Raw genomic sequence first — 46,550 nt, forward strand, 5'->3', positions numbered from 1 at the left:
CCCGGTATCCCGATCGACATGTCGGAAAAACTTCTGCGCATGCTCAACGAGCTGGAACATGCCCATATCTATATCGAGCAGCTGAACACCCGTGTGAGCGAGCTCGAGACCGAACTTGAAAAGGCGCGTAGTGTCGAATAATCAGACGCCACGCAGTCAAGTAATGTGCTGGCCCTCCGGGGCCAGCATTTTTTTGGGGGTCGGATGATCTCGGAACGCTACAGGTTCATCTACGTTCACGTGCCGAAAACCGGCGGCAATGCCGTGCAATCCGTGTTGCTGCCGCTAAGCGATGATCGCAAGCAGATCACCCGGCACCAGGATGGCACCGACCGGTTTGAAATCACCGGTCCGATCACGCCCAGAAAACACGCGACATTGGCCGAGTATCACGCCGCCCTTGGGGGTGATCTTAGGGGTTGGCGGGTTCTGGCCACGCTGCGCCACCCTTTTGAACGCGCCCTCTCGGGTTATTTCTCGTCGCATCGCTGGTTTTTCGAACAGCCTGATGGGACCTGGCTCCGGCGCGAGCCGGTTTGGAATGAAGCGGGGTTTGCCCGGATGCTGGAGCGGGGCGAATACCCGGCGATGGTTGACTATCTCAGGCTGGGCGACACCATTCACCGCCCCGATTTCTGCCTGTACCATGATTGCCTGATCGAAAATCTTCAGGCCGCCGCGACGGCGCTTGACCTGCCGCCGTTGCCGCCGTTGCCACAGCTCAACCGGTCTGTGGCAGTGCATGAGAGAGACGCGCTTCTGGCAAGCCGGGCGCTGCGCGATCTGGCCGAGGCCCATTATCGCAGCGACATGGAGTTCTTCTCGTTCCCGTCCTACAGCCCGAACCGCGACAGGTTGTGACACGGGCCGGTCACGGCGGTGCAAACGGGGTCATTCGAAGCCGAACAGTTCGAAATCCTTGCTGTAGATCTCGTCGATCATTTTTCTGGCCGCTGCGGACATGGACCGCCACTCGTCCGGACGGGTCGACACGTTTTTCCGCCCTTCCTGCAGAACGGCGTCAACCTGCGCGACCTGTTCGGGCGGCAGGGCAAGATGCGTTTCCGCGATCTCGTGCAATGCCTGACCCATATCCGAGGTTTTATAGACGGCCGTGTTTGCAGCGGTCGCATCGAACCAGTGAAACTGTGGCCGCGCGGCAAGCACCCGTCGCCAAAGGCCCGATGTCAGGAACGCATCGAATCCGATCGGCTGACCGTTCGGAAACAGGGCTTCGTAGAGTGGATCGCTGGTCTTGGACTTGGTCATCTTGAACCGGTAGGCGGAATAAGTCCGCTCATAGGGGTGGCGGACAAAGATGCATTTCACGGCCCGGTCATAGAATTCCGGCGTGAAAAAGGCTTTGACCGCCTCGACGTCGGAATGCTTGGTCAGATGGTCTACACCGGGTTCAGCACGGGTGATGTTCTGAAGGAATTGCGGTGTGCGGTGCCGTTTCAGCCAGGCTGCATCGCTGAGACCTTCGGGCCGGACATTCGGCCGCCGCCCCACCGCCCCGTCTTCCAGCCGCCTGATCTGCATCTGGCTGCGGAGCGGGATCGTGTCGGTTTCCGATAGAACGGGCGACAGGGCCGCCTCGGCCGTGGTTCCTCCGGTTTTGGGCACGTGTAAAAACAGGAAATTATGTTTTTCTGAAATAATCATGATTGCTCTCGGTTCTGAGGTCAGGCCACCCTTAACGCTTCCTGCGCGAACCCTGCAAGAGCCTTTCAAAGGGCCCGTTATGCGACCGGCATATCGTCGCCTGTCGGGGTTTCCCGGGCGGCCTTTTGCGTTGAACCCGAACCGGAAAACTTCTATCAGGTCGGGAAATCAGCCCGCAACGGTTCGAGCGGTCCTTCACCATGAAAGTCATTCTTTACATCGGTCATCACAAGGTTGGATCGACCGCATTGCAGGTGTTTCTGTCGCAAAACAGCCATCGGCTGTTACAGGCGGGAATCCTCTATCCGGCCGTGGAAATGCAGGGCTTTTCACATCTTCTGTCCAAGGCCATGGGGCGGGGCGACAAGCAGGAGTTCCTGCCCGCCAATATCCGCGAACCGCATAGTGCCCTGGCCTATCGCCTGATTTTCGAGAAAACCAAACGGCCCATTCCACCCCAGTTCAAGATGTTACCGGGGGCCGCCCAGATGCTTCACGCGATCCGCTGTCAGGTCGCACAGGTCAAGCCCAGAACTCTGGTGCTGTGTTCGGAAGCCTTCGCCAATTTCGGCGAGGTCGGACCCGAACTGATTGACCGACTGCGTACCGCCTTCCCCGAGGCCGAGCTGGAAATCTACTGTGCCTTCCGCCGCCCCGACCAGTACCTGGTGGCCTGGCATGGCCAGCGGATCAAGGTGGCCGAACGGGTGCCTCCCCTGCACGAGCTGGCCTGCAGGCATTACCCCGGGACGATCCATTTCGATTTCCGCAAGGTGATCGAGGCCTGGCACACACAGTTGCCCGAGGCGCGTCTCATCCTGCGCAATTACGCCGACATCCTGGCCGCCAAGGGATCGCCACAGGATTTCATGGCCCAGACTGGGGCAGACTGGCCCGAGGGGCTCTTGCCAGTGGGCAAACCCAATCGCAGCCTACCCTTTGCCGCCATGGAAATTGTGCGCCGGGCCAGCATGGAATTGCCCCGGCCGATGGCCCAGAAGTTCAGCCAATACCTGATCCAGAGCGGCCCCGACCTCACGGCCCATCCCGATGACGAGATCGAGATGCTCACGCCCCGGGACCGGAAAACCCTGTCCGACAGGTTCCACCCCATCCATGACTACCTGTCCAAGCTGAGCGGCGCTGCCGCCTTCTTCCCCGATATCGACGAGCTTGCCCGTTCCCGTCCCATCCCCGAGGCGCAGGCCGCCGCCGCCTATCTGGCCCAGCTTGATCCGGCGGCGATGCCCACCCCCGAGATCACCGCCTTCGTGAGTACGCTTCAGGCCGAATACGGAAAACGGGTCCGATGACCGGTACAGCGGCGGGTCCCGACGGGTTGCACCTTCTGCAGAGCCTGATCCTGCCAGAGCCTGCCCTCACCCCGGATCAAGATCCCTACCTGCGGCTCAAGGGGGCGGCCGAGCTCGACCTGGACCATGGGCAGATCACCTTCGCACCCGGGGGCGAAGCGCTGTTCGATGTCTATTTCAACATTTTCAGCCTCGGCAAATGGCGCAAACACTGTGCGCTTAGGGACCTTCACCTTCAGCTCGAAGGACAGGGCCGGTTCGAACTGGTGATCGGGCGCGCCCGCGAAGACCACGACGCCCCCGATCAGCCGCTCATCCGGACCATCACGCTGGACAAGGCCGCGCCTTGCCTGGTGGATCTCTCTACGGTGGTCGCAGAAACCGAAGGCCCGGCGGTGCTGTGGTTTGCCCTGCGCGCCCTTGGTGACGGGTATCTGGCCGGGGCCGCCTGGCAGACGGCCCAGGCGCCGCGCCGCGCACCAATCCTGGCGCTGGCCATCACCACCTTTCGCCGCGAGGCCTCGGTGGCGCGTTCGGTGGCGCGGTTCGAGAATTTCCTGCAATCGCGCCCCGACATGGCCCCGCATCTGCATCTTTTGGTGGTCGATAACGGGCAAAGCGCCGGGCTCACAGCCACCGATCATGTCACCCCGTTCGACAATGCCAATCTGGGCGGCGCGGGCGGTTTTGCCCGGGGATTGATCGAGGCGCGGCACCGCGGGGCAAGCCATTGCCTGTTCATGGATGACGACGCCTCGGTCCACATGGAAAGCGTCGAGCGCACCTGGCGTTTCCTGGCCCATGCCGTGGATGACAGCACCGCCGTGGCCGGGGCCATGTCGATTGCCGCGCATAAATGGGCGATCTGGGAAAATGGCGCGTTGTTCAACCGCCATTGCATCCAGCTCGAGATCGGCACCGACCTGCGTGACCCGGCTGAAGTTGCAGAGCTCGATTTCAACTCCACCGCCGATGTGGCGCATAATTTCTATGGCGGCTGGTGGTATTTCGCCTTCCCGCTGGCCCATGTCCGGCACATGCCGTTTCCGTTCTTCGTGCGCGGCGATGATATCAGCTTCGGCCTGGTGCATGATTTCAACACCGTCACCCTGCCCGGGGTGATGTCCTTCCAGGACGAGGATTTCGCCAACAAGGAATCGCTGCAGACGCTTTATCTCGATCTGCGCAGCCACCTGGCCCATCATCTGGCGATCCCGGCGATGGAGATCGGGCGGCTGGGCTCCATCCGCATCGCTTGGTGGTTCTTTCTGCGCAGTCTGGTGCAATGCCATTACGAGTCGCTTGATGCGCTGAATCTGTCCTTCGCCGATGCGCTTGAGGGTCCGGATTTCTTTGCCGCCAATGCCGACATGTCCGCCCGCCGGGCCAAGCTGACGAGCATGCGCCGGGATGAGGCCTGGAAGGATGACGACAGCCCCCTGCCCGAAACCCGCATCCGGTTTGATCCCGAACGCCGCCTGCCCCGGCTGTTGATGAAATTCACCGTGAACGGCCATCTGCTGCCGTTCTTCCATCTCTATGGCAACCGGATCACACTGGACGCAGGCCTGCGCGGCCAGATCCGCCGCACCTGGGGCGCGACCCGCATCACCTATGTCAACGAGACCGGGCAGCGCTTTACCGTTACCCATTCCAAGCGCCACGCGCTCAGCGCCGCCTGGACCGCGATCCGGCTCAGTTGGCGGCTCTGGCGGCACTATCCGGACATCCGGGACAACTGGCGGCAGGGGTATGACCGGCTCACCACCCAAGCTTGGTGGGAAAAGACGCTCGGCCTCTGACCCTGCCAACCCCACCCATTTTGAATTTCTCGCATTGAAAGGATAAACCCATGGCCCCCAAATTCGGCACCAGCGGCCTGCGCGGCCTCGTCACCGAACTCACCCCTGATTTCGTGGCCGATTACACCCGCGCGTATCTCGCCGCCTGCGATCATGGCGGGGCGGTGCATGTGGGCTGGGACCTGCGCCCCTCTTCGCCTGAGATCGCCGAAGCGGTGATCGCCACGATCCGCGCCGCAGGTGTCCGGGCCATTCGCCAAGGGGCCCTGCCCACCCCGGCGCTGGCCTTGGCCTCGATGGGTCAGGGCCACGGCGCGGTGATGATCACCGGCAGCCATATTCCGGCGGATCGCAACGGGCTGAAATTCTATACCCCCTCGGGCGAGATTACCAAAACGGACGAGGCCGCGATCACCGCCGCCCTTGGTCAGCCCGCCCCAACCGGGGAGACCGGCGCGCAGGAGGAGGGTTCCGAGGCCAAGGCCGATTACGTCACCCGCTACACCAATGCGTTCGGTTCTGATCTTCTGGCCGGGCTCAGCATCGGCATCTACCAGCACAGCTCGGTCGCCCGCGACCTGATGGTGGCCGTGATCGAGGGGCTGGGCGCCCGTGCCGTGCCGCTGGCCCGGTCCGAGGCCTTCATTCCCGTCGATACCGAAGCCGTCGATCCCGACACCCGCGCCATGCTGGCGGGCTGGTGCGCGGAACATGGGCTTGATGCGCTGATCTCGACCGATGGCGATGGTGACCGACCGATGGTTTGCGATGCCAGCGGCCAAATCGTGCCGGGCGATGTCTTGGGTGTGCTTAGCGCCTTGCAACTTGGGGCCAAGGTGATCTGCACCCCGGTCTCGTCGAACTCGATGGTGTCCGAGATGGCCGAGTTTGCCGCCGTACAGCTGACCCGGATCGGATCACCCTACGTGATCGATGCGATGGAACAGGCCCTGGCCGAAGACCCGGCTGCGCAGGTGGCCGGGTTCGAGGCCAATGGCGGCTTCCTTCTGGGCTTCACCGCCACGGGCCCGGCCGGCGGAATGCTTGTGCCGCTGATGACGCGCGATTGCATGTTGCCCATCGTGGCACCGCTGGCGCTGGCGCGCGTCTGCGGGCAAAGCCTGGCCGAGCTGGTCGCCACCCTGCCGCCGCGCTTTACCGCCGCCGACCGGCTGCAGGAGATCCCGACCGAGAAATCGCTGGCCCTGATCGCCGAGCTTGAACGCGACCCCGCTGCCCGTGCGGCGTTTTTCAACGATATGGGGCCGGAACGGGCGCTCGATCTCACCGACGGGTTACGGGTCAGCTTTGCCGATGGCGCGGTGGTGCATCTGCGCCCCTCGGGCAACGCCCCGGAATGCCGCTGCTATGCCGAGGCCGACAGCCCGGAAAAGGCCCGCGCCCTGATGCGCAAGGGGCTTGAAAACCTGCAAGTGCGGCTTGGCGGCTGATCTCGCAGGCCGGGCTTGCCCAATTTCCAGTTGAGTTCTGGCGGATTATCCCGCACCACGAACAGGACAGACGAGGACGTGGCGGAAGATGGACAATATCGCCCTTGGCCCCGACGCACAGGCCAACCATACCCTGGCCGTCCTGCGGGGCGACACAATGGACGGCACGCTTGGCAAGAACGTCGAGTTCCTGCCCGGGCTGACCTTACGTGCCGATCCGGCGCTCGATTTGCAGGGCACCTGGCGCTCGCCGCCCGGGCGGCTTCTGGAGCTTGAGGCCGCGCCGGGGGCACCCGGAGACTGGATCGGGCTGCATCTGACCCTGCCGCTTGCCGATCTGGCCGGAATCGGGTCAGTCGGGTTCGCCGCCCGCGCCAGCGCCTCCAAGACAACGGTCTTGCGCGCCTGTTTCCGATCGGGGGTTGGCCGGGGCTTTGTCGACACCTTCTTTGACAAACAGCTGCTGCTGCGCCCGGAAGAGGCCAGCCATGTCGATGTGCTGGCGCCCAGGATGCGCGCCGACATGCCCGAACGCGCGCCCTGGCGCGAGCTGATCTTCTTCCTGCCGACCGAGGCCTTCCGGATTGCGCTGATCGACCTGCGGGTGTTCGCGGTATGAGCCTGGCGCTGGTCATCCCGGTCCGCGATGACCAGGAGCGGCTGAACCGGCTTCTGCACCAGGCCGCGCAAAGCGGCGTTTTCGACCAGGTGGTGATCTGCGATGACGGCTCGCAGGACCCCGTGACCATCGACCGGGAGATCGGGCTTGGCAACCGGGTCACGCTGCTGCGCCACAAGCAGTCGCAAGGACCGGGGATTGCCCGCAACCGCGCTTTGGCGAAGGTGCGGACCACGCACATGCTCTATTTCGACAGCGATGATTGTCTGACCGGCGAATTGCCGTTGCTGTGGCAGGACCTGCAGGGCGAGGATTTCGATTTCTGCCTTTTCCGCCACCATGACAGCCGCAATGACCGCTGGGGCCAGATGCCCATCGACAATGCCCTCTGGCGCCGGGCCGGGGCCGGGCCTGCGTCGCTGTTCGAACCGGACCGTGCGGCCCTGCTGGCGCTGGCCCAGACCGCCAACTACCCTTGGAACAAGATCTACCGCACCGGGTTCCTGCGCGATCACAAACTGCAGTGCGCCGAGGTGCCGCTGCACGAGGACATCCCCTTGCATTGGCAAAGCTTCCTGCAGGCCGAGCGTGTTCTCGCCTCGGACCGGGTGGCGGCGGTGCATTTCGTGCAAGACAGCGGTCAGCGGATGACCAACCAGAGCGGCGCCGAGCGGCTTTGCGTCTTCGAGCCGCTCGGCACGGTGGCCGAAAGCCTGGCGGACAGCGGCAACACGGGTCTGACCATGGCGTTTTTCGACTTCACCTCCGGGCTTCTCGATTGGGTTCGGGCCGCGCTCGATCCGCTGTTGCGCGATGTCATGGACCACCGCACCGGCACCTTTCTCAAGACCCATCTTGCGCCCGGAATCTTTGACCGGATCGCGCGAACCGACCCGGTGCTGGCCCTGCGGCTTGTCCTGCAGATGGCCGGGAGGCGGGCCCCATGCTGAGCTTTGCCCTGATCACCCATGACGAAGGCCCGCGCCTGCGCCGCAGCCTCGCGGCCCTCGAGCGGGGCTTGCTGCCGGATGAGGACCTGACCGTTTTCGATCTTGGTTCGACCGATGATACCCTGCCCGAACTGGCCAGTTTCATGGGGCCCCGTGCGGGCGAGCTGATCCGGCTGACCCGTCCCGACCTGTCCCGCTCCGAGGCCATCACCCTGGCCCGCGACGTGGCCCGCCACCCCTATCTGCTGGTGCTCGACGGGTGTGACTTGCTCATATCCGAGGCGCTTGACGGATTGCGCCGGGTGCTGGCGCAAGAACCGCAAGCGGTGGTGCTGAACCGGGGCTGGGGGCTTGGCGGGGTCGATGCGATCCTGCCCGCACCCGATGCCGCACGCATGGCGACCCTTGGTTCTGATCCCGACTGCGGCGCCTTGATGACACTGACCCCCGATCCCGACCGCCTGCTGATCCATGCGGGCCTGGCTGGGAAACTGGCCAAGGAACTGGCATGCGAAGCCTGTGCCAGCGGCACCCCGGCGCAGGATTGGGCGCTGTGGCAACAGATCCTGACCCGGGCCGAAAGCGTCGCGCTTCACCCCGAAACGCTCTGGATCTCGCCCCTGCCCGCCCGACCGGTTGCACCCGTCTTCACGGCCATCGCGGCCAGCCCTGCGCCTGTGGAAGAGATCGGGCGGATGCTGAGCTGGGCCGAGGACGCGCTGATCTTTGCCGCCCCGGACGAGGCCCCGGCCCTTCTGCAGGCGGCGCAGGAGATGCTGGCCGCCCTGTCTCCGGAGCATGTCGCGGCCCTGCCCGACACCGCCCCGCTTGTCCCCCTGCTCGCCGCCCTGACGCGTGACGATACGGCCCTGGCCCTGACCCATATTGCCCTGCTGCTGGCCGCGCAGGAACGTCGCCGCAACGACGCGCTCTGTGCTGCGCTGGCCGGGCTGCGCCATGACCTGGACCTTGCCTTGCCCGGTCCGGCCTATCTGCGCGATCTCTACGACCGTATCCGCGCCCGATGATCCGCATCTTCAAGACCGGCCCGCACGCCCATCGGACACCACTGTCCTACCCGGCGCTTGCCCCCCTGTGGGAAGAACAGATCACCCTGGTCGACAGCCCCGGCGCGGCCGATCTCTATGTCTTTGCCCATGTGCTCGACATTGCCGAGGCCCCGCCCGCAATGCTGCAGGACTGGCGTGCGCGCAAACGCCCGGTGGTGCTGCTCTCGGAAGAGCCGTTCTGGGATACGATCTGGGGCAAACGCCCGATGGAACGGCTGATCGAGGTCGACACCCCGGCGGGCCCCCTGCCGGTGATCCAGCTCAGCCACCAGACCTGCGCGATCTACCGGTTCGATCGCATCCCCTATTATCTGCTGACCAATCCGCGGTTCCACGCCATGTACCAGGCCCGGTTCGCGCGCAACGCCGCGCTGTTGCCGCAGGACTGGCGGCGCCTTCTGGCCAGCCGGACCATGGACGTGACGTTCATGTTCGAGCGCCGCCCGGAGAAATACCACGCGGTACACTGGCCCGAGGGCGACCTCGAGGGGCTGTGTTCCTGGCGCACCGAACTGGCCGAGGCCTGCCGCTGGAGCGGGGTCGAGCGCCTGGGGCACAGCTGGCAGGGCGGACAGAGCCGGCTCGACTTGGCGGATTGGTATGGCGACAAGATGGAGCGGCTTGATCGGCGCGCCCGGCTGATGGGGGCGATCGAGAACACCCATCAGCCCGATTACCTGACCGAGAAATTCTTCGATGCCTTTGCCTGTGGTTCGGTGCCATTTTATGTCGCTGCGCCAGGGCACCGGGTGCATACACTCGGCCTGCCACCGGACAGCTGGCTGAACCTGCACGGGCTGAGCCCGGAGGCGGCGGCCGAGCGGTTGCGCAATTTCCGGCCCGACAGCACCGTGGCCGAGGCCCTGGCTGTGGCGCAGACCCGCCTGCTGACCCTGTTAGACAACGATACCGCCTGGGCCGCGGAACGCGCCCGGCTGAAAACCGCCGTTCTGGAGGCGCTCGAGACGGTGCTGGCCGGAGGGAGCTGATGCGGCTGGTCATTCGGGCAGCCCTTAGCATAGCCTCCGCCTAAAGCGTTTTGAAATCGAGGAGTGACCGTGACCCCAGAAGATCGCAAAGCCGCCATCGCGGCCCACAAGGTGAAGGCGAGTTTTTTCGAAGATGTCATCGAGGCGATCTATTCGGCCTGGCTGTCGCCGGGGGATGTTGCGTTGGATTGCGGCGCCAATGTCGGGCGCCATACCCGTAGCCTGGCCGATGTTGTCGGGACCGAAGGCGCGGTCTGGGCGATCGAAGCCGTTCCAATGCTGGCCGCGCGGATTTTCAACCGCCTTGCCCCCGAACATCAGGACAATGTCCACATCATCTGCGCCGCGCTGTCGAACGAACAATCCTTTGCCGAGTTCTTCTACCTGCCCGAGGTGATCGGCTGGTCCTCGCTTTACGAGAGTCACCGGCCGCCAAACCGCGAGGTGAGCGCCAAGCGGCTGATCGTTCCGGCGATCCGGCTCGACGACCTGATGCCCCTGATCGAGCGCTGCGACTTTCTCAAAGCCGACCTGGAACATCACGAATATCCCGCGTTTTCCGCCGGGCGGCGTTTCCTGGAAACGCGCCGTCCCCTGATCGCCTTCGAATTCGGCCCCAGGGCCCCGGCAACGGCCGGCTTTGCGATGGAGGATTTCTTTGGCCTGTTCGACAGCCTGAATTACCGGCTGATGGATATTTTTGGCCTGGATTTCGAGCCGTCCCGCTGGGGGGTGGACCCGCTGCTACCACTTTATTTCATCGCCTGCCCATCAGAGAAGATCGCGCAGTTTAACATGATCGATCTGTCCGGGATCAATCTCAGACAGCTTGCCTTGGCCCGCGAGCGCGGCCAGGCCTAGGGCGCGGCTGTTCAGCTTCAGTTGGTGACCGACAGTTCGAACGTCTCGAAACTCATGTCCATCCGGTCATGATAGAAGGCCAGGACCAGCTCAAGCTCATCGGCCTTCCCGATCAGGTCGTGGTCCAGCGGGATGCGCAGATCACACTCAACCCGTCCGCCCGGCGACAGAACTCCGTTTTCGCTGCTGATATCGACGGTCCCGCCGGGTTTCCTCACATGGCGCAGGAACACGCCAAAGAGGGTCAGACCCTCGCCCTCGCCACGGATACGGACATTGAGGTATTTCCCCTGCGCCAGGGCCGTGTACTCTTCCCGCGGCAGGCGGCATCCGAAATCGGCCCACCGCGCACTGTCGCGATTGCGAAGCGTGATCCGGAACCCGTCACCTTTTGGCCCAAGCGACAGACGCGCCTCACCCCCGGGATCAACCGATAGCCACAGCCCTTCCGCCAGGTTCGAATGACCCTGATAGGCGGTGACCTCCGCGGTGCGCCGCCACAGCGCCGAAAGGCGGCGCTCTCCAATTCTGCTCGTCAAGTCGCTCTCTTACCCCTTTCGAGGCCCCCATTGAAACGTCACGCCAACCCTTGAAACACGCCTATTCGGCGTGGCGCATGAAACAGTCAATCGTTACGCCACATCCCGCCCTGTTCCTGTGCCAGGTCGATGGCGGGATATTTCAGTTCTCCATCGACAGCATGGTGTCATAGCCATGCGATTTCAACAGGACCGCACGTCGCGCCGTCTTCAGGTCCTCGGTGACCATTTCGGCACACATTTCCTGCACCGTGATTTCCGGCTCCCAGCCCAGCGTTGCCTTGGCCTTGGCCGGGTCCCCCAGAAGGGTTTCCACCTCCGCAGGGCGGAAATAGCGTGGATCGATCCGCATGATCACGTCACCGGGCTTGAGGGCCGGGGCCTTGTCGCCCTCAATGGCCTCAACGATGGCAGTTTCGTCCACCCCCTCGCCTTCGAAGCGCAGAGAGATCCCCAGCTCCTGGGCGGTCCAGGTGATGAACTGGCGCACCGAATACTGCACACCGGTGGCGATGACGAAATCTTCTGCCTCGTCCTGCTGCAGCATCATCCACTGCATGCGGACATAATCCTTGGCATGGCCCCAGTCGCGCAGCGCGTCGATATTGCCCATGTAAAGACACTCTTCGAGGCCCTGGGCGATGTTGGACAAGCCACGGGTGATCTTGCGGGTCACGAAGGTTTCGCCGCGGCGCGGGCTCTCGTGATTGAACAGGATGCCGTTGCAGGCATACATGCCATAGGCCTCACGGTAGTTGACCGTGATCCAGTAGCTGTAGAGCTTGGCCACCGCGTAAGGCGAGCGCGGATAGAACGGCGTGGTCTCTTTCTGCGGGGTTTCCTGCACCAACCCGTAAAGCTCCGAGGTTGAAGCCTGGTAGAACCGGGTCTTTTTCTCCAGGCCCAGGAAGCGGATCGCCTCGAGCAGGCGCAACGTCCCGATCGCGTCGACATCGGCGGTGTATTCGGGGCTTTCGAAACTCACGGCAACATGGGACTGGGCGCCGAGGTTATAGACCTCGTCGGGCTGCACTTCCTGGATGATCCGGGTCAGGTTCGAGGTGTCGGTCAGATCGCCGTAATGCAGTTTGAAATGCGCGTCCGAGACATGCGGGTCCTCATAGATGTGATCCACGCGGGCCGTGTTGAACGACGAGGCGCGGCGCTTGATGCCGTGCACTTCATAGCCTTTTTCCAACAGAAATTCCGCGAGATACGAGCCGTCCTGCCCTGTCACGCCGGTAATGAGAGCCTTTTTAACCAAGGGGATTCTCCGGATATCTAAAATGTGTCACCAGTATCGACTGGACTGCTGCGCCCCCAATACAACGACTACCCCAGGTAGGGAAACCGTTTCATTGTCCTGTGCAGATTCCACCACCGCATGTGCGGGTTCCTGCCATTGACAACGCCGGGCCCGACAGTGAAAAGACCCGCAGTTTCATTTGTTTCAGATGTAGGGCCATCCGATGAAAACCGCCGCATTTATCGGCCATTCGTTTCATGCACAGACCCGTTCCAGCGATTTCTTCCAGGAGATTCTGGCCAGTGAATTCGAGCTTGATACGTTTTCCTTCGATCCCGGCCACCTGGGCGAGTTCGATTACCGTGGGTTGCTGACCGGAGAGTATGATTTCTACTTTTTCTGGCAGTCCGAAGTGATCGCATCGCATATCTACAACAACCTGAAGGGTCAGGTCGTGATGATCCCGATGTATGATGCGGCGATCCATCACCAGCCGGAATTCTGGCGTGCTTTCCCACGGGTAAAGTTCATCTCGTTCAGCTCGCAATTGCACACAATCCTGCAGAATGCGCGCTGCAACAGCACGCTGGTGCGCTACTATCCGGAGCAGGGCCAGCGAAGCTGGAGCCGCAAGGACCCGGTCTCGGCCTTCTTCTGGGAACGCCGCCCGGGCGAGGATTACGATGCCCGCGCCGTGATCGACATCTGCCGATCCCAGAATATCGGGCAGCTCCATATCCACCTGGCCGCCGATTTCGGCACCCCGGCCAGCGAGCGGCAGGGCGAGCTGGAACAGCTTGCCCGGGACGGCTTCCCGCAGGTCGCACTGAGCTTCAGCGAATGGTACCCGTCCCGTGCGGACCTTTTGGCCGAGTGTCACCGCCACCCGATCTATTTCGCCCCGCGCGCCACCGAAGGCATCGGGATGAGCTTTCTCGAGGCGATGGCCCATGAACAGATCGTCATCGGCCCGGACCAGCCGACGATGAATGAATATGTGGCCGATGGCGTGACCGGGTTCCTGCTGAATTCCGACTTTTCCCTGCCGGAGTATATCGACCTGACCCCGAACCGCCTGCACCGGATGGCCAGCACCGTCCGCGATCACATGGCGCAGGGGCGGCAGGACTGGCTCGAGGATGTGGAACGGCTGAAACAGAGCCTGGCCCCGGGCAACGTGCCCAACGTGTCGGATCGCGGCTCGGCGTTCGAGCGGCAGGTTCGGGTCAATGCGGGGGCCCGGGCATGAAGATTTCGGTCATAACGGTTGTTCTGAACCCCGAGCCGGATTTCGCCATGACGGCGGAAAGCATTCTGGCCCAGGATCACGATGACGTGGAATGGGTCGTGCTGGATGGCGCCAGCTGGTCCGGGGTGGGGCGCGCCTATCTCGAGCGTTACCGCGACAGTTTCGATCAATACGCCTCGGCCCCCGATAACGGGGTCTATGCGGCGATGAATGAAAGCTGGAAAATGGCGACGGGCGATTACATCGTCTTCCTCAATTCCGGCGATATCTTCTTTCGCCAGGACAGCCTGTCACAGGTGGCCAAGGCGCTGCGCAAGCGGCCCGACATCCTTTATGGCGACCATGATTTCGTCTCGGGCGGGGCGCATCATTTCCGCAAGGCGGCATCGATGGATGTCATCGTGGGCAAGCTGCGCCGGGGCGACATTGCCGGAACCTGGCATTCGCGCTTTCCCTGCCACCAGGCGACCTTCTATCGCCGTACCCTGTTCGAGACCATGCAATATGACGAACAGCTGCTGATCGTGGCCGACCACGACCTGATGCTGCGCGCCCATGCCGACGGTTGCCAGATCGCTTATCTCAACCAGACCGTCTGCCGCTATTACGGCGGCGGCTACTCTGCCAAGATGCTGGAACGCTGCGTGTCGGAATGGACCGATACCTACAGCCGGTTTTCCGACCACCCGCAGAAGATCATGCAGCATTTCATGGGCAACCGCCGGTCCGCACCACCCCTGGCCGAGCAGAACACCCATATCATCGACGGCCATTACCCATATGAAAGCCCCCACCCCAACATGGGCAATCAGCATTTCGCCTGGGTCCGGCTGGAAGGGCTTCAGGTGCTGTCGATCACCGAAAGCGCTGCCGAAGAGGATCAGCAGTTCCGGGTCAAGGGCGTGTCACGCTTCAACCAGGACATGACCATCTTCCGCAATGGCGAAGAGCTTCTGTGCCAGCAGGTGCAGGCCGGGCCTTTCACCCTTGCGGCCGATATAGGGGCCACCGGTCTCGGGGATACGTTCCGGGTGGTTTCGGAGCATTCCACCCGGCTGGGCGAACAGGACAGCCGCGTCGCCGGCTGGGCCGTGATCGATGCCTCGATCATCGCTCGCCCTAAACCGGACGCTGCCCCGGAAACCGGGGGACCGGATCAGCCCGCCGGGGTCCGGGTGCTGAACAGCAATGTCAGCGAAACCTATAGCGAGGTGCTGCTGGCCGTCACCCCCGAGACGGGGTCGAACGCCGTGACGGGGGTTCCGGTCCGGGTGCAGCTGTTCAACCAGCATATCGTCCTGGAATTCCGGCCCGAGGATGCCCCGAAAGTGGCCGTCCCGGCCCATATCCCGGTGGAAGGCGACCAATGGGGCACATTCGCCCGGCTGGACGTTTCCACTGGCCCCGAACCCGCCATCGCAATGCTGGAACAGGCAAAAGACACCCCCTCCGGCGACGTGGACCTTGGCGATATTTTCCTGATGGTGCTGAAGGACTGGACCGGCGTGCTGGACAAGGTCGCAGCCACCACACCGGACTTCGCGGACCGGCTCTCCTGACGGGGCGCCGGAGCGGGTCGGATCAGCCCTGGGATGCCCCTTCGACGGGCGCGGTCAGTTTTGGCCAGAACCGCAGCTCTTCGGCGCATTCCTGCATCACCGCCTCACGGGTGTCATCCGAAAGCTGCCGCGCGTCATATTGCGAGGCGACCTTGCCATGGGGCCGGTTGATCCGCTTGTTGCTTTGCAGGAAATCGCGGAGCAACTGCCGGGCCTCCTCGTCGAGATCCAGGTGGTTGCTCACCTGGTTGCCGACCTGGCCGGGTTTGTTCAGCATGTCCTGCTGGAAGATGTCCATGTGGCTGCCCTCGGGCAGTTTCTGCCGCGCGTTGCGCCAGGCGGCGCTGCAATTGGCCCAGCGACGGGCCACTTCCATGTCCTTGCCCTGCAGTTGGTCCGGCCAGGTGGCCAGGTTCGAGCGCACCGCGTCGTCGGGGCGGCGGTAGAGATAGATGAACTTGGCCGTCGGGTAGAGACGCGCCAGTTCCGGGGCGGCGCGGACCTGGTCGATATCCGGGGTCTTGTCGATCCAGTTGAGTGCGTCGGGGTTACCGTCCACGCTGAAGGCGGCGTTCATCGCTCGGGCGAAATTGGCAAAAAAATGCTGTTTCTTTTCCTCGTCGCGAAACACGCAATTGCCATTGGTCTGGTTGGTGCGCACCCGGCGCAGCCCTTCGGTGAACAGATAGAAGGCATGCCCCTCGAGCGAGAAGGATTGCAGCATCGGAAGCTGGCTCAGGGCGGAGGCCAGGGCAGTGGTCCCGGACCTGGGAAACCCAAGAATGAAAATCGGACCCATGACCCACTCCTCGTTTACAAATTACCCTTTCCTATAGTGTCCTCGGATAGGCACCGCAAGCCTCGCCCCGGGGTTGCACCGCCTGGGCCCGGTGCGTATGGAAGCGCCAGGCAGGTTACTCTTTTTGCCACCCACTTTTTGACCGGGAGGACCATTCATGCGGATATTCGTTGCAGGACATAAAGGCATGGTCGGCGGCGCCATTCTGCGCCGCCTTAAGGCCCGTGACACCGACGAGCTGATCACCCGAAATTCGGCCGAGCTGGACCTGACAAACCAGGCCGCGGTGCGCGATTTCATGCAGGCCGAAAAACCCGACGCAGTGATCCTGGCCGCCGCCAGGGTGGGCGGGATCGTCGCCAACAACAGCTACCCGGCGCAGTTCATCTATGAAAACCTGATGATCGAGTGCAACGTGATTCACCAGTCCCATGCCGCCGGGGTCCAGACCCTGTTGCAGCTGGGCTCGTCCTGTATCTATCCCAAGATGGCCGAACAGCCGATGGCCGAGGCCGCGCTTCTGACCGGCACGCTGGAGCCGACCAACGAGCCCTATGCCATCGCCAAGATCGCCGGGATCAAGCTGTGTGAAAGCTATAACCGGCAATATGGCCGCGACTACCGCTCGGTCATGCCGACCAACCTCTATGGCCCGGGCGACAATTTCCACCCCGAGAACAGCCATGTTCTGCCCGCCCTGATCCGCCGCTTCCACGAGGCTACGGAAAACGGCGCTGACGAGGTCGTGGTCTGGGGCTCGGGCAAGCCGATGCGCGAATTCCTGCATGTCGATGACATGGCCGAGGCCTCGATCTTCGTCATGGACCTGCCCAAGGAAACCTATGATGCCGAGACCGAGCCGATGCTGAGCCATATCAATGTCGGCTCCGGCGTCGACGTGACCATCCGCGAACTGGCCGAAACCGTCGCCGCGGTCACCGGGTTCAAGGGCCAGATCACGTTCGATGCAACCAAGCCTGACGGCACCCCGCGCAAGCTGATGGATGTCAGCCGGCTGAAGCGGCTGGGTTGGGGTGCGCGCACCGGTTTGCGCGACGGAATCGAGAGCACCTATCGCTGGTATCTTGACCAGCCCCAGGAGGCGATTCGCGCAAAATAAGGCCGATGATCGCTTTGTTTGCAACTGCGGCATAACTTTGCCGTACACCCCTGCAAAAGCTTGCTTTCCAAGGGGGCTTCGGTGATACCGGGCCAGAGTACAATCTTTGGTTTAGAGGGTTTTTGACACATGATCACCCCCGTCCTGCTTTGTGGAGGTTCCGGCACCCGTCTCTGGCCGCTGTCGCGCAAAAGCTACCCCAAGCAATTCGTGCCGCTCCTGGATGACAAGACCCTGTTCCAGGCCTCGGTCGAGCGTCTTTCGGGGGACGGGTATGCCGCCCCGCTGGTGCTGACCAATTCCGATTTCCGCTTCATCGTCACCGAGCAGCTGATGGAAGAGGGCATCGACCCGCAGGCCGTGCTGATCGAACCGGAAGGGCGCAACACCGCCCCGGCGGTCCTGGCCGCGGCGCTGTGGCTGGAGAAATCCGACCCCGAGGCGCTGATGCTGATTGCGCCATCCGATCACGTGATCCCGGATTCGGCGGCCTTCCGCGCCGCCGTGGATGCCGGGGCCGAGGCCGCCAAAGGCGGCCAGCTGGTCACCTTCGGTATCCACCCGACCCATGCCGAAACCGGCTATGGATACCTGGAACTGTCGGCCCGCCCCGCGGACGGCAGCACCGACCCGATCGGGTTGAAACGCTTTGTCGAGAAACCGGACGCAGAGAATGCCGAGGCCATGGTCGCCTCGGGTGACTACCTGTGGAATGCCGGTATCTTCCTGTTCTCGGTTGCCACCATCCTTGATGCCTATCGCGCCCATTCCCCGGAAATGGTCGAGCCGGTCAAGGCGGCCATCGCCGAAGGCGCGCCCGACCTTGGTTTCTTCCGCCTGGCCCCCGAAAGCTGGGCCGGGGCGACCAACACCTCGGTCGACTACGCGGTGATGGAGCGGGCCGACAACCTGAGTGTGGTGCCGTTTGCCTCGGGCTGGTCCGACCTGGGTGGCTGGGACGCGGTCTGGCGCCAGAGCGCGCGCGATGAACGTGGCGTGGCCCTGTCCGGCCCGGCCACGGCGATTGACTGCGACAACACGCTGTTGCGTTCCGAGGATCCGACCCTCGAAGTGGTCGGGATCGGGCTCGACAATATCGTGGCCGTGGCCATGCCCGACGCGGTGCTGATCGCCGATGCCAACCGGGCGCAGGACGTCAAGAAGGCGGTTACGGCGCTCAAGGCCAAACAAGCCAAGCAGGCCGAGATGTTCCCCAAGGATCACCGCCCCTGGGGCTGGTTCGAAAGCCTGGTCGTCGGCGACCGGTTCCAGGTGAAACGTATCCATGTCCATCCCGGTGCGGCCCTGTCGCTGCAAAGCCACCACCACCGCTCCGAGCACTGGATCGTGGTCGAAGGCACCGCCAAGGTGACCGTCGATGACGAGATCAAGCTGGTGAGCGAAAACCAGTCGATCTATATCCCGCTGGGCGCGGTGCACCGCATGGAAAACCCGGGCAAGGTGCCGATGGTCCTGATCGAGGTGCAGACCGGCTCGTATCTGGGCGAGGATGACATCATCCGCTACGAAGACATCTATGCGCGTGGCTAGGGTCAACAGGATATTTCGGACATGCTGATCTGGCACGATCCCTATAATGAAACCGACACCCTGGTGATCCTGCTGGCCGAGCTGTCGGGTGACTCCACGGTCCTGGACACGACGGATGCGCTTGCAGATGCGTTGGACGAAGAGGATGCGAGTAACCCCGTCCTGTGTCTTTACACGCGGGCAGACATCGCCGTGGCGGAACGCATGGAACAGGGTGACACGGCCACGGACGCGGTCGAAACCTGGGCCGATCAGGCCGCGTTCCTGCTCGGGAAACAGCGCCGTCACCGGCGGCGTGTGACCCTTGTTGACGCCGATCTCGTCCGCAACGCCCCGGTTGAATTTCTCGACTGGCTGAAACTGGAGGATAGCGAAAGCTTTGCCCCGGATCCCGCCCCCGAAGGCGACCCGGTGCTTTTGATGATTGCCGAGCTGGCGCTTCAGGCCAACCCCGCGGCCCAATCGCTGGCCGAGGAATTGCAAGCCGCCTCGGTCACCTTCTCCGAGACGGGCCTCGCGGCCCCCGCGCTGCCCGAAGCGGCGCTGGACAGGTATGTCGCCGAGAAGGCCACGCTGCAGACCGCGTTGCGCGCCCGCGAAAGCGAGATTGCCAAGCTGCGCGAGAGCCAGAGCCTGCTGACCGGCCAGAACCGGACCCAGAACATGGAGCTGAGCCGGCTTGGCAAGGAGCTGAGCCAGATGGAAACCCGGCTGGCCCAGCTCAATCAGGGCCTCGACAGCTATCAGGTTCAGGTCAGCACCCTGCAGGAGAAACTCCGGCTCAGCACGGATCGTCTGGCCGACAAGAACCAGTTGCTCGACACGCTGGCCGAACAGCTGAAGCAGCGCCAGGACGAGATCGACCGGATCATGCAGTCCAGATCCATGCGTCTGACCGCACCCATTCGGCGTCTGGGCCGGCTTTTCCGGAGACCGGGCCCGTGAGCGATTTCCTGGCCAGCCACCTGCGCAATCTCGACACACCACCCGGGCTTGCAGTCTGTCTCGGCAACGAGGCCGCCAGCCTGCTGCCGCTCTGTCTTGAAATCGGCACCGAGCATGTCGTCGTGACGGAACCCGATCCTCGGGCCGCAGCCCGGTTGCGGCATATGACCCCGGACAATGCCCAGGTCACCGTGATCGAGTCGATGATCACCGACAGCACCGGGATGGCTGCGCTCAGCACTCTGTCGCTGCACCGTTTTTCCGGCCTGCGGGACGTCACCGGGCTCAGCACGCTGTTTCCCAGCCTGCGCGAAACCGGCACGACCGAGGTCGCGACCATGGATGTGGCCGGGCTGCTTGAACAGCTGCCGGGACCGGACAGTTCGAAGCCGCGCGTACTGATCCTCGGCCCCAATGGCGAGGAATACCCCATCCTGACTGCCCTGGCCGCACAGGGTGCGCTGCAAGACTTCGACCAGGTCTTTCTGACCCTGCCGGAAATCGCGCTGTTCCAGGATGGCGCCACGACGGCCGAGCTCACTGCCCTGCTCGCAGAAAACGGATTCGAGCGCGCGGCATGCGATACCGGGGACCCGGATATTCCCACCTGCCATTTCCGGCTGGACCGGAAGGCGCTGAAACAGGCGCAGGTTCAGGAGGGCATGCGCCGGGAACTGGAACAGCTGGCGGCACAAAACACCGACCTGCAGGCGCAGCTCACCCGCTTGCAGGATGACAGCAGCGTGATCAATCAGGCCGCCGAGTCGGCAAAAACCGAGAACCAGGAGCTCCGGCAGCAGCTCGAAACCGTCCGGGCCGAGCTCGAAGAGGCCCGCACCCATGTAAAACGCGCCCAGGATACCACCGTGGCGACCCGAAGAGAGCTGGCTGCCGCCCAGGACCAGGCCACCGAGGCCAGCACCGAAGCCGAGACACTCCGGCAACAGCTCGAAGACGCCCGGGTCGACATGAAACGCACCCAGGATACCACTGCGGCCACCCGGAACGAGACCGAGACGCTCCAGCAGAGTCTGTCTCTGGCGATCCGCACACAGACGCTGCGCGAAAACGACCTGCGCGATCTGCAAAGCCAATATGCCGCCCTGCGGGAACAGGCCGCCGAAAGCGACAGGCTCATTGCGCAGCTGAGCCGGCATATCGGGCAGGCCATCGAATACCTGCCGACACCACGCAGCCGGTCCGGCAAGGCAACCACCGGCAAGATGGCAGCCAAAACGACAGCCACCAAAAAGACGGCCCCGTCGCGGGGCCGGGGCACAATCGGACCTGCGCGCGATGGCTGACGCCGGCAAGCTCACCCAGCTGCGCCAGGAGCTGGAACAGGCCCGGGCCCTGTTGCCGGACCCCGCCACGCTTGACCCTGCCACGGACAGGCGCAGCCCCCCCCCCAAGGACCTGGCGACGGCGTTGAAATCCTGTCAGCGGCTGCTCAAGGGACGGCCCGCGCTGGACCGCCCGGCGATCCGCACCATCCATCATATGGCCTGCACCGGGGGCACGCTGTTGTCCCAATGCATTGCAGCCATGCCCAATACCCAGCTTCTGAGCGAGATCGACCCGACCAGCCGCGCCGCGCCCCAGATCATGTTTGGGCCCACCGACCTGACCCGCCTGCTGCGCAATGCCTCGCGGCCATCCGGCTCGGCCCTGGAGATCAAGGTGTTCCTGGCAGGGCTCAAGGTCATCTACGAGGACAACACCCGCGCGGGCAGCAGCCTGATCCTGCGGGAACATTCCCATGACCACTTTCATTCCGGCGACCTCGAGCCGTCCCGCTCGACCCTGCACGAGATCCTGAAGGATCATTACCCGCTGCACAGCCTGGTCACCGTGCGGCACCCGCTGGATTCCTATCTCGGCCTGCTGAAAAACCACTGGCTGAATTTCCCCGACGCCAGCTTCACGGAGTATTGCCGCCGCTACCTGCTGTTCCTCGATCGCCACGCGGGGCTCGACATTCTGCGCTACGAGGATTTCGTCACTGACCCGGAAACGCATATGCAGTGGATATGTGATCACTTCGAGCTGCGCTTCGAGCCGGAGTTCACCCATCTCTTCGGTGCCATCCACCTCTCGGGCGGCAGCGGTCGTCGCGGCAACGAGATCAGCCTGCGCCCACGCCGCCCCCTGCCCGACGGGTTGTCCGGCGAGCTGGAAGACAACGAACCCTACGCCCGGCTCTGCACCCGGCTCGATTATTCCGCCGACGCGGGTTGAGCCGGGATCACTTCCAACGCCCGATCGCCGTGACCTCCACCACCGGGGCGGTGGCATCCGAGACGAAGCGCATGGCGCGAAAACTGGCGCTGGCGGGTCCGGCACAATGCGCGCTGACCAGGGTATCCTCCAGGTTGGTGTCACTGCCCTGCACCGCAGGCCGGCTGCCCGTGGCGAAGGCCTTGGGGAAATTCCAGGCCGTGGCCGTCGCCCCCTGGAACCCGGAGCCTGCCGCGCTGGTGGCCGCATCCAGCGTCAGGCTGTGATTGCAGATCTGGGTTCCATCGGCAAAGCGCACATAGTCGCCATCCGTACCACTGCCGCGCTCGATCACTGCGCCGTCTGGCGTGCCGCCCGTGTCCGACACCGTGCCCACCAGGGTTTGCGTGTCATAGAAATGGCGCCAGGGCTGCCAGCCCGCACCATCGGAGGTTTTCACCCGCCAGGCATTGGCATCGCGCACGGCCAGCATGTCCGCCTGTCCGGCCCAGTCGCCGCTCGGGGCCGCTCCAAGCGCATGAATTTCACCCTCGGCCGGCGCAAGCGGCGGGGTTTCAGCCCCAAACGCCACCACACTGAGCTGGACAATCCCGTCCAGCCGCAACAGCGCCTCGTTATGGGTCACGTGTTTCTGCGCCTGCGACGGTTGAATATAGGGCAGCTCCAGCCGGGTGGACTTCTGGGACATCGCGTCTTCCTCGCTTGGGTATTTGCAACCCGGGCTTGATACGCGGCCAAATCTTGCCACGGCATAACCTGCCCGTGCGGGGCGTTAAGACAATGTCAGGGGATGAGGGCGGGTGCCTCAGCCATCCTTGAACCGACGCCGCACCCAGCCAAGGAACGCCTTGTCGGGGGATTTCGCAGGCTGGGTCTGGGCCGCGGCCCAATGCCGCCACTCGGCCTCCAGCGCATAGACATCGGCCCCGGGGGCAAGGGCACGGGCCGCCTCAAGCGTCTCGGGTTGCAGCGGTGCCTCCAGCGGTTCGATGACCTGGCCGCGACGGGTGAAGCGGATCAGGTCGCCCTCTTCCTCGGCCATGGAGTAATCCGGCAGGTGATCGGCCGCGATCATCTTGCGCAGCGCGGCGCGAAACACCCGCAGCGGCGCGGCGCTGCCCGATTTCTTGTGCAGGGTCGCCACGCTCACCCGCCAGCTGGGTTGGCGCCCGCAATGTTTGCGCACCAACTCGTACACCCGCCGTTCCAGCGGCTTGCGCAGACGAAAATAATCCCGGCTCAGCGTCAGAACCGATTTCGACAGCACCGCGCGATAAAGCCACTCGCTCAGCGTCACCACCACGCTGACCATCCGTCCGCCACGGCTGCGCCGCACGATCTCCCAGCTTTCGATCAACCCGAAGCCGGTCGTCGTCTCGGTCTCGCCGGTGGTCATGTTGGTGGTGACCCGCGTGCCCGCCAGCCGTTCGAACGCTTCTTTCAGCCGCGCATAGGCATCGCCCGAGGTATCGCGATTGGTTGCCACCAACAAATCATGCGCCTTGAGCTGCAAGGTGCGCGAAATCTCGCGTCCGGCATTGGCCGCCGCCATCAACTGGCTGATGCAATAGATCAGGATGTCCTTGTCATGGATCGTCGCCCGGCCCCGCACCGATGGCGTCACCTCCACCGCGATCCCATTATGGGCATAGCTCAGGATGCGCCGGTCCGGCTTGGTCGACAGCGAAAAGATTGGGTGCTCCATCGAGCCCAAATCATCCTTGGGCGCGGCATCAAAGATGTCACAGACAAAGAAATCCGCCGTCGGATGACGGTTGGGCAAAAGCCCCGAACCGGCTGATACAACACTCCCCTGCCCTGACATTGGCACCTGTTATCCTGTCCCTACCCCGTGTGATTCTGCTGCTCTGTTTATCGGGGTTTCAGTGACGCTGAGCCTAGAGTTATCCACAGGTCCTGTCCAGCGGGGCCACGCAAACAAACGGAGGTTCAGAGTCATCCAAGCGTGGGATCAGAGTCATAAGAACGTGGGATCAGAGTCAGGTAACACCGGAAAAGACAGATCAACCACTTGATTCAATGAAAGGATTCAAAGCACGATGGACTCCTTAACTAATAAATAACAAAAAAATAACTCTGCAGGATAGGATGCACTCCGCCTGCACAGACAATTTACACCGGAAAAGTCACGGATTTGCTTAGAAAAGCGCTATGAAATCCGAAATATGTGCTCAAAAAACTTCCATGTTCGCGGTTTTTTGGTATCTTGCAAAAAACAACGAACATACGAGCGGTCATGGCACAGGACACTTCCCTGCCCCCCTATTTCAACATTGATCCCGATCAGGCGCTTGCGCAACTCGGATCTCCCACCACGACGCAGGGCTTCGGCTCTATGGCCCGCGCCTGCGCCGCCGGGCGGCAAGATCTGGCCAGCCGCGGATTAAACGAGGATGGCGGACGGCAATTGCGGATGTTCTCCACCTGGGAAATCACCCGTTACCTGATCCCCGTGGCCACCGGCCATTTCCGCCGGGTGCTGAAGCAAAACCCCGATCTGCCCCAGGGTCGCTCTGAAACCGAAGGCGGTGCCAAGTGGTTCACTCTGGACGAGGTGCTGCGCCTGCGCGCCCATTTCGGTCAGGAGGGATCGAAATCCAAGGAATACCTGCCCTATCGACCCAAGGGGCAGCCCGCCAAGATGGTCGCCGTGGCAAACTTCAAGGGCGGCGTCGGCAAGACCAGCACGGCGGCGCATCTGGCCATGTCGGCCGCGCTTGATGGCTACAAGGTTCTGGTGGTTGATCTCGACAGCCAGGGCTCGATGAGCTCGATCTTTGGCGGCAAGGTCGAAGATGAATGGCAAACCGTCTTCCCGCTGATGGCGCGGCATTACGCCGGGCACCTGCGCAGCGCCAACCAGCGCCGGGTCGATCAGGGCGAGGCGCCGCTGCCGCTGGATGACACGCTGACCGAGGCGCTCGAGGTCAAATCCCAGGACCTGATTCAGGAAACCCACTGGCCCAATATCGACCTGATCGGGGCCCAGCTGAACCTCTACTGGGCCGAGTTCCAGGTGCCGGTCTGGCGCATGCAGGGCCGTGGCTGGAAGCTGTGGGACGCGCTGACCGACATGTTCGCGGTCGACGGGGTGCTGGACGCCTATGACGTGATCTTCCTCGATACCCCCCCGGCCCTTGGCTATCTGACGATCAACGGGCTGGCGGCGGCGGACATCCTGCTGGTGCCGCTTGGCGCCTCCTTCCTCGAGTTTGACAGTACCGGTCGCTTCTTCGACATGCTGCATTCCACCTTCGGGTCGATCGAAGAAGCCGAGAACATGGCCGCCCGCGCCCTGGGCCGCGAGGGGCTGGCTTTTGAGTGGGACGCGGTGCGCGCGGTCGTCACCCGCTATAACGGCGCTCAGCAGGCTGAACTGGCCGCCCTGATGCAGGCCTATCTGGGGTCCACCTTGTCGCCGCACCGGCAGGACTTTACCGCGCTGATCGGTCAGGCCGGTGAACAGGTGCGTGGCATCTACGAGGCCGATTACCGCGATTTCAACCGCGAGACCTATGTCCGGGGCCGCGAAACCTTTGATGCCACCTATGCTGCCTTCAAGAGCCTGCTTCTGGGCAGTTGGCGGCGGGATGAACTGGCGGCACAAGAGGCGGCAGAGTGAGCGTTTCGCGCGCGAAACATTTGGAGAGAGTGACAGGAGAGTAGCATGGCCAAGAGAAAACGCCTGACCCCGGCCAATCCGGTCTACGATCCCGACATGAGCGGCGGCGCAGGCCCCCTGCCCGCGTCCCGTGCGCCGATTGCCGATATCGCCTCGGACAGTTCCGCCCGTGCCGCGCTGAACGAGGTCACGGACGAGCTGACCCGCGCCCGCGAAGAAGGCCGCATGGTTCTGTCCTTGCCGCTTGAGCAGATCGATCAGGGATATCTGGTACGTGACCGGGTGGCGGTGGATGCGGACGAGATGCAGGCGCTGATGGCATCGATCCGTGAGCGCGGGCAGCAGGCGCCGATCGAGGTTCTGGCGCTGCAGGATGGCCGCTATGGCCTGATTTCCGGCTGGCGGCGCTGCCGGGCTTTGGCCGCTCTGCACGACGAAACCGGCGATCCGGGTTTTGGCCAGGTGCTGGCGCTTCTGCGCAACCCGGCGGAACTCTCCGACAGCTATCTCGCCATGGTTGAAGAGAACGAGCTTCGCGCCAACCTGAGCTATTTCGAGCGCGCCCGGATCGCGGCAAAAGCGGTCGATCAGGGTGTGTTCGAGACTGAAAAGACGGCGTTGCTTGCGCTTTTCAAAACGGCCTCCCGCGCCAAGCGCTCCAAGATCCGCTCTTTCCTGCCGCTGGTTCACAGGCTGGATGGGGCTTTGCGCTTTCCGCAGGCCATCGGCGAACGGCTAGGCTTGGCCCTGTCCAAGCGGATGGTCGAGGATGCGGGTTTTGCCAGGCGTTTGAGTGGGGCGTTGAAGCGGGCCAATCCGGCGCAGGCTGAGGACGAATTGAGACTCTTGAATCAGTCTCTAAAAGGCGGTTTAGAGACTAAATTGGCTGCAGAACCCCCGGCTTGGACCGACACGGATATTCGCCCCGGCCTGACCCTGCGGCGGCATCAGGCAAGCGGCCGGATCGAGCTGCACGGTAAAGGGGTCACCGCCGATCTGCATGACCGGCTGGCGGAGTGGCTCAGGGCTCATAAATAGGGATTGCGTTCAGGTATCGATCCGGCTCATCAGGTAGTTGCCGTATTCATTCTTGGCAAAGCTTTCGGCGCGGGCGCGCAGGTCATCGGCACTGATCCAGCCCAGGGCATGGGCAATCTCGTCCGGGCTGCCCACCTGCAACCCCTGCCGTTCGCTCAGCGTCCGCACGAAGTTCCCTGCATCGAGCAGGCTGGCATGAGTGCCGGTATCGAGCCAGGCATAGCCGCGCCCCATCTGCTGCACATTCAGCAGCCCATCCTTTAGATAGCTTTCCAGCAGCGAGGTGATTTCCAACTCGCCACGGGCCGAGGGTTGCACCTTGCGAGCCCGTTCCGGCGCCGTGCCATCAAGGAAGTAGAGCCCGGTTACCGCATAGTGCGACGGCGCCACCTCGGGTTTCTCGATGATCGCGCGGACCGTGCCGTCGGGGGCAAAATCCACCACACCATAGCGTTCGGGATCGGCGACGCGATAGCCAAAGACCGTGCCGCCGGTCGGGGCCGCATCCGCCTTGGCCAGAACTTCGGGTAGCCCATGGCCAAAGAAGATGTTGTCGCCCAGCACCATCGCCGAGGGTGCGCCATCAAGAAACTCTTCGGCCAGGATATAGGCCTGCGCCAGCCCGTCGGGCGAGGGCTGTTCGATATAGGTCAGGCTCAGGCCCCATTGGCTGCCATCGCCGAGGGTGCGTTTGAACTGGTCCTGGTCCTGCGGCGTGGTGATCACGGCGATCTCGCGGATGCCGCCGAACATCAGCACCGAAAGCGGGTAATAGATCATCGGCTTGTCATAGATCGGCAGTAGCTGTTTCGAGATGCCGATGGTGATCGGGTAAAGCCGTGTGCCGGAGCCGCCAGCGAGGATGATGCCTTTGCGTTGTGTCATTGGGTCAACTCTTTCACGATATCTGCCAGGGCGGCTTTCCAGTCGGGGCGGGAAATGCCGAAATCAGTCTCTATTGCGCTGCAATCGAGCCTCGAATTGAGCGGTCTTTTCGCCGGTGTCGGGTAATCCGAGCTCGGGATGCCGGTAATATCCACATCCCGCCCCGCGCAGGCAAATGTTTCGCGCGCGAAACATTCCCAACTGGTGTCGGGCGCGCCGGAAAGATGGTAGATCCCGCCGCCCTGCCCCGCAACCATCGCGCCCGCCATGGTTAGGAGTGCCTCGGCAATGGCGCCAGCCGGGGTCGGTCCGCCGATCTGGTCGTTGACGATGGACAGCGCATTGCGGGTTTCCGAGAGGCGCAGCATGGTTTTGACGAAATTGCTGCCATGGGCCGAGAACACCCAGGAGGTGCGCAGAATGGCCCAGTTGCCGCCTGCATCCATCACGGCGCGTTCCCCGGCCAGTTTCGACCGGCCATAGGCACCAAGCGGCGCCACCGGGTCGGTGGGCGCCCAAGGGGCTTCTCCGTCGCCGGCAAAGACGTAATCGGTGGACACATGCAGGAAGGGAATGCCAAGCGCGGCGCATTCACGGGCCATTGCCCCCGGCGCATCACCGTTGATGACGGTGGCCAGCGCCTCGTCCTCTTCGGCCTTGTCGACCGCCGTGTAGGCGGCGGCGTTGATCACCACGTCCGGGGCGTGGGCGCGAATGGCCTTGGCGCAAGCTGCGGGGTCGGACAGGTCGGCCTGATCACGCCCCAGGGCCGTTACGCTGGCGCGGGCCTGCATTTCGGTGGCCACCTGGCCGGTCTTGCCAAAGACGAGGATCTTCATTTGCCCGTCCCCAGCCGTTCACCCACGCCCTGACGGTCCTGCAACGCCCGCCACCAGTTTTCGTTGTCGAGATACCACTGAACCGTCTTCTCCAGCCCCTCCTCGACCGTGACCGAGGGCCGCCAGCCCAGCTCCTGGCGGATGCGGGAGGGATCAATGGCATAGCGCGCATCATGGCCGGGCCGGTCGCTGACGAATGTGATCTGATCAGCGTAGGAGCCCGACGGTTTGGGGCGCTTTTCATCAAGGATGGCGCAGAGGGTTTTGACCAACTCGAGGTTGGTGCGTTCATTCTCGCCACCGATATTGTAGCTGCGCCCCAATGCGCCCTTTTGCACCACCAGGAGAAGCGCATCGGCATGATCCTCGACATAGAGCCAGTCGCGAATGTTGCTGCCATCGCCATAGATCGGCAAGTCCCTGCCCGCCAGCGCGTTGAGGATGATGACGGGGATCAGTTTCTCGGGGAAATGATAGGGCCCGTAATTGTTCGAACAATTGCTCAATACCACCGGCAGCCCGTAGGTCTCGAACCAGGCGCGCACCAGGTGATCGCTGGCGGCCTTCGAGGCGGAGTAGGGGCTGCGCGGGTCGTAGGGGGTGTCTTCGGTGAACATCACCGATGGGTCATCCGGCAAAGAGCCATAGACCTCGTCGGTCGAAATATGGTGGAAGCGGAAACTCTCGGGCTTGCCCTGGTCGGTCCAGTATTTCCGCGCCGCTTCAAGCATGTTGTAGGTGCCGGTGATGTTGGTCTCGATAAAATCGCCCGGCCCGTCGATCGAGCGATCCACATGGCTTTCGGCAGCCAGATGCATCACCGCGTCGGGCTGATGTTCGCCAAACACCTGATCCAGCGCCGCGCGGTCGCGAATATCGGCCTGCACAAAGACATATCCCGGCATCTCCGCCACCGAGGCCACGTTCTCAAGACAGGCGGCATAGGTCAGCGCATCAAGATTGACCACCTGGTGCCCGCGCGCCATCGCCAGCCGCACCACCGCCGATCCGATAAACCCTGCTCCACCTGTGACCAACAGTTTCATGGGCAGCGCTCCTCAGGCAAACGGGGTCTTGAGCCCGGCCAGCCCCGGGGCGGCGGCGTCCTTGTCGGACAGGACAGGAGTGATCCCGGCAAGCGGCCAGTCTATGCCGACCTCCGGGTCATCCCAGCGAAGCGCCCCTTCGGCCTCGGGCGCATAGATGTCCGAGCATTTGTAGAGGATCTCGGTCTCGGGCTCGAGGGTCATGAACCCATGGGCAAAGCCCTTGGGTACCAGCATCTGGTGGCCGTTCTCGAAACTCAGCGTGGTGCCGAACCAGTGCCCATAGGTGGGGCTTGCGGCGCGAATATCCACCGCCACATCAAACAGCGCGCCGCGACCACAGCGCACCAGCTTGTCCTGGGCATGGGGCGGGGCCTGGAAATGCAATCCGCGCACGGTACCGCGGGTCTCGGACAGGGAATGGTTGTCCTGCACGAACTCGATCTCGATCCCGTGTTCGGCCAGCCGGTTGCGATTGTAACTTTCGCTGAAAAATCCCCGGTGATCGCCAAACCGGGGGGGCGTGATGATCAGCAGCCCCTCAAGAGGTGTCTTGTCGATTTGCATGGGCCTGCCTCTGGGGAATGCTCGGTTTTTCCGCCGCCATGATACAGCGATACATCAGCAATGGGCAGGAAAGAGAGCGAAAGTTTGACACTCCTGTGCTTTTATGACCTTTCGCTTGGCGAAAGACAGACAAGCGGAGCGCAATGTGAGCGAGGCAGAACAGGGGGCAGGGCAGGGGCGCCTGGTGGCGGTGGTGGTCACCTATAACAGGCTCGACAAGCTGCAGGTGACGCTGGCGCATCTGTTGGCCAGTCCGGCCTCGGACCTGCACCGGGTGGTGGTGGTCGACAATGCCTCAAACGACGGCACGCAGAGCTGGCTGGCGGGGCAGGAGGATCCACGCCTGCATGTCATTCGCAGTGAAATCAACGGCGGCGGGGCAGGGGGGTTCGAGAGCGGCATGCGCGAAGCGGTGGCGCTTTATGACCCGGATTGGCTGGTGGTGATGGATGACGATGGCTATCCCCGCGAGGGCGCGCTCGCGGCGTTTCACCAGCAGGACCTGAGTGGCTGGGACGCGGTTGCCGCGGCGGTCTATTTCCCCGAAGGTGAGATCTGCGAGATGAACCGCCCCTCGCGCAACCCGTTCTGGCACCTGCCGATCTTCCTGCGCACGCTGGTGCGCCTCGGTGGGCGCAGCGGCTTTCATCTCGACCCGATGGATTACCACGCCCATGTCGGGCCGCGCCCGGTGGACGTGGCGTCCTTCGTTGGCCTGTTCCTGTCGCGCAAGGCGATTGCCCGGGCGGGCTATCCCGACGGGAGCCTGTTCGTTTATGGCGATGACGGGCTCTATACGCTGGGCCTGACCAAGGCGGGCGGGCATATCGCCTTTCACCCGGCCGTCACCTTTGCCCATGACTGTTCCACCTTTGCCGGGCAGCGCGGCCGGTTCCGGCCGCTGTGGAAGGTCTATTACTACCACCGCAACCTGCTGCTTTTGTATCGCGAGGCGGCGGGCTGGCTGTTCTGGCCATTGCTGCTGGTGATCCTGCCGAAATGGCTGGCCAAGCTGCGACACCACGGTGGCGAGCGCGGTGTTTTCCTGCGGCTTCTGGGCCGGGCAATTCGCGACGGGCTGGTCCGGCGGACGGGGCAGGATCACGCCGAGATCCTGAAGCTGGCAGAGTTCAATTAGGCTCTAACCCGGCATAAACAGGCTCAATCGTTCAGGATATCGCGGTGATAGCGGCCCAGAAGGATCAACCCCATGGTCAGGCAGATCAGGCCGAACCCGACCGCATAGGCCGGGGCCAGGTATTCGGGTTCATACATCGGGTAGAATCCCATCCGCATGTAACCCGTGACATGCATCAGCGGATTGTACCACAGGATATCCTGCGCCATCTGCGGCAGGTCCTCGTAGATGTAGAAAATGCCCGAGGCCAGGAACAGTGGCCGGGTGAAGATCGACCAGACCATCTCCCAGGTGGGCATCAACCCGATCAGGGCGCAGTTCAGCACCCCGACCCCGAGGCCAAGGATCATCGCCTGTCCAATGGCCACCAGCATCGGCTGGGCATCCAGCACCACCCGCGTGTCCGCCACCGCCAGGATGCCGGCCAGAAGCAGGTAGGTGACCAGGATGCCGGTCAGGCTGTTGAGGATGAACCGGGCCAAGACCGCATCGACCCATGTGACCGCAGGATAGAACAGCAGCGGCTTTGAGAAACTGATCGCCCGCGAGATCGTCAGCGACAGGGATTGATAGAGATTGAAGGGCAGGTAGCCGGTTGCGTAGAACAGGATGAAACTGCTGCCCAGCGACGGGCTGCGCAACAGGAGCGAAAACCCAAGGCCCAGGACGATGATGCTGCCCAGCGGTTCCAGGATGGCCCAGACATAGCCCCCCGGCGAGCGGCCATAACGGGTCGACATCTCGCGCAGGACCAGCGCCATGACGGTGCGCGGCGTGGCAAACGGCCGAGTTGTTCCCGGTCCCGCCGTTGGCAGGGGCGTTGGCAGGGACGGATCGGTGGGGGCTGACATGCTGCAACTGGTCCTAGCGTTCGATCCTGCGATTATGTACAAGAAGACAGCGGTTTTCAAACCGGCAGGACCCGAGGCAAGTTTTTGACCGATAACGCAAATACCACGACGGATTCAGCTGAAAGGCCGCGGTTGAACCTGTCGCTTCCCAGCTCCGGAAAAGCGGGAAAACCCGGTGGTCCCGGCCGGAAAAAGCCGCCCGCGCCTCCGGTTGTCAAGATCCGCCCCCTGGCCGAACCGGCCCGGATGAAGCGGCGTCATTGGGGGCTTCTGGTCAGTTTCCTGATCCTGGTCCTGCTGCCGCTGGCCCTGGGGTCCTTCTACATGTTTTCCATTGCCCGCGATCAGTACAGCTCGACCGTGGGCTTCACCGTGCGCAGCGAGGAAGGCGCCAGCGCCTCTGACCTGATCGGCGGGCTGACCCAGTTCACCAGCGGGGCAGGCACCGGCACCGATGGCGATGTGCTTTACGAATTCATCCAGAGCCAGGAGATCGTCGAACGCATCCAGACCCGGGTCGATCTGGCCGGTCATTACTCCGAATACTGGCGGAAGGATCCGCTGTTCTCGATCTGGCCCGATGCCACGATCGAGGACCTGTTGTGGTTCTGGAAACGGGTGGTGCGGATCTCCTATGACCAGTCTTCGGGCCTGACCGAGTTGCAGGTGCTGGCGTTTGATCCCGATATGGCCCGGACGATTGCGCAGGAAATCCTGACCGAGAGCCAGGAAATGATCAACGCGCTCAACACCGCGGCGCGCGAGGACGCGATGCGCCATGCCCTGGCCGACCAGGAGGCGGCGCTCGGGCGCCTGAAAGAGGCGCGCGAGGCCCTGACCCGCTATCGCACCCGGACCCAGATCGTCGACCCCGAGGCCGATATCCAGGGCCGGATGGGGGTTCTCAACAACCTGCAGCAACAGCTGGCCCAGGCGCTGATCGACCATGACCTTCTGACCGAGAACGCCAGCAGCGCCGACCCGCGGGTGACCCAGGCCCAGCTCAGGATCGACGTGATCCGCGAACGGATCGCCCGCGAACGCGACTCCTTTGCCAGCGATCAGCCGACCCAGGACAGCGGCCGCGAGGATTACCCGACCCTGCTGGCCGAATATGAAAGCCTCGTGGTGGACCGCGAATTTGCCGAGGAAACCTATCGCGCCGCCCTGGCGGCGGTCGAGGCGGCCCGGGCCAAGGCCGCGCGGCAGAGCCGTTACCTGGCGGCCTATATCCAGCCAACCAGGGCGCAAAGCTCGGAGTTCCCACAGCGCCTCATGATCCTGGGGCTCATGGGGCTCTTGCTGGTGCTGAGCTGGGCCATCCTGGCGCTGGTCTACTATTCCATCCGCGATCGCCGGTAGATCTGCGGGGCCGGGGATGATCCGTTTCGAGAACCTGACCAAGAGTTTCTGGGTCAACGGCACCCGCAAGGTGGTGATCGACAATCTCGACGCCACCCTGCCCACTGGCAAGTCTCTGGCGCTTCTGGGGCGCAACGGGGCCGGAAAATCGACCCTGTTGCAGATGATTGCCGGCACCATGCGGCCCGATCACGGCCAGATCGTGTCGGATGGCACGATTTCCTGGCCGGTGGGATTCGGCGGCTCGTTTCACCGCGAACTGACCGGGGCGCAGAACGTGCGCTTCATCGCCCGCATCTACGGGGTCGACACCACCAGCCTTATCCAGTTCGTTCAGGATTTCGCCGAACTGGGAAAACATTTCCACATGCCGGTGCGCAGCTATTCCTCGGGGATGCGCTCGCGCCTGGCTTTCGGTACCTCGATGGGGATCCGTTTCGACACCTACCTGGTGGACGAGGTCACGGCAGTGGGCGATGCCAAGTTCCGCCGCAAGAGCCGCGCCGTGTTCCGTGAGCGGATGAAGACCTCAAGCGCCATCCTGGTCAGCCACGAGATGAACCAGGTGCGGCAGTTCTGCGATTCCGGCATGGTGCTGGAACATGGTCGCATCAGCTATTTCGACGATCTCGACGAGGCCATTGCACTGCACCAGGAGCTGATGGCCTGACGTCCGGCGATACCCGCACTGGCGGCGGGGCAGGGGGTGTGATCACAAGTTTATATGTGATCACAAATCCAGGCGTCGGACCTGCGCGCCGGGTTTTTCTCTCTGCGCCTCAGGTCACAGGAAGTCCGATTGTTCCAGATCGGTGATCCCCTCCAGCGTGATGATCATGTCGAGCCCACCCGCATCGATGACCCCGTCACCGTTCACGTCGACCCAGAGCTCGCCATCCGAGCCACGGATGACCAGCACGGCCTCTCCGGCCTGCCCGCTGAGCGCTGCCAGGGCCGCAATGTCACCAGCAAACTCACCCAGATAGGAGGTGAAGCCAAAGACATCGAGCACATCGGTGCCGCGCTCGAAATCGGTCACGGTGTCGGTGCCGATCCGGTTGACACCATCATCGATCGAGTCGCCATTGCCGAAGACGAAGGTATCGGCCCCGGTGCCGCCGGTCAGCACGTCGCCATCGCCGCCGCCATTGAGCGTGTCATTACCGCTGCCGCCATCAAGCGTGTCGTGCCCTTCATTGCCGCGCAGCGAGTCATTGCCCGCCCCGCCATTGAGCGTGTCGTTACCGCCCGCTCCGGTGAGCGTGTCATTGCCGCCCCCGGCGGTCAGCTGGTTGGCCGCCCCGTTGCCGGTGAGCTGGTCATCGCCGCCGCCGGTGATGACATTCTCGATGCCGGAGAGGCTGTCCAGGCCATGGCCGGTGTTCTGGGCGCCTGTGGTGCCGAGGTTCACGGTGGTATTGACCGGCCCGACATAGAGCGCGGTGTCGATGCCGCTGCCGCCGTTGAGCACATCGTTGCCGGCATCGCCGCGCAAGGTGTCATTGCCGGCCTCGCCATTCAGGGTGTCATTGCCGCCCGCCCCCGAGACGCTGTCATGCCCGCCCCCGGTGCTGATATGGTTTCCGACGCCACTGCCGGTGATTGTGTCATTGCCGCCGCCGGTGATGACATCCTCGATGCCCAGGAGCTGGTCGAGGCCATGGCCGGTGTTCTGGGCCCCGGTGGTGCCGAGGTTGACGGTGGTGTTGACCGGCCCGACATAGAGCGCGGTATCGATGCCGGTGCCGCCGTTGAGCACATCGTCTCCGGCATCGCCGCGCAGGGTGTCATTGCCGGGTCCGGCGGTGAGGGTGTCGTTGCCGCCGGCGCCCTGCAGCGTGTCACTGCCCGGTCCCGAGGTCAGCTGGTTGGCGGCACCATTGCCGGTGACCTGGTCGTTGCCGCCACCGGTGGTGACGTTCTCGATGCCCAGGAGCTGGTCCATGCCATGGCCGGTATTCTGGGCCGTGGTGGTGCCGAGGTTCACGGTGGTATTGACCGGTCCGACATAGAGCGCGGTATCGATGCCGCTGCCACCATTGAGCACATCGTCTCCGGCATCGCCACGCAGGGTGTCGGTGCCGGGCCCGGCGGTGAGGGTGTCGTTGCCGCCGGCGCCCTGCAGCGTGTCACTGCCCGGTCCCGAGGTGAGCTGGTTGGCGGCGCCATTGCCGGTGAGTTGGTCATCGCCACCACCGGTGGTGACGTTCTCGATGCCCAGGAGTTGATCGAGGCCATGGCCGGTGTTCTGCGCCGTGGTGGTGCCGAGGTTCACGGTTGTGTTGACCGGTCCGACATAAAGGGCGGTGTCGATGCCGGTGCCGCCGTTGAGCGTGTCATCCCCGGCATCGCCGCGCAGGGTGTCATTGCCGGCCTCGCCGCGCAACGAGTCATTGCCGCCTGCGCCCTGCAGCGTGTCGCTGCCCGGCCCGGCGGTGAGCTGGTTGGCGGCGCCATTGCCGGTGATCTGATCATCGCCGCCGCCGGTGGTGACATTCTCGATGCTGATGAGCTGATCGAGGCCATGGCCGGTGTTCTGGGCCCCGGTGGTGCCGAGGTTCACGGTGGTGTTGACCGGTCCGACATAAAGCGCGGTGTCGATGCCGGTGCCGCCATTGAGCGTGTCGTTGCCGGCATCGCCGCGCAGGGTGTCGTCGCCGCCATCACCCTGGAGCGAGTCGTTGTTGCCGGCGCCCTGCAGCGTGTCATTGCCGCCAAGGCCCAGGATCGTGTTGGGATTGCCGTCGCCCACCAGGTTGTCGGGGCCGGGGGTGCCGGTGATTGTGCCCGTGCCGTTCAGAAGCTCGGCGGCGGTGACGGTGCCGTCGGTGAACTCGAAATTCTCCACATTGCTGTAGGTGTCGGTGCCAAGCGCCGAGATCACCTGGATCTGGCCGCCGCCGAGGTCGGTGGCGGTGACGCTGGCGCGGGTCACGTCGAGCACGGCGGTGTCATTGCCCGCCCCGCCATCGACCGTGTCGTTGCCGCCATTGCCTTCCAGGCGGTTGCCCGCGCTGTTGCCGGTGATCTGGTCATGGCCGGAGCCGCCAATGGCATTTTCAATGATGGTGCCGCGGGCGATGGCGAAATTGTTCTGGTACCCGGCGACATCCGACAGGGTTTCCGGGCGCAGGTCGATGCGCTGGCCCACGCTCACCGGGCTCAGGTCCAGCGTGTCGTTGCCGCCGCTGTCATGGATGGTCATCCCGATCGAGCCACCGGTATAAAGCGCAGGGTTGGCCGGGGCGCCGTCGAACATGATGGCGAACAGGTCGCCCAGCCAGCCCCCGACATTCGAATTCGCCCCCCAGGTGGTGTTGCCGGTATAGGCATTGGGCGTGCCATACATCCCATGCACCGCCACCAGGTCGGCGATCATCGGTGAGATCAGGTTGACATCGCTGCCCGACACGTTGGGATTCTCCACGGTCGAGAAATAACTCATGATCGTGGCCTGGGTGCTATCGTTCAGGTAGAGATTGTCGATCCCGTAGGTGGCGCTTCCGTCATAGGGTCCGGCATGGCCCAGCCCCAGGGCGTGGCCGATCTCGTGCAGGTAGGTGATGAAGGAATAGCTGTCGATCGTGGTGCCATAGGTGGCCAGCCAGCCGGTGCCGACATTGACGCTGGATTGCGAAATGATCCCGGTGAGCGGGTTGAACGAGGACGGCCCGGCAAAGGCGCCGCTCTGGTCGTCGTCAAAGACGATATGCGCCGAGGCCGAGCTGGTCCGCGTGAAGGTGATGCCAAGCGCATTTCCCCAGGTTTCCAGCGCCCATTCCGCCAGCTGCTGCCCTTCGGCGGTCAGCGCGTCGATATTGTAGGTCAGCGTGCCGCCAGCGGTGACCGCGAAATGCAGCGGCGCGGTCCGGCCCCAGTCGAACTCGGTCAGGTAGGTGGCGACCTCGTCGATGGTGAAGGTGTCATAGGATACCTGCAGCGTGTAGGTGCCGGTTGAGTCCACCCATACGGAGCCGCCATTCCCATCGGGGACATAGCCGCTAAAGCCGCCCACATTGATGTAATAGGTGCCGGTGGCCGTGGCGGTGAACTGGATCGCCGAAAAATAGTTTCCCGAAGAGACATCGTCATTGAAGGCAATCTCGTTGCCGGCGCTGTCATGCACCCTGAGCGTGGTGTCCGACAGTCCGACAGCCGATCCGCCGGTGCCCCAGACCCAGAACACATAGCTCTGTCCGGCCACCAGGTTGACGGCGACCCAGTCCTGGTCGGCGCCGCTGGAGATTGCGCCGTTGAACGTGTCGCCCACCGACACGGTATAGGTGGTGGCGGTGCTGGCGGCGGCATCGCCCGCCTCGGTATAGGTGGCCTGGGCATAGGTGACCTGTGTCGTGAGCGTTGCTTCGGCAACCGATGGGCTCAGCAGATCGCTGGCCGCGGCCAATGTTCCGGGAAGGGGAAATATGTCCAACCCACCTGCAAAACGGTCAATATTCATGTCACGACTGGTACAGATCAGGCACATATCGGGTCCTTTTCAATCGGTTGGTCGGGGTGTTCCGCCATGGTTGTGCAATGCCTTGGGCGTTCCGGAAAAACGTGAATCGGCCATTCCCGCGTAACGCTTTCATACGGGCCATACAAGATGACCTTGAGCCCCGCCCTGATATGCGCGGGATATGGCAATAATCGGGCAGCGGAGGATTGCCACCCCGGCAGGGTGGGATGATTGCCATTGTCGCGATGCCATGGGAAAAGCGGTGGCAGAAATGGTGTGGTGAGACAGGCAGAGGACGGGTGCCCTTGGATATTCTTCTTGTCGGGGCGGGCCTGAGCGGGGCGGTGATTGCCCGGGTGCTGGCCGAGGCCGGGCACCGTGCCACGGTGATCGACGCGCGGCCCCATGTCGGCGGCAACTGCCATACCGAGCGTGACGGCGACACCGGGGTCATGGTGCATGTCTACGGGCCGCATATCTTTCACACCGATGACGAAGGGGTCTGGGATTACGTCAACCGCTTTGCCCGGTTCCGGCCCTATCGCAACCGGGTCAAGACCACGTCGCAGGGCCAAGTCTATTCCCTGCCGATCAACCTGCACACCATCAACCAGTTCTATGGGCGCACCCTGCGCCCGGACGAGGCCCGTGCCTTCATCGAGGCCCAGGCCGACCGCAGCATCAGCGATCCGCAGACATTCGAGGAACAGGCGCTGCGCTTTGTCGGCCCCGACCTCTACGAGGCCTTCTTCAAGGGTTACACGATCAAGCAATGGGGGCTGCACCCGTCCGAGCTTCCGGCCGCGATCCTCAAGCGTCTGCCGGTGCGCTTCAACTATGACGACAACTATTTCTTTCACCGGTTTCAGGGCATGCCCGAGGAGGGCTATACCGCGATGATCGAAGGCATCCTCGATCACCCCGGCATCACCGTGGACCTGAACCGCAGCTTCACCCGCGATCAGGCCGCAGGGTTTGATCACATATTCTATTCCGGCCCCTTGGACGGGTATTTCGATTATGAGCTGGGGCGGCTGGGCTATCGCACGCTCGATTTCGAACGCTTCACCTATGATGGCGATTACCAGGGCTGTGCGGTGATGAATTACGGCGAGGAAGAGGTGCCTTATACCCGTATCACCGAGCACAAGCATTTCAGCCCCTGGGAAGAGCATGACGGCTCGGTCTGCTATCGTGAGTTCTCGCGCGCCTGCGATGAGGGCGACATTCCCTATTACCCGATCCGTCAGGTCCGCGAAAAGGCGCTGCTGTCCGATTACGTGGCCCGGGCCGAGACCGAAAGCGGCGTGACTTTCGTGGGGCGGCTGGGCACCTATCGCTATCTCGACATGGATGTGACCATCCGCGAGGCGCTGGATGCCGGGCAGATGTTTCTTGCAAAGGGCGGTGACATGCCGGTGTTCGCCGTGCCGCCGCTATGATGGGTTTGATGTGATGCGGCATATGCTGATCGGTGCACTGTTTGTCCTGTCGCTGGTTGCCTTGTCACCGGGGGCAGGGATGAAAGGAAATGCCATGGCCAAATCTTCCGACCTGGATGTCACCTGCAAACCGGCCCATGCCAAGGTCCGGCTGCCCGATACGCTGTGTCCGCTGTTTCAGGCGCGCCTCAGGGCGTTGCGGCCGGGATGGGCCGGGGGCGATCTGACGCTGGTCGTGGGCGATGCCACGGCCCGCAGCTTCATGGCCCATATCGAGGCGCCGGGCTGGCAGGGCGATCCGCGCGCCGCCATGCTGTCGGGCGGACAGCTGAGCGAAGATCAGATCATCCGGATCCTGGACGAGCTGATCGCAGGCCTGCCCGGCAACTGATCCGGATTCCGGGTGTAGCCAGCCTGGGGGCCTGCCGGTGCCGCTCCCCAAAACGCATATTAAATCCTTGTTTTGTGATGGGCTTGGGGGCATCCTGCCTGCGAAGCGTTTTTGTAACTATTATTTTTTCAGGCCCCGGATCCGGGCACGCCAGGGATGGTTTCATCAGTATTTAACGAACGCTTTTTCCGGGGTTTCCGACGAGGGGTCGGACACGAGATTTCAAGAAAGGATATTGTAAGGTGAGACATTTCTTGACGATGAAAGTCAAAACCGCCGCACTGGCGCTGTCGGCCTGCCTGCCGGCCGCCGTGGCCCAGGCGGATGCCGACCCGATGCTGGGGGATTTGATGCCGGTGGGCTTCAATTTCTGTCCCCGCGGCTGGGCGGCGGCCGACGGGCAGCTCCTGCCGATCAGCTCGAACCAGTCGCTCTATTCGCTGCTGGGCACCATGTATGGCGGTGACGGGCGCACCAGTTTTGCCCTGCCGGATCTGCGCGGCCGGATGCCGGTCCACAATGGCACCGCCAGCTTCGGCAGCTATACCCAGGGCCAGCGTGGCGGGGCCACCACGGCGACGATGACGATCCAGACGATGCCGGCGCACAGCCACCTGGTGAACGCCACCAACGCCCAGGGCGACAAGCTGGGGCCGGGCGGCGATTACCTGGCCGATCCCAACACCAATGATCCCAATACCGAGCTGCATATCTACCACGACGGTGGCGTCGGACAGCAGATCATGAATGCCGCGATGATTTCCAACACCGGCGGCAGCCAGACCTTTGGGGTTCAGGATCCGTTTCTGGCCGTGAACTGGTGCATCGCCCTTCAGGGCATTTTCCCGTCGCGCAACTGATCGCCCCCTCGGTTTGAAGGAACAGACAAGATGAAATTTGGACGACATACTTTGAAATCTGCGGCTGTGCTTGCGATTGCAGGCTTGGCTGCGGCAACCGCACCCGCCAAGGCCGGCCCGCTGATCGGCGAGGTCCGCGCCTTTGGCGAAAACTTCTGCCCCCGCGGCTGGGCCCGGGCGGATGGCCAGTTGCTGGCGATCTCGTCGAACACCGCGCTGTTTTCGATTATCGGCACCATGTATGGCGGCGACGGCCGCACCACGATGGGGTTGCCCAACCTGATCGGGCGCGTGCCGCAATCGCAGGGCACCGGTCCGGGACTGGCCCATGTGAGCATGGGCCAGCAGGGCGGGGCGCCGACCCGCACGCTGAGCGTGGCGCAGATGCCCGCGCATAACCATATCGTGAACGCCACCAACGCCCAGGGCAACAAGCTCGGGCCGGGCGGCGATCTTCTGGCCGATCCCAACACCAACGATCCCAACACCGAGGTTCATATCTACAAGGATGGCAGCGCCACCCCGAACCAGGTGATGGATCCGGGCATGATCGGATCGACCGGCGGCTCGCAACCCATTGCTGTCCAAAGCCCCTACCTGGTGTTGAACTGGTGCATCGCCACGACCGGCACTTTCCCGTCGCGCAATTGATTTGCAGAAGGAATAGATCATTGAAAAACGCTTTGAAAACAACCGCTGCAATCTCGGCGCTCTGCCTGTCCGGGGCCATGGCGCCCTCGGGGGCCACCGCTGGCGATCAGCCTTATGTCGGTGAAATGATGGTGTTTGCCGGCAATTTCTGTCCGCGCGACTGGGCCGCCGCCGGGGGTCAGCTGCTGGCGATCAGCTCGAACCAGGCGCTTTTCTCGCTTCTGGGAACATACTATGGCGGCGACGGGCGCACCACCTTCGGCCTGCCCGACCTGCGCGGCCGCGCCCCGATTCATTACGGTCGCGGGGCCGGGCTTCCGGCCTACGTGATCGGAGAACGGGGCGGGGTTGAAGCCGTGACCCTGACCACCAACAACCTGGCCTCGCATAACCACCAGGTGCATGCGACCAATGCCCAGGGCAACAAGCTGGGGCCGGGGACCGACCTTCTGGCCGATCCCAACACGGGCGACCCCAATACCGAGGTTCAGATCTACAGCGACAAGCCCGCCAATGTGACGATGAGCCCGAACATGATTCAGAACACGGGCAGTAGCGTGGCCACCAATGTCGAAAGCCCGTATCTCGGCCTGCAGATCTGTATCGCGCTTTATGGGATCTACCCGTCACGCAACTGATCCAGACCAGATCAAAGCGCATTCCCGGCGTCAGCCGGGGATGCGTCTGCTGCGCCGGTTCAGGCTCAAAAATTATGCCGCATAATAGTTGTTATGTTAACTAAATTTCGACCCTGTTTCTCAGCAAACCCGCTTTTCACCCACGCTTGCGCAGATTATCGAACGCCCTGAGCTCGGCAATCAGTGCGCCCATCTGATCCACGGGGATCATGTTGGGCCCGTCACAGGGCGCATTGTCCGGGTCCTGGTGGGTCTCGATGAACAATCCCGCCACCCCCACGGCCACTGCCGCCCGCGCCAGCGCGGCGACGAATTTGCGCTCACCGCCGGAGGAATTGCCGCGCCCGCCGGGCTGCTGCACCGAATGGGTGGCGTCAAAGATCACCGGGTAGCCGGTCTCGGCCATGGTCGGCAATCCGCGGAAATCATTGACCAGGGTGTTATAGCCAAAGGATGTGCCGCGCTCGCAGAGCATGATCCGCTCGTTGCCGGTGCTCGCCACCTTCTCGGCCACGTTCCACATCTCCCAGGGGGCCAGGAACTGACCCTTCTTGATGTTGATCACCCGCCCCGTGTTACCTGCCGCCAGCAACAGGTCTGTCTGGCGGGACAGAAACGCCGGGATCTGGATCACGTCCACCACCTCTCCGGCGGCGGCACAATGCGAGGTCTCGTGCACATCCGTAATGATCGGGCAGCCAAAGGTCTCGCGCACCTCGTCGAGAATACGCAGCCCCTCTTCCATGCCAATCCCACGGGACGAGCCCAGCGACGAGCGATTGGCCTTGTCATAGGAGGATTTGAACACGAACCGCGTCCCCGTCTCGGCGCAGGCCTCGGCAATCTTCTCACCCATCATCAGCGCATGGTCGCGACTCTCCAATTGACACGGTCCGACAATCAGGAAGATCGGCTGGTCGTTACCGACGGTGATGTCACCGATCTGAAAAACCTTTGCCTCGCTCATGCCTCGCCCTCCGCCATCAAAATACTTTCGATCCGCGCCACATCCTCGGGATTGTTCAGCTCCCAGAACACCCGGCCCTTGCCTTCGACCTCGACGCACAACACCGGCACGCCGTTTTCCAGGAACCGCAGCTGCTCCAGCCCCTCATGCCCTTCAAGCCGCCCCGGCGCCCAGGTGACATAACGGGCCAGCGCATCGGGGCGATAGGCATAAAGCCCGACATGGTGGAACACCTCATCATAGGCGCTATCGGCCTTGTCAGGGTCGATATAGGGGATCACTTCCTTGGAAAAATAGATCGCCCGCATCCCGGTGCCAAACACCGCTGTTGTGCCCCCTACCCGGCCCGCCTTCCGGTCGGCGACGAAATGGGCATAGGTCTGCGCATCGCAGCGCAGAACCGGCGTTGCCATCTCCATGTCAGGCCGCTCGGCCATCGCTTTCACAAGGTCCTCGACAAACCAGGCCGGGGTTAGCGGGCTGTCGCCCTGCAGGTTGATCACCAGATCGGCCTCGATCCCCGCCACCGCCAGCGCATCGGCGCAGCGTTCGGTGCCATTGCGGCAGCTTTCCGAGGTCATGATCACCTGCGCACCGAACGCCTCGGCCGCATCGCGAATACGCTCGTCATCGGTGGCGACGTAAACCCCGTCGATCCCCGGCACCGCCATCGCCGCCTCCCAGCTGCGCCGGATCAGGCTTTTGGATTGGCCGTCGCGGTCCCGCAGCTCGACCAGCGGTTTACCGGGATAGCGTTGCGACGCATAGCGCGCCGGAATGATGATCACTGTTTTCATGGGCGTGTTCTGCGCCAGTTGCGCTCATGATGCAATGCTGTGGGTCTGAACGGGCTGGGATCAGCCGGGTATCCGGGGAGCATAAGGTCGGGGCAGCGGGACGAAGCTGCCTCTCACTATTCACAAGAGCAAACAAGAAAAACCATTGAACAAGTACCTTTCTCATGCCCTTGTTTCGATATGTCAAAACTCGATTCAACGGACATCGCTGTTCTTAAAGCGAAGCTAAATAAAGCATATGGAACCGCCCGGGGACCTGTAAGAGCTATTGATTCCGCCCAAGCACTCCCGGAAGATTACGTACACTTTCTAAGTGAAATCGGCGGCGGAACCATCGGGAAAATGTTCTTCGAACTCTACGATGAACCGCTTAGTTCAAGCTACATTTACGGTAACAATGCCGCTGACGATTTGAAGAGCCTGATTTTCATCGGCGATGACTACAACGGCTTTTGCGTAGCGCTCGATCCCAACAGAAATTGGGCTGTTGTTGAGGTCGACAAGCATTCGCTGGAGACTGAGGTACTCGCAGAAACACTTTTCGATTTCTTGATGAAGGATTGGCGGCTGGACCCGTCGGGCGAGCAAGTCTGAGACTCTGAGCTGGAATTACGGCAATTGTCACTTTGGGATCAAACCCAACATTCAGAACCACCACAACCCCGCCTCAGGCCACCCCGGCCCGCAGCAAATCATGGATATGCAGAACCCCCAACGGGCGGTGCTCCTGATCCACCACCATCAGCACTGAAATCTTGCGTTCGTTGAGCAGCGCCAGGGCCTGCGCCGCCAGCATGTCGGGCGTCACCGTCACCGGATCGGGCGTGGCGACATCGCGGGCCGTCAGCTGCATCAGCCCGTCGACATGACGGCGCAAATCCCCGTCCGAGATCACCCCGGCCAGCCGCCCGTCATCCACCACCGCCGCGATACCAAAGCTTTTCGAGGTCATGGTCAGAAGCACATCGGTCATCGCATCGCCCGGCGCACAAAGCGGCAGCGCCTCGGCCCCATGCATCAGTTCCTCGACCCGCATCAACTGTGCCCCCAGCTTGCCGCCGGGATGGAAGGTCTGGAAATCTTCCGGCCCGAACCCGCGCGCCTCCATCACCGCCACCGCCAGCGCATCGCCAAGCGCCAGCGTCAGCGTGGTCGAGGTGGTCGGCGCCAGCCCGATGGCGCAGGCCTCGGGCAGGTCCGGCAGAAGCAACCCGCAATCGGCGGCCTGCATCAGCGTGCTCTCGGGCTTCGAGGAAATCGCGATCATCGGCACCGAAAACCGCCTTGTGTAACGCAACAGATCGCCCAGTTCCGCCGTCTCGCCCGAGCGTGAAATCAGGATGCAGACATCATCCGTCGTCACCATCCCCATGTCGCCATGGCTGGCCTCGGCCGCATGCAGGAAATCCGCCGGGGTCCCGGTCGAGGCCAGGGTGGCGGCGATCTTGCGGCCGATATGGCCGGACTTGCCGATGCCCGCCACGATCACCCGGCCCGGTGCCTCGAGGATCATCTCGACCGCCTGCTCGAACCCGTCCGGCAGGGCCTGCGCCATCTGGCTCAGCGCCTGTGCCTCGGTCCTGAGCACCCGGATGCCGGTGTCGCGGCTGGTTGATGTTGTCTCGTCGCTCATGCCCGGTGCCCCGGCTCTGCCCCTGTCATGGTTTCCGATACACGCTCGCTTCCCCCAAGGCCAGAGCGGTGGCGGGGGATCGGGCCAGCGGGCGCTGCGTTAAGAAAAACCCTGCCTCTTCCCTGTCCCACCGAACGCCCGACAGATACCCGACAGATAGCAGACGGAGTCCAGCCCCCTGATTTTTTGCAAAAACCGCGCGTTTACCATTCGGAGCGGTCCGGTAAGGGCGGGGTAACCTGCCAGAACTGCAGGCCTGGAGGGATCACGGAGAAAATATGCAATCTCGAGACGGGTTTACACTTTTTGCAAGAAATCCTTAAGTTTTACTCGGTTCTGTCGTAAAATCTTGTTCATTGCCCGGCTTGTCGCGGGGCTGTGTATTTAGTTGATTGTTTTACTTGCTCTTTTTCGAGCATCACGGGAATCTGGAGGGCCCGAGAACGTTTCGGAAAGTCATTGTTTTCCAGCTCGGAATCACCGATTCTCGATGACAAGACGGTTTCAAGTGTATTGGTTCAAAAAATAGCTGCCCCGGCTGATTACCCCGGGAACGCGCAAATGGAATTGAATTGCAGCGCCTGGTCCCCGCGATAGCCAGAACCGCGCAACCCATTGAAAGGAGACAGAAATGTCTAAATTTAAGCCCACTCTAAAAGCCTGGCTTGGCGCCACCGCGCTGACCGCTGCGGCCAGCGTTGCCCAGGCCGATATTGTCCACCTCGATGATGTGATCGTCGATGGCAGCCTCTGCGTCGGCTTCGACTGTGTGAACGGTGAAAGCTTCGGCTTCGACACCATCCGGCTCAAGGAAAACAACCTCCGGATCAAGTTCCAGGATACGTCGGTCTCGGCCAGTTTCCCCACCAATGACTGGCAGTTGACTGCCAATGATACCTCCAATGGCGGTGCCAACAAATTCTCGATCGATGACATCGACGGCGGCCGCACCCCTTTCACGATCGAAGCCAGCGCCCCTTCCAATTCGCTTTACGTCGATGACGGTGGCCGCCTCGGGCTGGGCACCGCCACCCCGTCGGTCGACATCCACGCCGTCAGCGGCAACACCCCCACCCTGCGGCTTGCTCAGGACGGCAGTTCGGGCTTTGCTGCCCAAACCTTCGACGTGGCAGCGAACGAGACCAACTTCTTTATCCGTGACGCCACCAATGGCAGCACCCTGCCCTTCCGCATCCGCCCGGGCGCGCCGTCGAACTCGATCTACATCGATCCGGATGGCCGGGTCGGGATCGGGACGTCTTCACCGTCCTCCGATGCGGCACTGGATGTCCAGCGTAACGACGGCACAGCGCAAATCCTGGTCGAGGAAACCAACGCAACCGTCAACGGCCGGACGCTGCTGCATCTGCGCAACAA

The 46,550-nt window shown here is 62.9% G+C and carries 43 protein-coding genes; 28 read left to right on the forward strand and 15 right to left on the reverse strand.

What is annotated here, in order from left to right:
- Window positions 1–204 precede the first annotated feature (204 nt).
- Window positions 205–861 (forward strand): sulfotransferase family 2 domain-containing protein, encoded by a 657-nt coding sequence (locus RXV86_RS21720; RefSeq protein WP_316302660.1) that lies wholly within the window; start codon window positions 205–207, stop codon window positions 859–861.
- Between the two features lie 30 nt (window positions 862–891).
- On the opposite strand, the gene RXV86_RS21725 is transcribed toward RXV86_RS21720, so the two are convergent.
- The gene (locus RXV86_RS21725) at window positions 892–1,665 is read right to left on the reverse strand and encodes a sulfotransferase family 2 domain-containing protein (protein ID WP_316302661.1); all 774 of its coding nucleotides are present in this window, start codon (window positions 1,663–1,665) and stop codon (window positions 892–894) included.
- Window positions 1,666–1,865: 200 nt separating this feature from the next.
- Between RXV86_RS21725 and RXV86_RS21730 the strand changes: the two genes are divergently transcribed.
- The 8 genes from RXV86_RS21730 (at window position 1,866) to RXV86_RS21765 (ending at window position 10,720) form a co-directional block, all read left to right on the forward strand.
- Window positions 1,866–2,978 carry a hypothetical protein gene (locus RXV86_RS21730; RefSeq protein WP_316302662.1) on the forward strand — a complete coding sequence of 371 codons (1,113 nt, stop codon included), beginning with the start codon at window positions 1,866–1,868 and terminating at the stop codon, window positions 2,976–2,978.
- On the forward strand, window positions 2,975–4,780 hold the full coding sequence (locus tag RXV86_RS21735) for a glycosyl transferase (protein ID WP_316302663.1): 1,806 nt from the start codon (window positions 2,975–2,977) through the stop codon (window positions 4,778–4,780). Before RXV86_RS21730 ends, RXV86_RS21735 begins: the two co-directional genes overlap by 4 nt.
- A 50-nt stretch (window positions 4,781–4,830) precedes the next feature.
- Entirely contained in the window at window positions 4,831–6,231 is a 1,401-nt protein-coding gene (locus RXV86_RS21740) for a phosphomannomutase (RefSeq protein WP_316302664.1), read from the forward strand.
- Between the two features lie 88 nt (window positions 6,232–6,319).
- Entirely contained in the window at window positions 6,320–6,850 is a 531-nt protein-coding gene (locus RXV86_RS21745; RefSeq protein WP_316302665.1) for a hypothetical protein, read from the forward strand.
- Entirely contained in the window at window positions 6,847–7,800 is a 954-nt protein-coding gene (locus RXV86_RS21750) for a glycosyltransferase (RefSeq protein ID WP_316302666.1), read from the forward strand. The genes RXV86_RS21745 and RXV86_RS21750 overlap by 4 nt, the downstream gene beginning before the upstream one ends.
- Entirely contained in the window at window positions 7,794–8,828 is a 1,035-nt protein-coding gene (locus RXV86_RS21755) for a glycosyltransferase family A protein (protein WP_316302667.1), read from the forward strand. Before RXV86_RS21750 ends, RXV86_RS21755 begins: the two co-directional genes overlap by 7 nt.
- Window positions 8,825–9,859 carry a glycosyltransferase family 10 gene (locus RXV86_RS21760; RefSeq protein WP_316302668.1) on the forward strand — a complete coding sequence of 345 codons (1,035 nt, stop codon included), beginning with the start codon at window positions 8,825–8,827 and terminating at the stop codon, window positions 9,857–9,859. The genes RXV86_RS21755 and RXV86_RS21760 overlap by 4 nt, the downstream gene beginning before the upstream one ends.
- 69 nt (window positions 9,860–9,928) lie before the next feature.
- Window positions 9,929–10,720, forward strand: coding sequence for an FkbM family methyltransferase (locus tag RXV86_RS21765; RefSeq protein ID WP_316302669.1), 792 nt, complete (start codon window positions 9,929–9,931; stop codon window positions 10,718–10,720).
- A gap of 17 nt (window positions 10,721–10,737) precedes the next feature.
- Here the strand turns inward: RXV86_RS21765 and RXV86_RS21770 are convergent, their stop codons facing one another.
- Window positions 10,738–11,259 (reverse strand): hypothetical protein, encoded by a 522-nt coding sequence (locus RXV86_RS21770; RefSeq protein WP_316302670.1) that lies wholly within the window; start codon window positions 11,257–11,259, stop codon window positions 10,738–10,740.
- Window positions 11,260–11,401: 142 nt separating this feature from the next.
- The gene (gmd, locus tag RXV86_RS21775) at window positions 11,402–12,523 is read right to left on the reverse strand and encodes a GDP-mannose 4,6-dehydratase (protein ID WP_316302672.1); all 1,122 of its coding nucleotides are present in this window, start codon (window positions 12,521–12,523) and stop codon (window positions 11,402–11,404) included.
- A gap of 205 nt (window positions 12,524–12,728) precedes the next feature.
- Here gmd and RXV86_RS21780 point away from each other — a divergent pair, with 205 nt between their 5' ends.
- Both RXV86_RS21780 and RXV86_RS21785 read left to right on the forward strand, forming a co-directional pair.
- Window positions 12,729–13,754 carry a glycosyltransferase gene (locus RXV86_RS21780; RefSeq protein ID WP_316302673.1) on the forward strand — a complete coding sequence of 342 codons (1,026 nt, stop codon included), beginning with the start codon at window positions 12,729–12,731 and terminating at the stop codon, window positions 13,752–13,754.
- Complete coding sequence (locus RXV86_RS21785; protein ID WP_316302674.1) at window positions 13,751–15,313, forward strand: glycosyltransferase family 2 protein; 1,563 nt, start codon at window positions 13,751–13,753, stop codon at window positions 15,311–15,313. The genes RXV86_RS21780 and RXV86_RS21785 overlap by 4 nt, the downstream gene beginning before the upstream one ends.
- Window positions 15,314–15,335: 22 nt before the next feature.
- Here RXV86_RS21785 and RXV86_RS21790 read toward each other — a convergent pair whose 3' ends face one another.
- Window positions 15,336–16,112: a sulfotransferase gene (locus tag RXV86_RS21790; RefSeq protein ID WP_316302675.1), complete on the reverse strand. Its 777-nt coding sequence runs from the start codon at window positions 16,110–16,112 to the stop codon at window positions 15,336–15,338.
- Window positions 16,113–16,269: 157 nt separating this feature from the next.
- Here RXV86_RS21790 and RXV86_RS21795 point away from each other — a divergent pair, with 157 nt between their 5' ends.
- From RXV86_RS21795 to RXV86_RS21815, 5 genes are all read left to right on the forward strand, one after another.
- Complete coding sequence (locus tag RXV86_RS21795; protein ID WP_316302677.1) at window positions 16,270–17,232, forward strand: GDP-L-fucose synthase; 963 nt, start codon at window positions 16,270–16,272, stop codon at window positions 17,230–17,232.
- A 129-nt stretch (window positions 17,233–17,361) separates the two neighbouring features.
- Entirely contained in the window at window positions 17,362–18,783 is a 1,422-nt protein-coding gene (locus RXV86_RS21800) for a mannose-1-phosphate guanylyltransferase/mannose-6-phosphate isomerase (RefSeq protein WP_316302678.1), read from the forward strand.
- A 21-nt stretch (window positions 18,784–18,804) separates the two neighbouring features.
- Entirely contained in the window at window positions 18,805–19,728 is a 924-nt protein-coding gene (locus RXV86_RS21805; protein WP_316302679.1) for a hypothetical protein, read from the forward strand.
- On the forward strand, window positions 19,725–21,032 hold the full coding sequence (locus RXV86_RS21810) for a hypothetical protein (RefSeq protein ID WP_316302680.1): 1,308 nt from the start codon (window positions 19,725–19,727) through the stop codon (window positions 21,030–21,032). The genes RXV86_RS21805 and RXV86_RS21810 overlap by 4 nt, the downstream gene beginning before the upstream one ends.
- Window positions 21,025–21,966, forward strand: a complete 942-nt coding sequence (locus RXV86_RS21815; protein ID WP_316302681.1) for a hypothetical protein — start codon at window positions 21,025–21,027, stop codon at window positions 21,964–21,966. Before RXV86_RS21810 ends, RXV86_RS21815 begins: the two co-directional genes overlap by 8 nt.
- 7 nt (window positions 21,967–21,973) lie before the next feature.
- On the opposite strand, the gene RXV86_RS21820 is transcribed toward RXV86_RS21815, so the two are convergent.
- On the reverse strand, window positions 21,974–22,654 hold the full coding sequence (locus RXV86_RS21820) for a DUF2793 domain-containing protein (RefSeq protein WP_316302682.1): 681 nt from the start codon (window positions 22,652–22,654) through the stop codon (window positions 21,974–21,976).
- 117 nt (window positions 22,655–22,771) lie between these two features.
- Window positions 22,772–23,791, reverse strand: coding sequence for a replication initiator protein A (locus RXV86_RS21825; RefSeq protein WP_316302683.1), 1,020 nt, complete (start codon window positions 23,789–23,791; stop codon window positions 22,772–22,774).
- Between the two features lie 432 nt (window positions 23,792–24,223).
- On the opposite strand from RXV86_RS21825, the gene RXV86_RS21830 reads away from it, so the two are divergent.
- Together RXV86_RS21830 and RXV86_RS21835 are read left to right on the forward strand one after the other, a co-directional pair.
- Window positions 24,224–25,609 carry an AAA family ATPase gene (locus RXV86_RS21830; RefSeq protein WP_316302685.1) on the forward strand — a complete coding sequence of 462 codons (1,386 nt, stop codon included), beginning with the start codon at window positions 24,224–24,226 and terminating at the stop codon, window positions 25,607–25,609.
- Between the two features lie 45 nt (window positions 25,610–25,654).
- A complete protein-coding gene (locus RXV86_RS21835) occupies window positions 25,655–26,647 on the forward strand; it encodes a ParB N-terminal domain-containing protein (protein ID WP_316302687.1) in 993 nt (330 codons plus the stop codon).
- A 9-nt stretch (window positions 26,648–26,656) separates the two neighbouring features.
- On the opposite strand, the gene rfbA is transcribed toward RXV86_RS21835, so the two are convergent.
- From rfbA to rfbC, 4 genes are read right to left on the reverse strand one after another with little or no spacing between them, the layout of a single operon-like run.
- Window positions 26,657–27,532 carry a glucose-1-phosphate thymidylyltransferase RfbA gene (gene rfbA / locus RXV86_RS21840; protein WP_316302688.1) on the reverse strand — a complete coding sequence of 292 codons (876 nt, stop codon included), beginning with the start codon at window positions 27,530–27,532 and terminating at the stop codon, window positions 26,657–26,659.
- On the reverse strand, window positions 27,529–28,371 hold the full coding sequence (gene rfbD / locus RXV86_RS21845) for a dTDP-4-dehydrorhamnose reductase (RefSeq protein WP_316302689.1): 843 nt from the start codon (window positions 28,369–28,371) through the stop codon (window positions 27,529–27,531). Before rfbD ends, rfbA begins: the two co-directional genes overlap by 4 nt.
- Complete coding sequence (rfbB, locus tag RXV86_RS21850) at window positions 28,368–29,417, reverse strand: dTDP-glucose 4,6-dehydratase (RefSeq protein WP_316302690.1); 1,050 nt, start codon at window positions 29,415–29,417, stop codon at window positions 28,368–28,370. The genes rfbD and rfbB overlap by 4 nt, the downstream gene beginning before the upstream one ends.
- A 12-nt stretch (window positions 29,418–29,429) precedes the next feature.
- A complete protein-coding gene (gene rfbC / locus RXV86_RS21855) occupies window positions 29,430–29,984 on the reverse strand; it encodes a dTDP-4-dehydrorhamnose 3,5-epimerase (protein WP_316302691.1) in 555 nt (184 codons plus the stop codon).
- Window positions 29,985–30,129: 145 nt separating this feature from the next.
- On the opposite strand from rfbC, the gene RXV86_RS21860 reads away from it, so the two are divergent.
- Window positions 30,130–31,122 (forward strand): glycosyltransferase, encoded by a 993-nt coding sequence (locus RXV86_RS21860; RefSeq protein ID WP_316302692.1) that lies wholly within the window; start codon window positions 30,130–30,132, stop codon window positions 31,120–31,122.
- 23 nt (window positions 31,123–31,145) lie between these two features.
- Here RXV86_RS21860 and RXV86_RS21865 read toward each other — a convergent pair whose 3' ends face one another.
- Window positions 31,146–31,973, reverse strand: coding sequence for an ABC transporter permease (locus tag RXV86_RS21865; protein WP_316302693.1), 828 nt, complete (start codon window positions 31,971–31,973; stop codon window positions 31,146–31,148).
- A gap of 246 nt (window positions 31,974–32,219) precedes the next feature.
- Here RXV86_RS21865 and RXV86_RS21870 point away from each other — a divergent pair, with 246 nt between their 5' ends.
- The gene (locus RXV86_RS21870) at window positions 32,220–33,335 is read left to right on the forward strand and encodes a sugar transporter (protein WP_316302694.1); all 1,116 of its coding nucleotides are present in this window, start codon (window positions 32,220–32,222) and stop codon (window positions 33,333–33,335) included.
- A 16-nt stretch (window positions 33,336–33,351) separates the two neighbouring features.
- Complete coding sequence (locus tag RXV86_RS21875) at window positions 33,352–34,005, forward strand: ABC transporter ATP-binding protein (RefSeq protein WP_316302696.1); 654 nt, start codon at window positions 33,352–33,354, stop codon at window positions 34,003–34,005.
- A gap of 114 nt (window positions 34,006–34,119) precedes the next feature.
- Here the strand turns inward: RXV86_RS21875 and RXV86_RS21880 are convergent, their stop codons facing one another.
- Entirely contained in the window at window positions 34,120–37,794 is a 3,675-nt protein-coding gene (locus RXV86_RS21880; protein ID WP_316302697.1) for a M10 family metallopeptidase C-terminal domain-containing protein, read from the reverse strand.
- 305 nt (window positions 37,795–38,099) lie between these two features.
- On the opposite strand from RXV86_RS21880, the gene glf reads away from it, so the two are divergent.
- The 5 genes from glf (at window position 38,100) to RXV86_RS21905 (ending at window position 41,776) form a co-directional block, all read left to right on the forward strand.
- Complete coding sequence (gene glf, locus RXV86_RS21885; RefSeq protein ID WP_316302698.1) at window positions 38,100–39,236, forward strand: UDP-galactopyranose mutase; 1,137 nt, start codon at window positions 38,100–38,102, stop codon at window positions 39,234–39,236.
- Window positions 39,237–39,249: 13 nt separating this feature from the next.
- Window positions 39,250–39,627 carry a hypothetical protein gene (locus RXV86_RS21890; RefSeq protein ID WP_316302699.1) on the forward strand — a complete coding sequence of 126 codons (378 nt, stop codon included), beginning with the start codon at window positions 39,250–39,252 and terminating at the stop codon, window positions 39,625–39,627.
- A gap of 242 nt (window positions 39,628–39,869) precedes the next feature.
- Window positions 39,870–40,487 (forward strand): tail fiber protein, encoded by a 618-nt coding sequence (locus tag RXV86_RS21895; RefSeq protein WP_316302700.1) that lies wholly within the window; start codon window positions 39,870–39,872, stop codon window positions 40,485–40,487.
- Between the two features lie 30 nt (window positions 40,488–40,517).
- Window positions 40,518–41,138, forward strand: a complete 621-nt coding sequence (locus RXV86_RS21900) for a tail fiber protein (RefSeq protein WP_316302701.1) — start codon at window positions 40,518–40,520, stop codon at window positions 41,136–41,138.
- A 20-nt stretch (window positions 41,139–41,158) separates the two neighbouring features.
- Window positions 41,159–41,776 carry a tail fiber protein gene (locus tag RXV86_RS21905; protein WP_316302702.1) on the forward strand — a complete coding sequence of 206 codons (618 nt, stop codon included), beginning with the start codon at window positions 41,159–41,161 and terminating at the stop codon, window positions 41,774–41,776.
- Between the two features lie 136 nt (window positions 41,777–41,912).
- Here the strand turns inward: RXV86_RS21905 and kdsA are convergent, their stop codons facing one another.
- A complete protein-coding gene (gene kdsA, locus RXV86_RS21910; RefSeq protein ID WP_316302704.1) occupies window positions 41,913–42,743 on the reverse strand; it encodes a 3-deoxy-8-phosphooctulonate synthase in 831 nt (276 codons plus the stop codon).
- A complete protein-coding gene (locus tag RXV86_RS21915; RefSeq protein WP_316302706.1) occupies window positions 42,740–43,540 on the reverse strand; it encodes a manno-octulosonate cytidylyltransferase in 801 nt (266 codons plus the stop codon). Before RXV86_RS21915 ends, kdsA begins: the two co-directional genes overlap by 4 nt.
- A gap of 180 nt (window positions 43,541–43,720) precedes the next feature.
- Between RXV86_RS21915 and RXV86_RS21920 the strand changes: the two genes are divergently transcribed.
- Window positions 43,721–44,134: an SMI1/KNR4 family protein gene (locus RXV86_RS21920; protein WP_316302707.1), complete on the forward strand. Its 414-nt coding sequence runs from the start codon at window positions 43,721–43,723 to the stop codon at window positions 44,132–44,134.
- 73 nt (window positions 44,135–44,207) lie between these two features.
- Here the strand turns inward: RXV86_RS21920 and RXV86_RS21925 are convergent, their stop codons facing one another.
- A complete protein-coding gene (locus RXV86_RS21925) occupies window positions 44,208–45,173 on the reverse strand; it encodes a KpsF/GutQ family sugar-phosphate isomerase (protein ID WP_316302708.1) in 966 nt (321 codons plus the stop codon).
- 631 nt (window positions 45,174–45,804) lie between these two features.
- Here RXV86_RS21925 and RXV86_RS21930 point away from each other — a divergent pair.
- Window positions 45,805–46,550 (forward strand): hypothetical protein (locus tag RXV86_RS21930; RefSeq protein ID WP_316302709.1); only part of this gene is annotated, 746 nt, incomplete at its 3' end.

The sequence above is a fragment of the Aliisedimentitalea sp. MJ-SS2 genome (genome assembly GCF_032586155.1).
Taxonomy (GTDB): domain Bacteria; phylum Pseudomonadota; class Alphaproteobacteria; order Rhodobacterales; family Rhodobacteraceae; genus JAWHTC01.

What these genes read in the sequence shown, in the direction of transcription:
- RXV86_RS21720 (WP_316302660.1), top strand. Translation starts at nt 205, where the DNA reads ATGATCTCGGAACGCTACAGGTTCATCTACGTTCACGTGCCGAAAACC.
- RXV86_RS21725 (WP_316302661.1), bottom strand. Translation starts at nt 1,665, where the DNA reads ATGATTATTTCAGAAAAACATAATTTCCTGTTTTTACACGTGCCCAAA.
- RXV86_RS21730 (WP_316302662.1), top strand. Translation starts at nt 1,866, where the DNA reads ATGAAAGTCATTCTTTACATCGGTCATCACAAGGTTGGATCGACCGCA.
- RXV86_RS21735 (WP_316302663.1), top strand. Translation starts at nt 2,975, where the DNA reads ATGACCGGTACAGCGGCGGGTCCCGACGGGTTGCACCTTCTGCAGAGC.
- RXV86_RS21740 (WP_316302664.1), top strand. Translation starts at nt 4,831, where the DNA reads ATGGCCCCCAAATTCGGCACCAGCGGCCTGCGCGGCCTCGTCACCGAA.
- RXV86_RS21745 (WP_316302665.1), top strand. Translation starts at nt 6,320, where the DNA reads ATGGACAATATCGCCCTTGGCCCCGACGCACAGGCCAACCATACCCTG.
- RXV86_RS21750 (WP_316302666.1), top strand. Translation starts at nt 6,847, where the DNA reads ATGAGCCTGGCGCTGGTCATCCCGGTCCGCGATGACCAGGAGCGGCTG.
- RXV86_RS21755 (WP_316302667.1), top strand. Translation starts at nt 7,794, where the DNA reads ATGCTGAGCTTTGCCCTGATCACCCATGACGAAGGCCCGCGCCTGCGC.
- RXV86_RS21760 (WP_316302668.1), top strand. Translation starts at nt 8,825, where the DNA reads ATGATCCGCATCTTCAAGACCGGCCCGCACGCCCATCGGACACCACTG.
- RXV86_RS21780 (WP_316302673.1), top strand. Translation starts at nt 12,729, where the DNA reads ATGAAAACCGCCGCATTTATCGGCCATTCGTTTCATGCACAGACCCGT.
- RXV86_RS21785 (WP_316302674.1), top strand. Translation starts at nt 13,751, where the DNA reads ATGAAGATTTCGGTCATAACGGTTGTTCTGAACCCCGAGCCGGATTTC.
- RXV86_RS21790 (WP_316302675.1), bottom strand. Translation starts at nt 16,112, where the DNA reads ATGGGTCCGATTTTCATTCTTGGGTTTCCCAGGTCCGGGACCACTGCC.
- RXV86_RS21795 (WP_316302677.1), top strand. Translation starts at nt 16,270, where the DNA reads ATGCGGATATTCGTTGCAGGACATAAAGGCATGGTCGGCGGCGCCATT.
- RXV86_RS21800 (WP_316302678.1), top strand. Translation starts at nt 17,362, where the DNA reads ATGATCACCCCCGTCCTGCTTTGTGGAGGTTCCGGCACCCGTCTCTGG.
- RXV86_RS21805 (WP_316302679.1), top strand. Translation starts at nt 18,805, where the DNA reads ATGCTGATCTGGCACGATCCCTATAATGAAACCGACACCCTGGTGATC.
- RXV86_RS21815 (WP_316302681.1), top strand. Translation starts at nt 21,025, where the DNA reads ATGGCTGACGCCGGCAAGCTCACCCAGCTGCGCCAGGAGCTGGAACAG.
- RXV86_RS21820 (WP_316302682.1), bottom strand. Translation starts at nt 22,654, where the DNA reads ATGTCCCAGAAGTCCACCCGGCTGGAGCTGCCCTATATTCAACCGTCG.
- RXV86_RS21825 (WP_316302683.1), bottom strand. Translation starts at nt 23,791, where the DNA reads ATGTCAGGGCAGGGGAGTGTTGTATCAGCCGGTTCGGGGCTTTTGCCC.
- RXV86_RS21830 (WP_316302685.1), top strand. Translation starts at nt 24,224, where the DNA reads ATGGCACAGGACACTTCCCTGCCCCCCTATTTCAACATTGATCCCGAT.
- RXV86_RS21835 (WP_316302687.1), top strand. Translation starts at nt 25,655, where the DNA reads ATGGCCAAGAGAAAACGCCTGACCCCGGCCAATCCGGTCTACGATCCC.
- rfbA (WP_316302688.1), bottom strand. Translation starts at nt 27,532, where the DNA reads ATGACACAACGCAAAGGCATCATCCTCGCTGGCGGCTCCGGCACACGG.
- rfbD (WP_316302689.1), bottom strand. Translation starts at nt 28,371, where the DNA reads ATGAAGATCCTCGTCTTTGGCAAGACCGGCCAGGTGGCCACCGAAATG.
- rfbB (WP_316302690.1), bottom strand. Translation starts at nt 29,417, where the DNA reads ATGAAACTGTTGGTCACAGGTGGAGCAGGGTTTATCGGATCGGCGGTG.
- rfbC (WP_316302691.1), bottom strand. Translation starts at nt 29,984, where the DNA reads ATGCAAATCGACAAGACACCTCTTGAGGGGCTGCTGATCATCACGCCC.
- RXV86_RS21865 (WP_316302693.1), bottom strand. Translation starts at nt 31,973, where the DNA reads ATGTCAGCCCCCACCGATCCGTCCCTGCCAACGCCCCTGCCAACGGCG.
- RXV86_RS21870 (WP_316302694.1), top strand. Translation starts at nt 32,220, where the DNA reads ATGAAGCGGCGTCATTGGGGGCTTCTGGTCAGTTTCCTGATCCTGGTC.
- RXV86_RS21875 (WP_316302696.1), top strand. Translation starts at nt 33,352, where the DNA reads ATGATCCGTTTCGAGAACCTGACCAAGAGTTTCTGGGTCAACGGCACC.
- RXV86_RS21880 (WP_316302697.1), bottom strand. Translation starts at nt 37,794, where the DNA reads ATGAATATTGACCGTTTTGCAGGTGGGTTGGACATATTTCCCCTTCCC.
- RXV86_RS21890 (WP_316302699.1), top strand. Translation starts at nt 39,250, where the DNA reads ATGCGGCATATGCTGATCGGTGCACTGTTTGTCCTGTCGCTGGTTGCC.
- RXV86_RS21900 (WP_316302701.1), top strand. Translation starts at nt 40,518, where the DNA reads ATGAAATTTGGACGACATACTTTGAAATCTGCGGCTGTGCTTGCGATT.
- kdsA (WP_316302704.1), bottom strand. Translation starts at nt 42,743, where the DNA reads ATGAGCGAGGCAAAGGTTTTTCAGATCGGTGACATCACCGTCGGTAAC.
- RXV86_RS21915 (WP_316302706.1), bottom strand. Translation starts at nt 43,540, where the DNA reads ATGAAAACAGTGATCATCATTCCGGCGCGCTATGCGTCGCAACGCTAT.
- RXV86_RS21920 (WP_316302707.1), top strand. Translation starts at nt 43,721, where the DNA reads ATGTCAAAACTCGATTCAACGGACATCGCTGTTCTTAAAGCGAAGCTA.
- RXV86_RS21925 (WP_316302708.1), bottom strand. Translation starts at nt 45,173, where the DNA reads ATGAGCGACGAGACAACATCAACCAGCCGCGACACCGGCATCCGGGTG.